Origin of the sequence: Klebsiella sp. HMSC16C06 (assembly GCF_001808325.1) — a bacterium.
In the GTDB taxonomy this organism is placed as follows: Bacteria; Pseudomonadota; Gammaproteobacteria; order Enterobacterales; family Enterobacteriaceae; genus Klebsiella; species Klebsiella variicola.
The window spans coordinates 56716-99886 of sequence record NZ_KV793006.1; the positions used below are offsets into that span (position 1 = coordinate 56716).

A 43171-nucleotide genomic window follows, 5' to 3' on the forward strand; every position below is an offset into this window, starting at 1 on the left:
TTTGGAGTGTGAGCCGTGGCCGGTCTGATTCTACGTAAAGAGGAGTTTTTCCCTTCCGCCACGCAGGCAGTGGCGGTGGCTGACCGCTACCCGCAAAATGTTTTTGCCGAGCATACCCACGAGTTCTGCGAGCTGGTGCTGGTGTGGCGCGGCAACGGGCTGCACGTCCTTAACGATCGCCCCTGGCGCATTACCCGCGGCGATCTGTTCTATATTCGCGCCGAAGATAAACACTCCTATGCTTCGGTTAATGATTTAGTCCTGCAGAACATCATCTATTGCCCGGAGCGGCTGCAGCTCAATTTTGACTGGGCGGGGACGATCCCTGGCCTCTTTGGCACGCCGTGGAAGCCCCACTGGCGCATGGGCAGCACAGGTATGGCGCAGGCGCGCCAGGTGATTAGCCAGCTTGAGCATGAGTGCGCCCGGCGCGACGCGCAGGGAAATGCGATGGCCGAACTGCTTTTTGCGCAGCTGGCGCTGACGTTGCAGCGCCATCGCTACGCGACGGATGATCCCGCGGCGACGCAGCGCGAAGCGCTGCTGGACAAACTGCTGGCCGCGCTGGCGGCCAGCCTCAGCCGCCCCTTTGTTCTGGAGCGTTTCTGCGAGCAGGAGGGCGGCAGCGAGCGGGCGCTTCGCCAGCAGTTTCGCCAGCAAACCGGGATGACCATCAATCACTATTTACGCCAGCTGCGGATCTGCCATGCGCAGTATCTGCTGCAGCATACCGAGCGCTTAATCGGCGATATCGCCATGCAGTGCGGCTTTGAGGACAGTAACTACTTTTCGGTGGTTTTTAGCCGGGAAATCGGCATGTCGCCGGGGCAGTGGCGGCAGCGCAGTCGCGCCGCCGCCTGAAGACCGTCGTTGTCTGGCTGATGACCCGGTGGTTAACTGGCCATTCCCAGACCGACGATATTGGCGGCGATGATGATCACCACGCAGCCGAGGCTCAGGACGCTCACCGGACGACGACCGGCGTTGTTCCACTCCTTCAGCACCAGACCCACCAGACCGCCACACAGCACGTAGAAACTCATGTGCAGCATCCAGCTCATATAGTCATACTGCGCCGGAATGCTGGCATGGCCCCAGGCATAGAAGAAGAACTGGAGATACCACATCAGGCCGCCGAGGGCGGAGAGCAACAGGTTGCTGATGATGAGCGGTTTAGCCAGCGAAAAATCGGCTTTGACTGACAGGTTCTTCACTTTCGCCAGACGAATAAAGCAGAAGCCGAGGTTGACCAGCGCCCCGCCGCCCATAATGACTACGTAGCTTGGCAGCGCCGCGTACAGCGGGTCGACGCCGAGCGCTGCGGCGGCGTCATGCATCGGTTTGGCGGCGTTCATCGCGAACGACATCCCTGCCGAGAAGATGCCGCACATCACCGCCAGCAGAAGTCCTTTCTTCAGATTGAACTCTTCGGCTTTGATGCCCATTTTGCGCTCTTTCAGCTGGCCCGCGCGGGTGACGATGCCGACGCCAAGTACCGCCACCAGCACGCCGAGCAGCGTCATTTGACCGCCCTGGGTGTGCATCAGCACCGAAAACTGACCGTTAATAATCGGCGTCATCAGCGTGCCGACAATCAGCGTGATGCCAATGGCGATGCCTATTCCCATCGACATGCCGAGATAGCGCATGGTCAGGCCATAGTTGATATTACCAATGCCCCACATGGCGCCGAACAGAAAGACCGGCAGCAGCGTAGAGGCGTTAAAGGAGCGGTAGTAGGCCCAGAAATCGGGTAACAGCGTGGCGCTGATGGCCCAGGGCAGGATCAGCCAGGAGACGATCCCTCCAACCGACCACATGGTTTCCCACGACCAGTGTTTTACTTTTTTGAACGGGGCATAGAAACAGGCGGCACTGGCGGCCCCTATCAAATGCCAAAAAATACCCATCGTAATCGCGTGGTTCATTGATTTTATCCTCATCTTTTTTTATCGGAGACGGCGGCTTCCGATGTGATGAGTGTAAAAATTAGCCGCTTTGGCCGCCTTCAAGCCGTTGCCACAGGATGGCGAACCCTGGCAACCATGGGCTTAATTAGTTGTTCTACATCACAAAATGACGGGTATTTCTTCTGGTTATATCCATATGAAAAATACGGCATTGATAAGCATTTTCAATACCATTTAATTAACTATAATGGACAAACTGCTTACGCGGCGTTAACACTTGAGCCGCTCGACAATAATGGAGATGATTATGAGCTATACCCTGCCATCCCTGCCGTACGCTTACGATGCTCTGGAACCGCACTTCGACAAGCAGACGATGGAGATCCATCACACTAAACACCATCAGACCTACGTGAACAATGCCAACGCCGCGCTGGAAAGCCTGCCGGAGTTCGCTAACCTGTCCGCTGAAGAGCTGATCACCAAGCTGGATCAGCTGCCGGCTGACAAAAAGACCGTACTGCGTAACAACGCGGGCGGCCACGCTAACCACAGCCTGTTCTGGAAAGGCCTGAAAACCGGCACCACCCTGCAGGGTGACCTGAAAGCGGCTATCGAGCGCGATTTCGGCTCTGTAGACAATTTCAAAGCGGAATTCGAAAAAGCCGCTGCGACCCGTTTCGGCTCTGGCTGGGCGTGGCTGGTCCTGAAAGGTGACAAACTGGCCGTTGTCTCCACCGCCAACCAGGATTCCCCGCTGATGGGCGAAGCCATTTCCGGCGCTTCCGGCTTCCCGATCCTGGGTCTGGACGTGTGGGAACACGCTTATTACCTGAAATTCCAGAACCGTCGTCCGGACTACATCAAAGCCTTCTGGGACGTAGTGAACTGGGACGAAGCTGCAGCGCGTTTTGCCGCTAAAAAATAAGGTTGCATTGCGCTAAGAGAGAAGCGAGTCTGATGACTCGCTTTTTTTATATCTGTAGCAAGGAGAGCAGCCATGCATTATCCGGTGAATGTCTTTGTCGGCAAAATCAGGGACTACGCGGGCAGTCGCCCCAGCGCGATCGGCAAAATCCAGGTCGATGGCGAATTGCAGCTCGGCGATCTCGGCCTCGATGGGGATGAGCAGGCGGAGAAGAAAATACACGGCGGGCCGGACCGCGCGCTGTGCCACTATCCGCGCGAACACTATGCCGACTGGATGCGTGAATTCCCCCAGCAGGCCGAGCGCTTCTGCGCGCCGGCGTTCGGCGAAAACCTCTCCACCACCGGGCTCACCGAGCAAAATGTTTATATCGGCGATATCTTTCGCTGGGGCGAGGCGCTGATCCAGGTCACCCAGCCGCGATCGCCGTGCTTCAAGCTCAACTTTCATTTTGCGATCGGTGATATGGCGCAGCTGGTGCAAAACAGCGGGAAGACCGGCTGGTTGTATCGGGTGATTGCCGGGGGGCAAGTCTCCAGCGATGCGCCCCTAGAACTGGTTTCCCGGCTGAGCGATGTCAGTGTCCATGAGGCCGGGGCGATTGCCTGGCAGATGCCGTTTGATGATGATCAGTATCATCGTTTATTGTCGGCTGCGGGCCTGTCGGTGAGCTGGAGTAGAACGCTGCAGAAACGACGTTTAAGCGGTAAGATCGAGGATAGTTCGCGGAGATTGTGGGGGAAATAATTCCCCCACATTGAGTATTTTCGGGGATGCTCCCGGCTTAGCGCAGCGCAAGCCGGGACAGAGTCAGGTGCGCTTATACAGCGGCAGCCAAAGGGTTAAGCGCAAACCACCCAGCGGGCTGTCGTCGGCCTTCACCCAACCGCGGTGTTGCTGAATAGCGGTTTCGACAATCGCCAGCCCCAGGCCGGTGCCGCCGGACTCGCGGTCGCGCGCCTCGTCGGTCCGGTAGAATGGCCGGAAAATCTGTTCGCGATCCTCCGGGCTGACGCCCGGGCCGTCGTCGTCGACGTTAACCGTAATCCCGTCTTTATCCACCGAGAAGCTGACGGAAATCTTCGTGTGTGAGTAGCGCAGGGCGTTGCGGACGATATTTTCCAGCGCGCTTTCCAGCGCATTAGGATTACCGTACAGCGGCCAGGGGCCCGGCGGATACTCAACGGTGAAAGATTTACCCATCTGCTCGGCTTCAAACGCCGCGTTGTCCAGCACTTCGCCCCACAGCTGATTGGCTTTCACCGTCTCGCTGACCAGGGCATTTTTGGCCTGATTGCGCGACATCACCAGCAGGTCGTTGATCATGCTGTCCAGCCGGTGCGCCTCGGTTTCGATGCGCTCCAGCTCCTTGCTCTCACCGCTGCGGCGACGCAGCAGGGCGGTGCCCAACTGCAGGCGCGTAAGTGGTGTGCGCAGCTCATGCGAGATATCCGACAGCAGCCGCTGCTGGCTGGTCATCATCCGCTCCAGCGCGGTCACCATCTGGTTAAAGCTGGCGCCAGCGGCTAAGAACTCCTGCGGCCCGGCTTCCAGCTCCGGATGCTGGCGCAGGTTGCCCTGGGCGACTTCGTCGGCGGCGTTTTTCAGCTTACGCGCCGGTTTCGCCAGGCTCCACGCCAGCCACAGCAGCAGCGGGGCGCTGACCAGCATCGTGACGATCAGCAGCAGCAGCGGCCGGTCAAACAACAGGTTGATAAAGTCGGATTGGGAGGTGCTGGCGGGACGAATCAGATAGAGCTGATAGTTATCCTCGCCGTCCCTGACGGAAAACGGGCCCACCATTTCCAGGCGGCCATAGCGTTTTTTCTGCGGATGATCGGCATTATCGGCCTGGCCGATAAAGTTACGAATGATCTGCATCTCGTTGCGTTCTGCGCCGATCACGCGGCCTTCGCTGGTCACCAGCAGCAGGCGTTGTCCCGGCGGCGCCCATTTATCGATGGCGCGAAACAGACGGCGCCACCACATCAGGTCGTTTGGCGGATCGTTGGCCAGCTCGGCCTCGACGTGCTGCTCGATCATGATGCCCTGACGCTGCTCGCTTTCCAGCAGCTCGGTCATCTGCCGGGAATCCAGTTTGGGCAACATCAGCACCAGCATCAACACCAGCGCCAGCGTGAGCCAGAAGATGGCGAAGATGCGTGCAGTCAAACTTCCAATCATGAAGCGGAAACCATCAGATACCCGCGGCCACGCAGCGTTTTAAACCACGGATGGCCATCTTTGCGCTCCGGCAGCTTACGCCGCAGGTTGGAAATATGCATATCGATGGCGCGGTCGAACGGCGTCAGGCGCTTGCCTAACACTTCCTGGCTTAAATGTTCACGCGACACTACCTGGCCGAGATGCTGCGCTAACAGATAGAGCAGGGTGAACTCGGTACCGGTGAGCTCCAGCGTCTGACCATCGAAATTGGCTTCCTGGCGGCCCGGGTTCAGGCTTAAGGCATCCACTTCCAGCGTTGGCGATCCGGCTTCGGTCGTCTGCTGCTGCTCGCTCCAGTGGGAACGGCGCAGAATCGCGCGTATACGGGCCACCAGTTCACGATCGTTGAACGGCTTAGGCAAATAGTCATCCGCGCCCAGCTCAAGGCCGAGAACGCGATCCAGCTCGCTCCCGCGCGCTGTTAGCATGATAACCGGGGTCTGGTGTGTCTGACGCAGCTCTTTCAGCGTATCGATACCGTTTTTCTTCGGCATCATCACGTCGAGCAGCAATAAATCAACGCTGTCGTCCAGAAGGGCCAGCGCCTGTTCCCCATCATGGGCCACCAGCACGTTAAAACCTTCCATATCGAGCAGCTCTTTTAACAGGGAGGTGAGCTCCCGGTCATCATCAACTAACAGGATTTTATTCATCTTTTAAATACCTCCGAGGCAGAAATTACGTCATCAAGGCCCGCTAATCCATGACTTTACGTTGTTTTACACCCCCTGACGCATGTTTGCAGCCTGAATCGTAGACTGTCTCTCGTTGAATCGCGACACAAACGTTTTGGGAGTATGTGATGCGCAATGTTATCGCTGCCGTCATGGCCTCAACGCTGGCGCTAAGTGCATATAGCCAGGCCGCTGAAGTCGTTACCAGCGTTAACTGGCTCCCCGGAGACGAAGGGGGACAGCGCGGTAGCCAGAGCCATATGTTTGACGGCATAAGTTTAACCGAGCAGCAACGTCAGCAGTTACGGGATCTTATGCAACGGGCACGCCACGACAGGCTCCCCGTTAATGTTAGCGAAATGGAGACAATGCATCGCCTTGTCACCGCAGAAAATTTTGATGAAAACGCTGTGCGCGCTCAGGCAGAAAAGATGGCGCAGGAACAGGTTGCTCGCCAGGTTGAAATGGCTAAGGTCCGCAACCAGATGTACCACCTGCTTACGCCAGAGCAGCAAGCGGTTTTAAATGCTAAGCACCAGCAACGTATGGATCAGTTGCGTGAGGTTGCAAGGATGCAGAAAGGCTCAGCAATGATGCTTTCGAGTAGTAGCAACACCCTGCAACCCCAGTAACAAACCCTGTTTTCCTTGCCATAGACACCATCCCTGTCTTCCCCCACATGATGTGGGGGTTTTTTTTGCCCTTTTTTCGGCAAATCAACTTCTTCGCGTATCCCGTGAGCGTCACAAGTTCAGGTTATACTAAGCGCATTGCAGGAGAAGGAGCCTATATGAATCAATCTTATGGCCGGTTGGTCAGCCGCGCCGCTATCGCCGCGACGGCCATGGCCTCCGCGTTACTTTTGATCAAAATTTTTGCGTGGTGGTATACCGGTTCAGTCAGTATTCTGGCTGCGCTGGTGGATTCGCTGGTGGATATTGCCGCCTCGCTGACCAACCTGCTGGTGGTTCGCTATTCGCTGCAACCTGCTGATGAAGAGCATACCTTTGGCCACGGCAAAGCGGAATCGCTGGCGGCGCTGGCGCAAAGCATGTTTATCTCCGGCTCGGCGTTGTTTCTGTTTCTCACCGGCATCCAGCACCTGGTGCGTCCGGAGCCGCTGCAGGCCGCTGGCGTCGGGGTCGTCGTCACGTTGATCGCCCTGTTCAGCACGCTGGCGCTGGTGACCTTCCAGCGCTGGGTGGTGCGAAAAACCCAGAGCCAGGCGGTGCGGGCGGATATGCTTCATTATCAGTCTGATGTTATGATGAACGGCGCTATTCTGGTGGCGCTGGGCCTTTCCTGGTACGGCTGGCATCGCGCCGATGCGTTGTTTGCCTTAGGAATTGGCATCTATATTTTATATAGCGCGCTGCGGATGGGCTATGAGGCGGTTCAGTCACTACTCGACCGCGCCTTGCCTGACGAGGAGCGTCAGGACATTATCACCATCGTGACCGCATGGCCCGGCATCCGCGGGGCGCACGATCTACGAACGCGGCAGTCAGGGCCGACCCGCTTTATTCAGATTCATTTGGAAATGGAAGATAACCTCCCGCTGGTGCAAGCCCACGTGATTGCAGACCAGGTGGAGCAGGCGATTCTGCGCCGTTTCCCGGGTTCCGATGTCATTATCCATCAGGATCCCAGTTCTGTGGTGCCAGCGGCGCAGCAGGGCTTTTTTGAGCGTTAGGTTATAGTCTGTAAACTCGATGTAAAAATGTGGGGCAGATCGGCATTTTTTGTATAAATTACCGCCGTTTGGTCTGACCTGAATCAATTCAGCTTGAGGCGTTTGATATACTATTGTCATTAGCGTCGTGCACTCCTGGTGAGGGAGCGCTTCAGGCAACAGAATTATTTTTTGCTTCCTAAGTTCAGAGGTAGTCATGATTAAGAAAATCGGTGTGTTGACAAGTGGCGGTGATGCGCCGGGCATGAACGCAGCAATTCGTGGCGTGGTGCGCGCGGCATTAACGGAAGGTCTGGAAGTTTTTGGAATCTATGACGGTTACCTCGGATTGTATGAAGACCGTATGGTTCAGCTCGACCGTTACAGCGTTTCCGACATGATCAACCGCGGCGGCACCTTCCTGGGCTCCGCTCGCTTCCCGGAATTCCGCGAAGAACACATTCGCGCTGTGGCTATCGAAAACATGAAGAAGCGCGGCCTGGATGCGCTGGTGGTTATCGGTGGTGACGGATCCTATATGGGGGCAATGCGCCTGACCGAGATGGGCTTCCCGTGCATCGGTCTGCCGGGCACCATCGACAACGATATCAAAGGCACTGACTACACCATCGGCTTTTTCACCGCTCTGAGCACCGTGGTGGAAGCGATTGACCGTCTGCGCGACACCTCCTCTTCGCACCAGCGTATCTCCGTGGTGGAAGTGATGGGCCGTTACTGCGGCGACCTGACTCTGGCGGCGGCGATTGCTGGCGGCTGTGAGTTCATCATGGTGCCGGAAGTGGAATATACCCGCGACGATCTGGTGGCTGAAATCAAAGCCGGCATCGCGAAAGGGAAAAAACACGCTATCGTGGCGATCACCGAGCACATGTGCGACGTTGACGAGCTGGCAAGCTACATCGAGAAAGAGACCGGCCGTGAAACCCGCGCCACCGTCCTCGGCCACATTCAGCGCGGTGGTTCCCCGGTTCCTTACGACCGTATCCTGGCTTCCCGCATGGGCGCCTATGCGATTGAGCTGCTGCTGCAGGGCCATGGCGGCCGTTGCGTCGGCATCCAGAACGAGAAGCTGGTGCACCACGACATCATCGATGCCATCGAGAACATGAAGCGTCCGTTCAAGAACGACTGGCTGGATTGCGCGAAGAAACTGTACTAAGTTACGCGCCGGATAAACAAAAGGCCTTCTCATGGAGAAGGCCTTTTTTATGGCGCAAGGTTTATTCGATATCCAGCGGGTCTTCCGACAGGATCATCCCGGTGTTATCGGCATACAGATGGTCGCCGCTGAAGAAGGTCACGCCGCCGAAATTGACGCGCACGTCGCTTTCGCCGATGCCTTCGCCAGCTGCGCCGACCGGAATGGCCGCCAGCGCCTGGATGCCGATATCCAGTTCCTCAAGGTCGTCAACCTGGCGCACCGCGCCATAGACCACCAACCCTTCCCATTCATTCTGTACGGCCAGACGCGCCAGGTCAGCGTCAATTAACGCGCGTCGTACTGAGCCGCCGCCGTCGATCAGGAGAATATGACCACGGCCATTCTGCTCGAGCAGATCGTAGAGCAACCCGTTATCCTCGAAACATTTTACCGTAATGATTTGTCCACCAAACGACGACCGTCCTCCAAAGTTAGAGAACAGCGGTTCCACGACGTTGACATCTTCCTGGTAGATGTCACAAAGCTCGGAAGTATCGTATTTCATAGGCTTAACGTTCAGTTGCTGCGAGAGTTTTTAGTATATCCCGCGAATCCCATTGTTGGCAAAATCATCAATTGTTAATTGATATTTGTCAGTTAAGCCATCAGCTTACTGGCAATAATTCCGATGGCAAACAGCAGGTTGGTCAGTAAGGCCCCTTTAACCGTCTTTTCGAGCATTGGCCGCATCGCCAGCGGATCGGATTCACGCAGGACGTAGCGCGCCTGTTTCACCAGCAGCGGGGTGGCGAGAATAAACAGCCAGCCCCAGGCTGAATGCAGCGCCAGCAGGTTAAATAGCGCCAGACACAGCAGGGCGCCGAGCAGCAGGCAGGCATGATAGCGGCGGGCATTGACCGGGCCCAGGCGCACGGCGAGGGTGTTCTTCCCGTTCTGCCGGTCGCTGTCGATATCGCGCAGATTATTGATGTTCAGCACGGCGGTCGCCAGCAGACCGCAGGCTGTCGCCGGCAGAAAAATGGCCGCTTCCACATTATGGGCTTGCAGATACCAGCTGCCGAGGACGCTCAGCCAGCCGAAGAAAACGAGTACTGAGATATCACCCAGACCAATATATCCATAGGGGCGGGTGCCCACCGTGTAGGTGATGGCGGCCACGATAGACAGGCCTCCCAGGGCGAGGAAGCCGATGAAGTCGCCGACGCTCTGCCAGGCGGCGCACAGTAGCGCCAGACCAAACAGACAGATCAGCGCGACGGTGACGATGAGAGCGCGCTTCATCTGCTGGGGGGTAATCACCCCTTTCTGCATGCCGCGCAGCGGCCCGATGCGATCGGGTTTATCGCTCCCTTTGACTGCGTCGCCATAGTCATTCGCCAGGTTAGAAAGAATTTGCAGCAAGCCAGCGGTGATCAGCGCCAGCAGAGCAACCCAGGGATCAAAATGGCCCTGCTGCCAGGCAAGGGTGGTGCCAACAATAATCGCGGCAAACGCCAGCGGTAACGTTTTAGGACGCAGGCTTTCCAGCCACGCCCGAGAACGGCTGATATCAGTCATAGTTATTTTAGCCAATAAAAATGGGGGCTATAGCCCCCATCAACAGTGATGAAATGCATTGCACCGGATTATAGGATAAAACGGCTCAGATCTTCATCTGCCACCAGAACATCCAGGTGTTTACTCACATATTCGGCATCGATAATGACGGTCTGGCCGTTCATCTCGCTGGCATCATAGGAAATATCTTCCACCAGACGCTCCAGCACGGTGTGCAGGCGACGCGCACCGATGTTCTCGGTGGTTTCGTTTACCTGCCACGCGGCCTGGGCGATACGCTTGATACCGTCTTCGGTGAATTCGATATTCACCCCTTCGGTCGCCATCAGCGCTTTGTACTGCACGGTGATGGAGGCATTCGGCTCGGTCAGGATGCGCTCGAAGTCATGGGTGGTCAGCGCTTTCAGCTCAACGCGGATCGGCAGACGCCCCTGCAGTTCCGGGATCAGATCGGACGGGCTGGCCACCTGGAACGCGCCCGAGGCGATGAACAGGATGTGGTCGGTCTTGACCATCCCGTGCTTAGTGGAGACGGTGCAGCCTTCCACCAGCGGCAGCAGGTCGCGCTGTACGCCTTCGCGAGACACGTCCGGGCCGGAGGAGTTGCCGCCGCGCTTACAGATTTTGTCGATTTCGTCGATAAAGACGATACCGTGCTGTTCTACAGCGTCGATGGCTTCCTGCTTCAGCTCTTCCGGGTTGACCAGCTTGGCCGCTTCTTCTTCAATCAGCAGCTTCATCGCGTCTTTGATTTTCAGCTTACGCGGTTTCTGCTTCTGACCGCCGAGGTTCTGGAACATGGACTGCAGCTGGCTGGTCATCTCTTCCATGCCCGGAGGGGACATGATTTCAACGCCCATCGGCGCCGCAGCGAGATCGATTTCAATCTCTTTATCGTCCAGCTGGCCTTCACGCAGTTTCTTGCGGAACGCCTGGCGCGCAGCAGAGGGTTCCTGCGGCTGTTCAGCCTGGCCCCAGTTGTTTTTCGCCGGTGGGATCAGCACGTCAAGCACGCGCTCTTCCGCCAGCTCTTCCGCGCGGTAACGGTTCTTATCGATGGACTGCATGCGAACCATTTTGATCGCCGCATCGGTCAGATCGCGGATGATCGAGTCTACTTCTTTACCAACATAGCCCACTTCGGTGAACTTGGTCGCTTCAACTTTAATAAACGGCGCGTTGGCCAGTTTCGCCAGACGACGGGCAATCTCGGTTTTACCGACGCCGGTTGGGCCGATCATCAGAATGTTTTTCGGCGTGACTTCATGACGCAGCTCTTCGTTAAGCTGCATCCGGCGCCAGCGGTTACGCAGGGCGATAGCAACAGAACGCTTGGCGGCGTCCTGGCCGATAATGTGTTTGTCCAGTTCGCTGACAATTTCGCGTGGGGTCATTTCAGACATGGGAGATCCTTACGCTTTAGAAGGTAATTCTTCGATGGTGTGGAAATGGTTGGTATAGATGCAGATATCACCTGCAATATCCAACGCTTTCTCGGCGATGTCGCGCGCGCCCATATCGGTGTTTTCCAACAGCGCGCGGGCCGCGGCCTGGGCGTAAGGACCGCCGGAGCCGATAGCAATCAAATCGTTTTCTGGCTGTACCACGTCGCCGTTACCGGTGATGATAAGCGACGCGTTTTCGTCCGCGACGGCCAGCAGCGCTTCCAGCTTGCGCAACATCCGATCGGTTCGCCAGTCTTTGGCCAGCTCAACGGCGGCCTTCACCAGATGGCCCTGGTGCATTTCCAGTTTACGTTCAAACAGTTCGAACAGCGTGAAGGCGTCAGCGGTGCCGCCAGCAAAACCGGCAATCACTTTGTCGTTATACAGACGACGCACTTTCTTCACGTTGCCCTTCATCACGGTGTTGCCCAGCGTGGCCTGGCCATCACCGGCAATAACAACATGGCCGTTACGGCGAACACTTACAATTGTAGTCACGAGCAGACCCCTTGGTTGCAAAAGCGGAACAGGGGCCCCGCGCTGTCCGCGGGGCCGAATGCAATTATAGATGGGGGGGATTTTGAGGGTTTCAACCCCTGGCGGCGAGACGAATGCAGTTCGCGTGTCCGGCCATCTTCAGACGGGTGATCATCTCGTTGGCGCTTTCTTTGCCTTTCAGCGGGCCAATGACTACGCGGTTCCAGCCGTTGTTGGTGGTGATATGTGAAGCAAACCCTTCAAAAGCCAGCTGAGCGCGGACGGTTTCGGCCTGCTCGGCGCCTTTAAAGGAGCCACACTGGATCATCCAGCTACGATCGTCTTTCTTCTCGGCGGCTTTCGGCGCTTCCTCCACGCGGGTTACCGGCGCGGCGGCCTGCGTACGTGGCTGCGTGGTATTGGTATGCGCCGGCGTCTGCAGCAGATCCTGGTACGGCTGCTGGTTCGACGCGGTCTGCTTCGGCTGTTGCTGTTGCACCGGCTTCGGCTGCTGGACGCGCGGCTGCTGCTGCACGGCCTGCGGCTGAGTTTGCGCCCACTGCTGCTGTTGCGCCTGCTGTTGCTGCTGTGCTAAACGCTGACGCTGCAACGTCTGCTGGCGCTGTGCCGGGGTTTGTTCGTTCCACGGCACTTCGGTCAGCTGGGTCGGCTGCTGGCGCATATCGGCCTGCATCTGGGCGAGCAGCTGGCGCTGCTCGTCGGTCAGCTGTTCCGGTTTCATCACCTCGCCACCGGCGGTCGGTTCGGTCGGCGCGCGGACGCCAGGCTGGCGGCTTTCCAGCTCTTTGATATAGCGCCAGCGCTCTTCCGGTTTTGGCGGCAAGCCGTTACCGGCGGCCTGGCGATTTTGCATCGCTTCCGCTTCTTCTTTCTTATGGTGCGTAATGAAATAAAGTCCACCGATAAAGGCCACCAGCACCGCCGCCGCGATCGCCACCATAGCCGGTGAAATCGCCGGAAGGCTGCTTTGCTTATTCCTTGAGCTTCGGGTAGTGCTCTTTTTGCGCCGCGAAGAAGCCGGTTGGCTGCGGCGTACATAATCTCGTTGTGCCACTATCGTTTCGCTGTCTTATATTTGTTCGTCAGCCCGCCATGTTACTTAAGCGGCGGGCCTTTGACCAGAAGAGCAGGCCCGAAAGCCTGATGGTTATCGTCTGATTTTTTGCGTACTGCCGCGAACGATCAGTTCGCAATCGAGCAGACGCGAGCCGCTGTTCACATTATGACCCTGCATTTGCTCAAGTAATAGCAGCATTCCTTCACGGCCGATATCAAAACGCGGCTGTGAAACGGTAGTCAACGGCGGATCGCAAAATTCAGACAACGCGATGTTATCGAAGCCGACAATCGACAGGTCGTCCGGCACCTTCAGGCCGCGGCGTTTCGCCAGCGACAAGGCGCCCAGCGCCATCACATCACTATGGCAGAAGACCGCGGTGGGCGGCACCGGCTGTGACAGCAGCTGCTCCAGCGCATTGGCGCCGGCTTCGAAAGTAAAGTTGCCGCGAGCGATATAGTGCGGATCGACGGTGATGCCACTGCGACGCAGCGCCTGCACGTAACCCTGCAGACGATAATGGCACAGCGGCATATCTTCCGGGCCAGCTATACAGCCAATACGCTGGTGTCCCAGTTCGTGGAGATAGTTCACCGCGTTAAAGGCCGCCGTCAGGTTATCGATGTGGACGGTGGGTAACTCCAGCTCCGGCGCGAATTCGTTCGACATGACCATCGGCGGCAAATTGCGCTGCTCTTCCACGCTGGCGTCGAACGGCAGGCGCGAGCTGAGCAGCACCATGCCGTCGATCTGCTTGGTGATAATAAGGTCAATAAAGGTTTTTTCTTTCTGGTTCTGGTGGGCGCAATCGCCGATTAACACCAGATAACCGTGCTCGGCGGCCGTGACTTCAATTCCGCGGATGACTTCACTAAAAAAGGGATCGCAGATATCCGGCACGATCACGAGGATCGTCCGCGATTCGTTGCGCTTCATATTTCGCCCGAGCGACTGGGGTAAATAGCCGACTTCCAGCGCCGCCTGCTCGACCCGGTTACGGGTGGCTTGCGACACCTTATCAGGGTTCATCAACGCTCGGGACACGGTTGCCGTGGAAACGTTTGCCTTGAGGGCGACGTCTTTCATGGTGGCGGCAACCACTTGTTTTTTGGGCTTCACCTGGTTTCTCCTCGCTGAATGGCGCTGACATTTCCCTTGCGCGCTAACTGCTGCATCATTTTTATCAGATAGTCGCGGCAGTGAGTTACAGAATTTTCATGAAAAACGTGATGCTTGTTGAATTTTTCGATCCGGCTCGCAAGAGAAGCCTTACCCTTCAATAGGATCGACATCCAGCACCCATTTCACTTTTCTCGCCTCCGGTAGCGTATTGATTAACGCCAGCGTACCGCTAACGATGTGCTGCAGGCGCACCCGCGAAGGGTGCTGCAGTAATATTTGCCAGCGCCAGCGGCCGCCGCGCTTCGGCGCCAGCGCCGGAACCGGACCGAGCACCCACAGTTTATCGTCGGCCAGCGGGCTGGCCTGCAAGAGATTACGTAACTGCTGTAAAAAAAGCGGCGCCTGCTGGTTGTTATGGTCTTCAGCACGTATCAACACGTGACTGGTCCACGGCGGTAGCTGCATCGTCTGGCGTTCGGCCTGCGCCTGCTCGGCAAAGGCGTCGTAGCCTTTATACAGCAGGGTCTGCAGCAGAGGATGCTCCGGATGGTGGGTTTGCAGGATCACTTCGCCCTGTTTTCCTGCCCGGCCCGCTCGTCCGGAGACCTGGGTATAGAGCTGAGCGAAACGCTCTGCGGAGCGGAAATCAGCGGAAAATAGCGCCCCGTCGACGTCCAGCAGGGAGACGAGGGTCACGTCCGGAAAGTGGTGGCCTTTGGCCAGCATTTGGGTGCCGATCAAAATGCGCGCGCCGCCGCGGTGGACTGCGGCGAGATGTTCCTCAAGCGCCCCTTTACGGCTGGTGGTATCGCGGTCGATACGCGAGATAGGCACGCCAGGGAACAGCGGCGTCAGGGACTGCTCCAGTTGCTCGGTGCCGATACCCACCGGCACCAGATGTGTGGAACCGCAGGAAGGGCACTGGCGCGGGATAGGGCGCTGACTGTCGCAATGGTGGCAGCGCAGATGGTGCTGCGCCTGGTGCAACGTATAGTAGCTGTCGCAGCGCGGGCACTCCGCGATCCAGCCGCAGTCGTGGCACAGCAGCGCCGGCGCAAAGCCGCGGCGGTTAAGAAACAGGATCACCTGGTTATCCGCCTGCAGATGCTGGCGCATGCGGTTGATCAGCGCGGGTGACAGACCCGCCTGCAGCACCTGTCCTTTCAGGTCGAGCACGTGCTGCTGGGCTGGACGCGCGTTGCCCGCGCGTTTGCTTAAGGTTAACTGCCGATATTTGCCCTGGCGGACGTTGTGCAGGGTCTCCAGCGCCGGCGTCGCCGAGCCGAGAATAATCGGGATCTGTTCGCTGTGAGCGCGCCATACCGCCAGGTCGCGGGCGTGGTAGCGCCAGCCCTCCTGCTGTTTGTAGGAGCTGTCATGCTCTTCGTCGATGACGATGACGCCGAGATCTTTAAACGGGGTAAACAGCGAGGAGCGAGTGCCGATCACAATGGCCGCTTCGCCGTTTTTCGCCTTCAGCCAGGCCGAGAGACGTTCGCTGTCATTGAGTCCGGAGTGCAGCACTTCCACCGGCGCATTAAAGCGCTGGCGAAAACGGGCGATAGTTTGCGGCGTCAGGCCGATCTCCGGCACCATCACCAGCGCCTGGCGCCCCTGCGCCAGTACATTCTCCAGCACGCTCAAGTAGACTTCCGTTTTCCCTGAGCCTGTGATGCCTGCCAGTAGCCAGGCGGAGAAGCGATCGGCAGCGCTGTGGATCGCCCCGACGGCGGTGGCCTGCTCGGTATTCAGACGCAGGCGCTCGCCGGCAACCGAATACGTGCTGCGCCAGTCGGTGAGGACGGGCGCTTCACAGGCCAGCTCCGCCAGCCCTTTGCCACGCAGCGCCTGCAGCGCCGCTTCATTAAATTCCAGTTCGCTAACCTGATGACGCCAGATCTTTCCCTGGCGCAGCGCCGCCAGCGCCTGCTGCTGCTTTGGGGAGCGTTTCAGACCGTTGAGGTCGACAGCCTGCCCCTGCTCGGTGGCGAACCAGTACCACAGCGGCGTCGCGCTGGCGGGTTTGCCCTGGCGCAGCAGAATGGGCAGCGCATGGAACAGCACATCGCCAATCGGATGATGGTAATACTCAGCCGCCCACATCAGCAGTCGCCAGACGGTGCCAGAGAAGACCGGCTCGTCGTCCAGCGCTTCGGCGACCGGTTTGAGTTCATCCAGCGGCAGCTCGCTGCGCTCGCTCACCGCCGCGACAATGCCGATCCGCTCCTGTTTGCCGAACGGCACCCGCACCCGACAGCCCGCTTTGACCGTCATGCCATCAGGCAGCAGATAGTCAAAGGTGCGCGGTAGCGGAACGGGTAGGGCAACGTGGGCGACGGGCATGTCATCTTCCTGACTTGAAATCTGGCGGGATAGTATACACATTACGATAAGGCGGCGCGGATCAGTTTGCATATGCTGGTCAAATTCTGTATGATTCGCCGCCTTCAATGCACTTTATACCGCATTGGAGATTGACCATTACCGTACGCTTCGCGCTGTCAGCAGTGTGGAAGACGACGGGAAATTATTAATATCGCGTGGTGTCTGGCGTTAGGGCTGGAAGAGCGACGCGGCCTTAACTGAGGTTCTCCCATGAAAAAAGGTATTCACCCAAAATACGAAGAAATTACTGCTACCTGTTCTTGCGGTAATGTCATGAAAATCCGTTCCACCGTTGGTCACGACCTGAACCTCGACGTGTGCGGTAAATGCCACCCGTTCTTCACCGGCAAACAGCGTGATGTTGCTACCGGTGGCCGTGTTGACCGCTTCAACAAGCGCTTCAGCATCCCGGGCAGCAAGTAAGTTGCCAGAAAAAGCCGCCTCAGGGCGGCTTTTTTGTGCCTCTCGCCAGCCTGCGCGGGACACAAAAAAGGGCGGAAGATTGCTTCCGCCCTTTTTATCAACTCAGTATTCCCACGTATCCGGGTCGATCCCCAGTTCACGCATAATCTCTTTCGCCGCTTCCGGGATCTCATCGCTGCGCTCTTTACGCAGGTCTTCATCGTTAGGCAACGGTTGTCCGGTAAAGGCATGCAGGAACGCTTCGCACAGCAGCTCGCTGTTGGTCGCGTGACGCAGGTTGTTCACCTGACGACGCGTGCGTTCATCGGTGAGGATTTTTAACACCTTCAGAGGAATGGAAACCGTAATTTTCTTTACTTGCTCACTCTTCTTACCGTGCTCAGCGTATGGGCTGATATATTCGCCGCTCCATTCAGCCATGAGATACCTTAATCCTCTGTTTATTAGTGAAGGGCCAGAATATTCCGCCCGGGCTATAATTGCGCGTAGTTTACCGTATGAGCGCGCTTTCTAACATGAGATAAGCCGCTACCGACGTGCGCTAATGCATATAATTTTAACGGCTATTTGCACTTTGCTCAATCTATACGCAAAGAAGTTTAGATGTCCAGATGTATTGACGTCTATTGTGACAATGTTTACTCTGGAGCCTGACTTTTCACCGATTCAGCCCAGGAACTTCCCAACATGACGCGTAAACAGGCCACCATCGCAGTGCGTAGCGGTTTAAATGACGACGAGCAGTACGGTTGCGTTGTCCCGCCGATCCACCTTTCCAGTACCTATAACTTCACCGGCTTTAATGAACCTCGCGCCCACGACTACTCCCGCCGCGGCAACCCGACGCGTGATGTGGTGCAGCGCGCCTTAGCGGAGCTGGAAGGTGGCGCCGGCGCGGTGCTGACCAATACCGGTATGTCGGCGATCCTGCTGGTGACGACGGTGTTCCTTAAGCCGGGCGATCTGCTGGTGGCGCCGCACGACTGCTACGGCGGCAGCTACCGTCTGTTCGACAGCCTGGCGAAGCGCGGCTGTTATCGCGTCCAGTTCGTCGATCAAAATGATGAGCAGGCGCTGCGGGCGGCGTTGGCGGAAAAACCGAAGCTGGTGCTGGTCGAAAGCCCAAGTAATCCATTGCTGCGGGTGGTGGATATTGCGAAAATCTGTGGTCTGGCACGTGAGGCAGGCGCGGTGAGCGTGGTGGACAACACCTTCCTGAGCCCGGCGCTGCAAAACCCGCTGGCGCTGGGTGCCGATCTGGTGTTGCATTCCTGTACTAAATACCTGAATGGCCACTCCGATGTGGTTGCCGGGGTGGTGATTGCCAACGATCCGGCGACTGTCACCGAACTGGCATGGTGGGCGAATAATATTGGCGTCACCGGCGGCGCCTTCGACAGCTATTTGTTGCTGCGCGGTCTGCGGACGCTGTCTCCGCGTATGGAAGTGGCGCAGCGTAATGCCCTGGCGATTGTTGAGTATCTGAAAACCCAGCCGCTGGTGAAAAAGCTGTATCATCCGTCGCTGCCGGAAAACCAGGGGCATGAAATTGCGGCGCGTCAGCAAAAAGGTTTTGGCGCAATGTTAAGCTTCGAGCTGGACGGTGACGAGCAGACGCTGCGCCGTTTCCTGAGCGGGCTGTCGCTGTTTACACTGGCGGAATCGCTGGGGGGCGTTGAAAGCCTGATTTCCCATGCGGCAACGATGACGCATGCCGGCATGGCGCCTGAAGCGCGTGCCGCCGCCGGAATTTCAGAAACGCTTCTGCGTATTTCAACCGGTATTGAAGATGGTGAAGATTTAATTGCCGACCTGGAAAATGGCTTCCGGGCAGCAAACGAGGAATAAAAATGAGTGTGATTGCGCAGGCAGGGGCGAAGGGTCGTCAGCTGCACAAATTTGGTGGGAGTAGTTTAGCGGATGCGAAATGTTACCTGCGCGTCGCGGGGATCATGAAGGAATATTCGCAGGCGGGCGACATGATGGTTGTCTCCGCCGCTGGCAGCACCACCAACCAGCTGATCAGCTGGCTTAAACTTAGCCAGAGCGATCGCCTTGCTGCGCATCAGGTTCAGCAGTCGCTTCGCCGTTATCAGACCGAGCTGATTGGCGGTCTGGTGGAGCCGGCGGCGGCTGACACGTTAATTGCCGCCTTCATCCATGACCTTGAGCGTCTGGCAGGGCTGCTTGATGGCGGGGTTACCGAAGCGGTTTATGCGGAAGTGGTCGGCCATGGTGAAGTCTGGTCCGCACGCCTGATGGCGGCGGTTCTTAACCAACTGGGTATGGAAGCGGCCTGGCTGGACGCGCGCGCTTTCCTGCGTGCGGAACGCGCCGCGCAGCCGCAGGTGGATGAAGGATTATCTTATCCACTGCTGCAACAGCTGATGGCGCAACATCCTAATAAGCGTCTGGTGGTGACCGGCTTTATCTCCCGCAACCAGGCCGGGGAAACCGTCCTGCTGGGCCGTAACGGGTCTGACTACTCCGCCACGCAGATCGGTGCGCTGGCGGGCGCCTCTCGCGTCACCATCTGGAGTGATGTCGCCGGGGTGTACAGCGCGGATCCGCGTAAGGTCAAAGATGCCTGTCTGCTGCCGCTGCTGCGTCTGGATGAAGCCAGCGAGCTGGCGCGTCTGGCCGCTCCAGTGCTCCACGCCCGCACGCTGCAGCCGGTGTCCGCCAGCGATATCGATCTGCAGTTACGTTGCAGCTATACGCCGGAACAGGGTTCTACGCGCATTGAGCGCGTGCTGGCTTCGGGTACTGGCGCGCGGATTGTCACCAGCCATGATGACGTCTGTCTGGTGGAGTTCCAGGTGCCGGCCAGCCATGATTTCAAACTGGCGCATAAAGAGCTGGACGCCCTGCTCAAACGCGCCCAGCTGCGCCCGTTAGCCGTTGGCGTCCATGCCGACCGTAAGCTGCTGCAGTTCTGCTATACCTCCGAGGTCGCCGACAGCGCGCTGAAGCTGCTCGATGAAGCGGGTCTGCCGGGCGAGCTGCGTCTGCGTCAGAAGCTGGCGCTGGTGGCGATGGTGGGCGCGGGTGTCACCCGTAACCCACTGCACTGCCATCGTTTCTGGCAGCAACTGAAAGGGCAACCGGTGGAGTTCACCTGGCAGTCCGAAGAGGGGATCAGTCTGGTAGCCGTGTTGCGCGCCGGACCAACGGAAAGCCTGATCCAGGGGCTGCATCAGACCTTGTTTCGTGCAGAGAAGCGTATTGGCCTGATGCTGTTCGGCAAGGGGAACATTGGCTCCCGCTGGCTGGAGCTGTTTGCCCGCGAACAAACCACCTTGTCGGCGCGTACTGGCTTCGAGTTTGTTCTCGCCGGCGTAGTCGACAGTAAACGCAGCCTGCTGAACTACGACGGGCTGGATGCCAGCCGGGCGCTGGCCTTCTTCAACGATGAAGCGGTGGAACAGGATGAAGAGTCGCTGTTCCTGTGGATGCGCGCGCATCCGTACGATGATTTAGTGGTGCTGGACGTCACCGCCAGCGAACAGCTGGCCGACCAGTACCTTGATTTCGCCAGCCATGGTTTCCATGTGATCAGCGCCAACAAGCTGGCGGGCGCCAGCAGCAGTGATAAATATCGCCAGATCCACGACGCGTTTGAGAAGACGGGTCGCCACTGGCTGTATAACGCTACGGTTGGCGCGGGTTTGCCGGTGAACCATACCGTGCGCGATCTGATCGACAGCGGCGACACCATCCTCGGTCTGAGCGGTATCTTCTCGGGAACGCTCTCCTGGCTGTTCCTGCAGTTTGATGGCACAGTGCCGTTCACCGACCTGGTGGATCAGGCCTGGCAGCAGGGGCTGACCGAGCCGGATCCGCGCGTCGATCTGTCCGGTAAGGATGTAATGCGTAAGCTGGTGATCCTCGCGCGGGAAGCGGGTTATGACATCGAACCGGATCAGGTCCGTGTGGAATCACTGGTCCCTGCACACTGCGAAGAGGGGTCGGTCGATCACTTCTTTGAAAATGGCGAAGAGCTGAACGAGCAAATGCTGCAGCGCCTGGAGGCGGCCCGCGAAATGGGGCTGGTGCTCCGCTACGTGGCGCGCTTTGATGCTAACGGCAAAGCACGCGTCGGCGTGGAAGCGGTACGCGAAGAGCACCCGCTGGCGGCGCTGCTGCCGTGCGATAACGTGTTCGCCATCGAAAGCCGCTGGTATCGCGATAACCCGCTGGTGATCCGCGGACCCGGCGCCGGGCGCGATGTGACCGCCGGAGCGATCCAGTCGGATATTAACCGTCTGGCGCAGCTGCTGTAGTTCCGAGAAAAGACCAGGCGCTGCCTGGTCTTTTTTGTTAGTGCGCCGCAAACACCGCCTTGGCGGCAAACAGGCCGTTGAGTGCTGCCGGGAATCCGGCGTAGACCGCCATCTGCATGATCACTTCCGTAATCTCCTCTTGTGTCAGGCCGACATTTAATCCTGCGGCAATGTGTACTTTCAGCTGTGGCGCGGCGTTACCCAGCGCGGTGAGCGCGGCAATAGTGGCGATTTCCCGGCTGCGTAAGTCGAGCCCTGGCCTGGCGTAAATATCGCCGAAGGGGAACTCAATCAGATAGCGGGCGAAATCGGGGGCGATATCCTGCAGGCTGTCGACGACGGCTTCCCCGCCGTGGCCATCCACCCGCTGCAGCATTTCCTGACCGGTGATATAACGTTCGCTGGACATCGTTTTTTCCTCTCTGTGATGGCGCGTTAAGAGGAAGGGTAGGGAAGTGTGCCGGACTTGAGTAATACCCTTTTCGTGATACCTTTTCAGTATGACAACTTCGCGATTACATTCCCTGGATATTCGCCTGCTGCGCGCCTTTGCCGTGGTGGCGGAGGAAAATAACATCAGCCGGGCGGCGCAGCGGTTATTTATCTCGCAGCCGCCGCTGACCCGCCATATCCGCCATCTGGAAGCGCAGCTGGGGGTGACGCTGTTTCAGCGCCACAGCAAAGGCTTGATCCTGACCGACGCGGGAAGAGAGGTGCTGGAGATGATTCGACCTCTGCTGGTGCTCCAGGAACGCACGCTGGCGGCATTGAGCCAGCTCTCCGCTCACTCGCCGCAGCCCTTGCGTCTGGGATTGACCACCGCCTTTGAACAGGGCATTTTCGCCGCCGTTGAATCTGCGCTGAGCGATCATACCCGCACGTTGCATATTACCCGCCACGCCTCGCCGGCGCTGGCTCAGCAGGTGCGCAAAGGCAAACTCGATGCGGCGCTGGTCGCGCTGCCGCTGAATACTGAAGGGCTGCACCTGCATCCATTGCCGTATCAGGAGCCGCTCATCGCGGCATTGCCAGCCTCCTGGCCGGAAGCCGCCACGCCAGCGTTAACGCTACGCGCGCTCAATCACCGGCCGCTGTTCTGGTTTAAACGCGAACGCAATCCCGATTTCTTTGACTACACGCGACGTATTTTCGACCGGGCTGGCTATACCCCCGCTTACGTGGAAGAGCCTGCCGAACATGATGTGCTGCTGGCGCGTATTGCGCGTGGCGAAGGCATGATCCTCCTGCCGGCGTCCTTTTCCGCGATCCAGCGTCAGGGGGTGGTGTTCTGTCCTGTCGCTGAAGGCGACAGCATGCCGTTAAGCCTTGGCGTGGTCTATGCGCCTCACCAGGCAGAATCCGTGCAGCAATGGCTCTCACTGCTGGATGATCACCTGACGACTGGCTAGTCTCAGGCTGAACATCGTGCTACCCCATATTGACTGCAGAGCGAGCTCTTTCGGCTGGCAAAGCGCCGGAAGATGAATTTTTTTCATTTTGGAGGCCTATTCCTCACTCTTTACGCAGATTTTTCTATTGACGCCCGCGCGCTTTTCCGTCATTTTTACATCTGGACGTCTAAACGTATAGAAGTTCGCAATATAACAGCCATTACATGCGATTGATGAGGTAAGGTATGAGCTTTTTTCACGCCAATCAGCGGGAAGCCCTGAATCAGAGCCTGGCGGAAGTCCAGGGCCAGATTAATGTGTCTTTTGAATTCTTTCCGCCGCGCACCAGTGAAATGGAGCAAACCCTGTGGAAATCCATCGATCGCCTGAGCAGTCTGAAACCGAAGTTTGTTTCGGTAACCTATGGCGCGAACTCTGGCGAGCGCGATCGCACCCACAGCATCATCAAAGGCATTAAAGAGCGAACTGGTCTGGAAGCCGCGCCGCACCTGACCTGTATCGATGCCACTCGTGATGAGCTGCGTACTATCGCTCAGGATTACTGGAACAACGGTATTCGCCATATCGTCGCCCTGCGCGGCGACCTGCCGCCGGGTAGCGGTAAACCGGATATGTATGCCGCCGATCTGGTGACGCTGCTGAAAGAGGTGGGCGATTTTGATATCTCTGTCGCCGCGTATCCTGAAGTGCATCCGGAAGCGAAAAGCGCACAGGCGGATTTGCTGAACCTGAAGCGTAAAGTCGAGGCGGGCGCCAACCGCGCGATCACCCAGTTCTTCTTCGATGTGGAAAGCTACCTGCGTTTTCGCGATCGCTGCGTTTCGGCGGGCATCGACGTGGAAATCATTCCGGGTATCCTGCCGGTCTCCAACTTTAAACAGGCGAAAAAGTTTGCGGATATGACCAACGTCCGTATCCCGGTGTGGATGTCGAAAATGTTCGAAGGGCTGGATAACGACGCCGAAACCCGTCAGTTGGTGGGGGCGAATATCGCCATGGACATGGTGAAGATTTTAAGCCGGGAAGGGGTAAAAGACTTCCACTTCTATACCCTGAACCGCGCCGAGATGAGCTACGCCATCTGCCATACGCTGGGCGTGCGTCCGGCCTGAGTGCTTGCCGTTTCCGCGGTCAGTAGGCGGCGCGTTCGACAGATAGACATAAAAAAACACCCGGCTGATGCCGGGTGTTTTGCTCTGGGTTATTCCCATTCCTGCAGGAAGCGCTGACCGTATTGGTCGGCCACCAACAGCGCGGCGTAGACCTGGTCTGAGTCGACGCCGCCCGGCATATTGTGAATGGTTTCGCCTTCAGCGCAGGCGGCTTCCGCCACCAGGCGCATTTTGGTCGGGATATCACCTTTGATGTCCAGCTGCGCCAGGGTGATCGGCAGCCCAACGCTGTGGCACAGCGCGGCGACGGTCTCTATTTCGTCCACCGGCGCATTTTCCAGCACCAGCTGCGTCAGGGTACCGAACGCCACTTTTTCCCCGTGATAATAGTGGTGGGCGTCAGGGATGGCCGTCATGCCGTTATGAATCGCGTGCGCCGCCGCCAGGCCGCCGCTTTCGAAACCCACGCCGCTCAGGTAGGTGTTGGCTTCCACCACTCGCTCCAGCGCCGGGGTGACCACGTGCTGTTCGGCGGCCAGCATCGCTTTTTCACCCTCTTCGAGTAAGGTGTTGTAGCACAGCTCGGCCAGCGCCAGCGCCGCCTGAGTGCATTTCCCGCCCGCCATGGTGGTGGCGCCGCTACGGGAGCAGGCGCGGGCTTCGAACCAGGTGGCCAGCGCATCGCCAATCCCGGCGGCCAGCAGGCGAGCTGGCGCACCGGCAACAATCTGCGTATCGACAATGACCATGTTGGGGTTGTGCGGCAGCATCAGGTAGCTGTCGAACTCCCCTTCGTCGGTGTAAATCACCGACAGCGCGCTACACGGCGCATCGGTGGAGGCGATGGTGGGGGCGATCGCCACCGGCACCTTCATAAAATGGGCCAGCGCTTTCGCGGTATCCAGCGTTTTACCACCGCCGATCCCCAGCACGGCGGTGCACTTCGCGCTGCCGGCGATATCGCGCAGGCGATTGATTTCATTATGCGAACACTCACCGCCAAACGGCGCGATTTCGGCCGCCAGGCCAGCGTCGGCCAGGCTTTTACGCAGCATCTCTTCCGCAAACCCCAGTACGAACTTATCGCCGACTACCAGCCAGCGTTCGGCCAGCGGCTTCAGATAGTCGCCGAGGCGCTTGATGGCGCCTGCGCCCTGAATGTATTTGCCTGGTGATTGAATAATGCGATCCATTTCGATTCCTCCTCGATGACCGTGCTGCCGCCCGCAGGCGACTCGCAGGTCCGGTTACAGGTTCAGCGTGCCAAAGGCGTTATTCCAGTCCTGTTCAAACTTCTCTATGGCTGACTCTACCGCAGGGGTGCCGAGCATTTGTTGCGCTACATCTAATGGAAGGGTGATGGCTTCGCAACCGGCCAGCAGGCAATCCAGCGCCTGACGGGGCGTTTTGAAGCTCGCCGCCAGCACTTTGCTCTCGGGCGCATGCATTTCCAGCAGAGATTGCAGCTCCTGCACCATGCGGATACCGTCCCCGCCCTGGGCGTCAACGCGGTTAACGTAAGGCGCGACGTACTTTGCGCCGGCCAGTGCGGCCAGCAGGCCTTGCGAAGCGCTGTAGACGGCGGTGCCAAGAGTCGGGATGCCTTCCTTCTTCAGCATTTTGATAGCGGCGAGGCCTTCGGCGGTCACCGGGATTTTGACCACGATGCCCGGCACGGCGTTGCTCAGGCGTTTAGCTTCTTCCACCATGCCCTGCGCATCGCGGCTCATGGTCTGCGCGAAGAGGGTGCCCTCCGGACCGATGGCTTTCTGCAGGCGTGGGAGCACGTCCCATACCGGAGTTTTACCGGCGGCGATAATGCTCGGGTTGGTGGTTACCCCGGCCAACGGGTAGATGCGGGCCAGGCGTTCCACTTCGGCGACGTTGGCGGTATCCAGATAGAGTTCCATCGTGTTTTCCTCAATGCTTAATTCGATATTGTCGTTGAGGTAAGCATACGGCTTTCGTTCGAAGGACCGCCAGATGACAAATTTGCCAAAAACTGGATAAATGTACGCATCACGATTAAGGATGATTTAGATCACATTTATCGGCGATGGTGGGGTTGGGCAGCAATAAAAGCGCGCACAAAAGTCAGGTTTAACACACAAAAATCTAGTTTTTGGCCGGAGAAGATATTTCCGTTAACTGGCTATGATACTGACGGCGGTATTCAGACGGCGAGCGCTCGGTGGTTTTGCGAAACAGGCGGCAGAAATAATTGCTGTCGGCGAAGCCGCAGGCGTGGGCGATATCTTTCACTTTCATATCGTGGCCCTTCAGCAGCATACGGGCCTGTTCAAGACGAATATGGTTCAGATATTCATTGAAGCCCATTGGCCCGCATTTCTGGAACAGGTGAGAAAGATAGTTGGGGGAGAGATAGAACGCCTGGGCCACCGATTCCCGGCTCAGCGGCTCTGCATAATGGGCGTCCATGTACTGGCGGATCGCCTCAAACAGCGCCTGGCTGCGCGAGGAGGTTTGCGCCTGGCTGCCGAGAAGGTCATGGCAGTGGCTGAGCAGGCTGACGACAATGCTGCGGGCGGTTCGCTGCTCCTGCGGCTGCATCCGGAGCTCATTGAGCGCCTGCAGCAGAAATGAACCGACGCGCGGCCCGCGGCGCAGCGCCTGCCGCTTTTCGACAACGGTTATCGCCTTGCCATTCCAGTGCTGCAGCGAGCACTCCAGTCGCTGCTTATCGAACAGGATACTTAACAGCAGGCAGGGCGCCTGCCACTGGGGGCAGTTCCAGCTATCGCCAGGGATATAGAGCACGTCGTTCGCCTCAAGAGGGCTGGCGTTTTTGCCGAGTGCCCGGTCGGGCAACTGCCCATTGAGGATGATGTTCAGACGGGGAAAATCAACCTGCACTACCGGCTCAGCAGGCGAGCGCATCTCGCCGGCAAAATAGACCCGGCCGATACCATTCTGTTTTTTTAGGAATGAATCAATAAGTTGATTGATATCGTTGTCCATCATTCTTCCGTTCAGCGCATCACCTCTTTCATCATACCGGACATTTTTCCAGCGGTAAAAGCGCTTGCCAGTCACGCTTGCTTCCCAGATAAGATATGTTATATCGTAACAATTTGTCACCATTGATAGCAAACTCAGGAGAGAGTAATGACCAGAAAGATCCCCCTGCTGGCCTTTGGATTCGGCATGGCGTTAGCCAGCGCCCAGGCGTTTGCCCACGGCAATCATAACCATGGCCCGGCGTTAACCGACATCGAGCGTCAGGCCAGCGAAGGCATTTTTGCCGATAAAAATGTGCAGGACCGCGCGCTGAGCGACTGGGAGGGCGTCTGGCAGTCGGTAAACCCGTATCTGCTCAATGGCGACCTCGATCCGGTGCTGGAGCAGAAGGCGAAAAAGCCCGGCGGCAAGAGCGTCGAGGAGTATCGCGCTTATTATAAGAAGGGCTACGCCACCGATGTGGAGCAGATTGGCATTGAAAATGATGTGATTGAGTTCCACGTTGGCGAGACCGTCAACAGCTGCAAATACCGCTATTCAGGCTACAAAATTCTGCATTACGCCTCCGGCAAGAAGGGCGTACGTTACCTGTTTGAGTGCCAGCAGGGCGATGCCAACGCGCCGAAATTTGTGCAGTTCAGCGACCATATTATTGGCCCGCGTAAATCGCAGCATTTCCATATTTTCATGGGCAATGAATCACAGGAGGCGTTGCTGAAAGAGATGGATAACTGGCCGACCTATTATCCATATGCGCTGCATAAAGAGCAGATCGTTGATGAGATGCTGCACCACTAGAACAGGTGAAAATCCCCCGACCGGGCGGCCGGGGGAGAGAGGCTTCGATTAGCCGGTGTTACGCATACCGGCGGCAACGCCGGCGATGGTGACCATCAGCGCTTGTTCAACGCGCGGATCCGGGTCCTTGCCTGCTTCTTCGGCCTGGCGTGAACGGTGCAGCAGTTCCGCCTGCAGGACGTTCAGCGGGTCGGTATAGATATTACGCAGCTGGATAGACTCGGCGATCCACGGCAGGTCGGCCATCAGATGGGAGTCATTGGCGATGGCCAACACGACGTTGATGTCGGCAGCCAGCAGCTTACGCAGCTCGGTACCCAGCGCCCACAGCTCCGGCTTCACCAGGCGCTGATCGTAGTACTCCGCCAGCCACAGGTCGGCCTTCGAGTAAACCATCTCCAGCATGCCAAGGCGGGTGGAGAAGAACGGCCAGTCGCGACACATCGCTTCCAGTTCACTCTGTTTTCCACCTTCGACCACCTTCTGCAGCGCGGCGCCAGCGCCCAGCCAGGCCGGTAGCATCAGGCGGTTCTGGGTCCAGGCGAAGATCCACGGAATGGCGCGCAGCGACTCGACGCCGCCGGTCGGGCGACGTTTTGCCGGACGCGAACCCAGCGGCAGTTTGCCCAGCTCCTGCTCCGGAGTCGCAGAGCGGAAGTAAGGCACGAAATCTTTGTTTTCACGTACGTAGCCGCGATACATCTTGCAGGAGACGTCGGACAGCTCAGCCATGATGTCGCGCCATTCGGCTTTCGGTTCCGGCGGCGGCAGTAGGTTGGCTTCCAGAATGGCGCTGGTATATAGCGACAGACTGCTGATGGTCACTTCCGGCAGGCCGTACTTAAAGCGGATCATCTCGCCCTGCTCGGTGACGCGCAGGCCGCCTTTAAGGCTTCCCGGCGGCTGCGAGAGCAGCGCCGCGTGGGCTGGCGCGCCGCCGCGGCCGATGGAACCGCCGCGTCCGTGGAACAGCGTCAGTTCGATACCGGCTTTCTCACAGGTTTTGATCAGCGCGTCCTGCGCCTGGTACTGCGCCCAGGAGGCGGCCATCACGCCAGCATCTTTGGCGGAGTCAGAATAGCCAATCATGACCATCTGCTTGCCCTGGATAAAGCCGCGGTACCAGTCGATATTCAGCAGCTGAGTCATGACATCGTTGGCGTTGTTTAGGTCGTCCAGCGTTTCGAACAGCGGGGCCACCGGCAGAGCAAAACCAATCCCGGCCTCTTTCAGCAGCAGATGAACCGCCAGCACGTCGGACGGCGTTTTGGCCATCGAGATCACGTAGGCGGCGATCGATCCGCGCGGCGCCTCGGCGATCACTTTGCAGGTATCGAGGACTTCGCGCGTCTCTTCGCTTGGCTCCCACTGACGCGGCAGCAACGGACGTTTGGAGTTCAGTTCGCGGATCAGGAAAGCCTGTTTGTCGGCTTCTGACCAGCTTTCGTAATCGCCGATCCCGAGGTAACGGGTCATTTCGCCCAGCGCTTCGGTATGGCGAGTGCTTTCCTGACGGATATCAATACGCACCAGTGGTACGCCGAAAGACTTCACGCGGCGCAGGGTGTCGAGCAGTTCGCCGTTGGCGATAATGCCCATACCGCAGGCCTGCAGCGATTTATAGCAGGCGTACAGCGGTTCCCACAGCTGCTCGTTCTGAGTGATCAGTCCCGCCGGTTTCGGCAGCTTCTGACCTTTCAGGCGCGCTTCCAGCCAGGCCTGGGTCTCCATCAGCTGAGTGCGCAGTTTCTTCATCAGATAACGGTACGGTTCCTGAGCACCCTCGGCGCCAGCCAGCGCGCGAAGTTCGTCGGTACACTCCACCATCGACAGCTCGGAGATCAGCACCTGCACGTCTTTGAGGAACAGATCGGTGGCTTTCCAGCGGCTGAGCAGCAGCACGTGGCGAGTGATGTCGGCGGTCACGTTCGGGTTGCCGTCGCGGTCACCGCCCATCCACGAGGTGAAACGCACCGGGACGAAGTCCACCGGAAGCTGATAGCCAAGGTTGGCTTCCAGCTGTTCGTTCAGCTCGCGCAGATAGTTAGGCACCCCTTCCCACAGGCTGTTTTCCACCACCGCGAAGCCCCATTTGGCTTCGTCGACCGGAGACGGGCGGTATTTACGGATCTCGTCAGTATGCCAGGACTGGGCGATCAGCTGGCGCAGACGGCGCATCAGCTGATGGTGTTCGTAGTCGGCGATGTCTTTATTGTCCAGTTGCTTGAGGCAGCTGTTCACTTCCACCATTTTATGGATCAGCGTCCGGCGGGTGATCTCGGTCGGGTGGGCGGTTAATACCAGCTCCAGAGACAGAGATTCCACCGCTTTTTTGATGGTGTCTTCGTTGAGATTGGGTTGGTCTTTGAGCTTTCTCAGGGTACGCGCAATGACTTCCGGATTGCTGGCCGCTTCGCCATTTGGCGAAATGCTGTGGTACTGCTCAGCGGTGTTCGCCAGATTCAGAAACTGGCTGAAGGCACGGGCAACCGGCAGCAGTTCGTCGTTAGACAAATTCTGCAGCGTGGTCAGCAGCTCCTGGCGGTTAGCTTCGTTGCCGGCGCGTGAAGATTTGGACAACTTACGGATAGTTTCGACACGATCAAGAATATTTTCTCCCAATGCATCCTTGATGGTATCGCCCAGCACCTTGCCGAGCATACTGACATTACTACGCAATGCGGAATATTGTTCGTTCATGTTACCCCAGACACCCCATCTCATTTTATTTTGTTATATCCGCTGCGCTGGAACGTGAGCAACGGATAAGCAACCCGTCTTTTATAAAGCCACGTAAATACCCCCACGTCAATTACTGCGAAATCGCTTCAGCAAACGAGTAAATCGCCGTAATTTGCGAAATTTAATTCAGGGGGCGCTGGATAAGCATCGCTTATGGAAATGTGACGATCGTCACCGTTCCGCCCCGGGAGAACGGGGCGGAAAAAGAGGGCGATTTTAGTGCCAGCAGAAGTGGTGGACCACCTGGCTAATCAGCTCCCGGGTCGGCTTGATAAAGCGCGTCTCCAGATACTCGTCAGGCTGATGGGCCTGATTGATGGAACCCGGGCCGAGAACCAGCGTCGGACATAGCGTCTGGATAAACGGCGCTTCGGTGCAGTAGTTCACCACGTCGGTCTGCGCGCCGAGCAGTTTCTCAACCACCTGGACCAGCTTATGGTCCGGCGGGCATTCGTAGCCGGGGATCGGCGGGTGCAGCTCTGAGACCGTCAGGCGGCCCGGCCAGCGCTCACTGACGGGCGCCAGCGCCTCGCCCAACAGACCATTAAGATCGTTGAGGGTCATCCCCGGCAGCGGGCGGATATCCATATGCAGTTCACAGCAGGCGCAGATGCGGTTTGAGGCATCGCCGCCATGGATAGCGCCCAGGTTGAGGGTTGGGTAAGGGACCGTGAACGCCTCGAAGTGGTAGCGCTCTTTTAGCAGATCGCGCAGCTGCATAATGCGGCCGATGGCGTCGTGCATCAGCTCAATCGCGTTAACTCCGCGTGCCGGATCGCTGGAGTGGCCGGACTGACCCTGAATACGGATCGCGTTGGACATATGTCCTTTGTGGGCGCGGATCGGCTGCAGGGAGGTGGGCTCGCCGATGATGGCGCAGTCCGGGCGCAGCTGGGTGGTTTCGGCAAAATAGCGCGCGCCGGCCATGCTGGTCTCTTCGTCGGCGGTGGCCAGAATATACAGCGGTTTTTTCAGCGTGGTGACGTCGACATCGCGCAGGGCGTCGAGAATAAAGGCGAAGAAGCCTTTCATGTCAGCCGTGCCGAGGCCGTAGAGCTTGTTATCGTGTTCGGTGAGGGTGAACGGATCCCGCGTCCAGCGGCCATCATCGAATGGCACGGTATCGGTATGCCCGGCGAGCAGCAGGCCGCCGGCGCCGTGTCCGGTGCTGGCCAGCAGGTTGAATTTATGGCGCGTATCCGGCACCGGCTGTATCTCAACATTGAAGCCGAGATCGCGGAACCAGCCTGCCAGCAAATTGATTAAAGACTCATTGCTTTGATCGAGAGCCTCTTCGGTCGCGCTGATGGACGGTGTGGCGATCAACGCGCGGTAAATCTCGATAAAGGGCGGTAAATTGTTTTTCATTGTTGACACACCTTGGGTCGTGATAGTATCAATATTCATGCATTTATTGTGAATAAAAATACAATATCGTTGAGCGTAAGAAAACCCATCGAATGTAAGGAGATGCGCTTCCAATGTTAAATACGCTGATTGTGGGTGCCAGTGGTTATGCCGGCGCAGAGCTGGTGACCTATATCAATCGTCATCCGCATATGAACATAACCGCTTTGACGGTCTCCGCGCAAAGCAATGATGCGGGAAAATTAATTTCCGACCTGCATCCGCAGCTCAAAGGCATTGTCGATATGCCGCTGCAGCCGATGTCCGATATCAGCGAATTCAGCGCTGGCGTGGACGTGGTGTTTCTCGCCACCGCGCACGAAGTGAGTCACGACCTGGCGCCGCAGTTCCTTGCCGCCGGCTGCGTGGTGTTCGATCTTTCCGGTGCCTTCCGCGTTAACGATGGGGCGTTCTACGAAAAATATTACGGTTTCACTCATCAACATCCCGACCTGCTCAAACAGGCGGTGTATGGTCTGGCGGAGTGGAGCGCGGATGCGCTTAAAGAAGCGCAGTTAATCGCGGTGCCTGGCTGCTATCCGACAGCGGCGCAGCTGTCGCTGAAGCCGCTGATTGAGGCCAATCTGCTGGATCTGAACCAGTGGCCGGTGATCAACGCCACCAGCGGGGTGAGCGGCGCGGGTCGTAAAGCCGCGATCGGCAATAGCTTCTGTGAAGTGAGCCTGCAGCCATACGGCATATTTAACCATCGCCATCAGCCGGAGATTGCCAGCCACCTCGGGGCAAAGGTGATTTTTACCCCGCACCTGGGTAATTTTAAGCGCGGCATCCTTGAAACCATTACCTGCCGCCTGAAGCCGGGCGTCGGCCACGCGCAGATCGCAGCGGTTTACCAGCAGGCTTACGCCGATAAACCGCTGGTACGTTTATATGATAAAGGCGTACCCGCATTGAAAAGCGTCGAGGGTCTGCCATTCTGTGATATCGGTTTTGCCGTGCAGGGCGACCATCTCATCGTCGTCGCGGCTGAAGATAACCTGCTGAAAGGCGCCGCAGCGCAGGCAGTGCAGTGCGCGAATATTCGTTTCGGCTTCGCTGAGACGCAGTCTCTTATTTAAGGTGTGATGATGAACCCATTAATTATCAAACTCGGCGGCGTATTACTCGATAGCGAAGAGGCGCTGGAGCGCCTGTTTACCGCGCTGGTTAACTACCGTGAAGCGCACCAGCGCCCGCTGATTATCGTCCATGGCGGCGGCTGCGTGGTGGATGAGCTGATGAAGCAGCTTAATCTGCCGGTGAAAAAGAAAAATGGCCTGCGGGTTACGCCTGCCGATCAGATTGACATCATTACCGGCGCGCTGGCGGGAACCGCCAACAAAACGCTGCTGGCATGGGCGAAAAAACATGGTATTTCCTCGGTAGGCCTGTTCCTCGGCGATGGCGATAGCGTGAAGGTCACGCAGCTGGATGCCGAGCTGGGCCATGTCGGGCTGGCGCAGCCGGGCTCCCCGGCGCTGATCAACACCCTGTTGGCAGGCGGTTACCTGCCAGTGGTGAGCTCTATCGGGGTGACCGATGAAGGCCAGCTGATGAACGTCAATGCTGACCAGGCGGCGACAGCGCTGGCGGCCACCCTGGGGGCGGATCTGATCCTGCTGTCTGATGTCAGCGGTATCCTCGACGGTAAAGGACAGCGCATTGCCGAGATGACCGCCGAGAAAGCGGAGCAACTGATCGAGCAGGGCATTATCACTGACGGCATGATTGTTAAAGTGAATGCGGCCCTTGACGCCGCACGTGCCCTGGGCCGTCCGGTGGATATCGCCTCCTGGCGTCACGCCGAGCAGCTGCCAGCGTTATTTAACGGCACGCCGATCGGCACACGTATTCTGGCTTAAGATTTCATGCCCGGCGGCGCGTCGTCTGCCGGGCTTACAGACTGTAGGCCGGGCGGCACAATGTCGCCGGCAGAACTAACGAATAAAGGAAGCATGTTATGGCACTTTGGGGCGGGCGTTTTACACAGGCAGCAGATCAACGGTTCAAACAGTTCAACGACTCGTTGCGCTTTGACTATCGTCTGGCGGAGCAGGATATCGTTGGCTCTGTCGCCTGGTCGAAAGCGCTGGTAACGGTCGGCGTTCTGAGTGCCGCTGAACAGCAGCAGCTGGAAGAAGCGCTGAACGTGCTGCTGGAAGAGGTGCGCGCCAATCCGCAGCAAATCCTCGCCAGCGATGCCGAAGATATTCACAGCTGGGTGGAAGGCAAGCTGATCGATAAAGTGGGCCAGTTGGGCAAGAAACTGCACACCGGGCGCAGCCGTAACGACCAGGTCGCCACCGACCTTAAACTATGGTGCAAAGATACCGTTGTCGAACTGCTGTCGGCGAACCGCCAGCTGCAGAGCGCGCTGGTGGAGACAGCCCAGCATAACCAGGACGCGGTGATGCCGGGGTACACTCACCTGCAGCGTGCCCAGCCAGTGACGTTCGCACACTGGTGTCTGGCCTATGTTGAAATGCTGGCGCGTGACGAAAGCCGCCTGCAGGACGCGCTGAAGCGCCTCGACGTTAGCCCGCTGGGCTGCGGCGCGCTGGCGGGGACGGCGTATGAAATCGACCGCGAGCAGCTGGCCGGCTGGCTGGGCTTTGCCTCTGCCACACGCAACAGCCTCGACAGCGTTTCCGATCGCGACCATGTTCTGGAGCTGCTTTCCGATGCGTCTATCGGCATGGTGCATCTGTCGCGCTTTGCTGAAGATCTGATTTTCTTTAACTCCGGCGAGGCGAACTTCGTCGAACTTTCTGATCGCGTGACCTCCGGCTCCTCGCTGATGCCGCAGAAGAAAAACCCGGACGCGCTGGAATTAATTCGTGGTAAATGCGGCCGCGTGCAGGGCGCGTTGACCGGCATGATGATGACGCTGAAAGGCCTGCCGCTGGCCTACAACAAAGACATGCAGGAAGATAAAGAGGGGCTTTTCGACGCCCTGGATACCTGGCTCGACTGCCTGCATATGGCGACCCTGGTGCTGGATGGCATCCAGGTGAAACGCCCGCGCTGTGCGGAAGCGGCGCAGCAGGGCTATGCCAACGCCACAGAACTGGCAGATTATCTGGTGGCAAAAGGCGTTCCGTTCCGTGAAGCGCACCATATTGTTGGTGAGGCGGTAGTCGAAGCCATTGCGCAAGGGAAACCGCTGGAAGCGCTGCCCCTGGTCGATTTGCAGAAATTCAGTCCGGTCATCGCAGACGATGTTTATCCGATTCTGTCTCTGCAGTCCTGCCTCGATAAACGCGCAGCGAAAGGCGGCGTTTCGCCGCAGCAGGTGGCGCAGGCTATCAGCGACGCAAAAGCGCGCCTGAGCTAATTCTCTGGCATCCGCCTCTCTGAACCCGGCCGAGCCTGATGACGCCGGGTTTTTTATGCAAAAAAAAAAGCGGACACAAGGTCCGCAAAAGTTCACGTTGGCTTTAGTTGTTCGGGTAGAGAAACAGTGTGACGGGCCAATGATTTTCACAGGTATACCGTCTCTATGGGCGTATTATTGAACAGAAAGCTTGATAGGGATAATCGTTCGTTGCTATGCTATCTATCGCCATGGACTATCGTGGCGATGGAGGATGAATAATGAATATTCGCGATCTTGAATACCTGGTAGCGCTCGCCGAACACCGCCACTTCCGGCGGGCGGCTGACTCATGCCACGTGAGCCAACCGACGCTCAGCGGACAGATCCGCAAGCTCGAGGATGAACTTGGCGTCATGCTGCTGGAGCGCACCAGCCGTAAGGTTCTGTTTACCCAGGCGGGGCTGTTGCTGGTGGATCAGGCGCGTACCGTGTTACGCGAAGTAAAAGTGCTCAAGGAGATGGCAAGCCAACAAGGGGAAACCATGTCCGGGCCGCTGCACATCGGCTTGATCCCGACAATTGGCCCGTATCTGCTGCCGCAGATCATTCCGATGCTGCACCAAACCTTTCCGAAGCTGGAAATGTACCTGCACGAAGCGCAGACCCATCAGCTGCTGGCCCAGCTCGACAGCGGTAAGCTCGACTGCGCCATTCTGGCGCTGGTCAAAGAGAGCGAGGCCTTTATCGAGGTGCCGCTGTTTGATGAGCCGATGATGCTGGCTATCTATGAGGATCACCCGTGGGCGAACCGCGACCGCGTGCCGATGTCGGATCTGGCTGGTGAAAAGCTGCTGATGCTGGAGGATGGCCACTGTCTGCGCGATCAGGCGATGGGCTTTTGCTTTGAAGCGGGAGCGGATGAGGATACCCACTTCCGGGCGACCAGTCTGGAAACGCTACGCAATATGGTGGCGGCGGGCAGCGGCATTACCTTGCTGCCTGCGCTGGCAGTACCGCAGGAAAGAAAACGCGATGGTGTGGTCTATCTGCCGTGCATTAAGCCAGAGCCAAGACGAACCATCGGCCTGGTTTACCGTCCCGGCTCCCCGCTGCGCAGCCGCTATGAACATCTGGCGGAGGCCATCCGCGGTACGATGGATGGCCATTTCGACAAGGCGTTAAAACAGGCGGTTTAAGCCGTTCAGCGCGGCAACCCGATACGCTTCCGCCATGGTCGGGTAGTTAAAGGTGGTGTTGACGAAGTACTCAATGGTGTTACCACCACCTTTCTGCTCCATGATCGCCTGGCCGATATGAATGATTTCGGCTGCGCGTTCGCCAAAGCAGTGAATGCCGAGGATCTCCTTGGTCTCCCGATGGAACAGGATCTTCAGGGTTCCCACGCTCATGCCAACGATTTGCGCCCGTGCCAGGTGTTTAAACTGGGCGCGACCCACCTCATACGGCACTTTCATTGCCGTCAGCTGCTGCTCGGTTTTCCCGACGGAGCTGATTTCCGGAATGGTGTAGATCCCGGTTGGGATATCTTCAATCAGATGCGCTGAGGCTTCGCCTTTCACCAGCGCCTGGGCGGCAATGCGCCCTTGATCGTAAGCGGCAGAAGCCAGGCTTGGATAGCCGATGACATCGCCAACCGCATAAATGTGCGGGAGGGCGGTCTGGTACATGCTGTTGACCTTCAGCTGGCCGCGGCTGTCAGTCTGCAGACCGATGTTTTCCAGCGCCAGGGTGTCGGTATTGCCGGTGCGGCCATTGGCGTACAGCAGGCAATCGGCCTTCAGTTTTTTACCGGACTTCAGGTGCATGATCACGCCGTCATCCACCCCCTCAATTTTCTCATACTCCTCATTGTGGCGAATGACCACGCCGCTGTTCCAGAAGTGATAAGAGAGCGAGTCTGACATCTCCTGATCGAGGAAGGCCAGCAGACGATCGCGGGTGTTGATCAGATCGACCTTCACCTCCATGCCGCGGAAGATCGAGGCGTATTCACAACCGATCACCCCGGCGCCGTAAATGATCACGTGGCGCGGCTCATGCTGCAGGCTGAGAATCGAATCGCTGTCATAGATGCGTGGGTGGTGGAAATCGACATCGGCCGGATGGTAGGGACGTGACCCGCAGGCGATAACGAATTTCTCCGCAGTCACCGTCTCGACCGTGCCGTCATGGCATTCCAGCGCCAGAGTATGTTCATCAACGAAGTGCGCGTTGCCCTGCAGAATTTCACAGTGGTTGCGCTCATAGAATCCCTGGCGCATATGAGTCTGCTGGTTGATGACGCTGTCGGCATGGTTGAGGATGTCGGCGAAAGAAGAGCGAAGAAGGCGGGAGTGGTCGCTGTAGAGGGGGTTTTGGTTAAACTCGATAATACGGCTGACGGCATGGCGGAGGGCTTTCGACGGGATGGTGCCCCAGTGGGTGCAACCGCCGCCGACATTATGGTAGCGCTCAATGACGGCAACGCGTACTCCCTGTTTCACCAGTCCCATGGCGGCGCCTTCGCCGCCAGGACCGGAACCAATCACTATTGCATCATAATCCCAAGAGTGTGACATGGCATTACTCACCTGTTTTATACATAAAATAAACACGATGATAACATTCGCTGCGCTTTAACCCAATTATCGTTGTGCTTTTTTGCGGCATAAAAGCAGAAACGGCTCGTAAACAATCATTCACAATCCAGTGCAAACCGATTAGTTTTAATCTCTGGTATAGTGCCAGCAGGGCTATTGGAAGGATTCATACATCGTGATGGGCGTAAGAGCACAACAAAAAGAAAAAACCCGCCGTTCGCTGGTGGAAGCAGCATTCAGCCAACTTAGCGCTGAGCGGAGTTTCGCCAGCCTGAGCTTGCGCGAAGTGGCGCGGGAAGCTGGGATCGCGCCGACGTCCTTTTATCGTCATTTTCGCGATGTCGATGAGTTAGGTCTGACGATGGTCGATGAGAGCGGACTGATGCTGCGCCAGCTGATGCGTCAGGCGCGCCAGAGAATTGCTAAAGGCGGCAGCGTGATCCGTACCTCGGTCTCCACCTTTATGGAGTTTATCGGTAACAACCCGAACGCCTTCCGCTTGCTGTTGCGAGAGCGCTCGGGAACCTCTGCGGCGTTTCGCGCCGCCGTCGCGCGCGAGATCCAGCACTTTATCGCGGAACTCGCCGACTATTTAGAACTCGAAAACCATATGCCGCGCGCCTTCACCGAAGCGCAGGCTGAAGCTATGGTCACCATCGTCTTTAGCGCTGGCGCGGAAGCGCTGGATGTCGGCCCTGAACAGCGCCGGCAGCTGGAAGAACGGTTGGTGCTGCAGCTCAGAATGATCTCGAAAGGCGCGTATTACTGGTATCGCCGTGAACAAGAAAAAATGTCACATCATTCCGAATAACGTGAAGGACGAGCAATGAAACACTCAGTTCAAGATAAAGGTACGCTGCTGCTGGCGCTGATTGCCGGGTTATCCATTAATGGCGCCTTTGCGGCGCTGTTCAGTTCGATAGTTCCGTTTTCCGTCTTCCCGATTTTATCCCTGCTGCTGACGGTCTACTGTCTGCATCAGCGCTATCAGAATCGCAGTATGCCCGTTGGGCTTCCGGGCCTGGCCGCCGCCTTTTTTATTCTCGGGGTGCTGTTGTACAGCACCGTCGTGCGTGCGGAGTACCCGGATATCGGCTCTAACTTCTTCCCGGCCGTTCTGTCCGTCGCGATGGTCTTCTGGATCGGCTACAAGATGCGTAACCGCAAAAATACGGCAGCCGAGTAAGCCGCCAGTGGTGTAAAAAAACCGGCAATATGACATTGCCGGTTTTTTTGGGCCTATTTCCGGGTCAGCAGAACGCCGCATTCCATATGATGGGTGTACGGGAACTGGTCGAACAGCGCCAGCCGGGTGACGTTGTGCGTCTGGCTTAACGTCTCCAGATTGCGGCACAGCGTTTCCGGGTTGCATGAAATGTACAGAATGCGCGGATAGGCCTGCACCATTTTTTCCGTTTCGCTGTCCAGTCCGCTGCGCGGCGGATCGACGAAAATGGTCTCGCACTGATAGCTCTGCAGATCGATACCCTGCAGCCGGTTGAACTCCCGCACGCCATTCATCGCCTGAGTAAACTCTTCCGCCGCCATGCGGATAATCTGCACGTTGTCGATATGGTTAGCGGCGATGTTGTACTGCGCCGCAGCCACTGAAGGTTTGGCGATTTCGGTGGCCAGCACGCGATCAAAATTACGCGCCAGCGCCAGCGAGAAGTTACCGTTGCCGCAGTACAATTCCAGCAGGTCGCCGGTCGCCCCTTTGGTGACATCCAGCGCCCACTCCAGCATCTGAATGTTCATGGCCGCGTTCGGCTGGGTAAAGCTGTTTTCCACCTGACGGTAGATCATCTCTCGCCCGCCAACCGGCAGACGTTCATCTATATAGTCCTGATCGAGCTCGATTTTGGTTTTGGTCGCCCGTCCAATCAGATGCACATTGAGTCCCTGGGCTCGCAGGGCGTCACGCAGCGCCTCCGCTTGCTCACGCCAGGCATCATCCAGCTTTTTATGATACAGCAGCGAAACGACCGCCTGGTTGCTGAGGGTGGTCAGATAGTCAATCTGGAACAGCTTATGGCGCAGCACGGGATTGTTGCGCACGCCCTCCAGCATGGCGGTCATCAACTGATTGATAAGCGCGCTGGCGGCCGGAAAGCTGTCAACGCGAATCCGCGACCGGGTCTGCTGATCGAAAATAATATGGTACAGATCGTCGCCATCGTGCCACAGACGGAACTCGGCGCGCATCCGGTAGTGGCTGACCGGCGAACGAAACACTTCCGGAACCGGCGCGGCAAAAGGCGCCATCATGGTTTGCAAACGGACGACTTTTTCTGCCAGCTGCGCTTCGTATTGTTCGGTAGGAAGGTGTTCGGGGGTCATGATGCATCCTGAATAAAATAAGTACGCGGGGATTGTAGGGAAAGCGCCGGGGATGTCCAGCCTCGAATGTGGCGGGAAATATAATTAGCAGTCTGGACATCTATATGATTCTAATTGTAGCATTCGCCTACCGGTCCTGTGAGTTAAAAGGGAACCCAGTGGAAATCTGGGGCTGACGCGCAGCGGTAAGGAAGGTGAGAAATGAGCGCACTCGGTGCAGACACTGCGGCTAGCCGTGGGAAGTCATTATTTCTTGAAACAGCCTCCAAGCCCGAAGACCTGCCGGAATACGTCGCACTGGGTTTTATCGTCGCGAGCAACTGATAAAACCAGCGGCATCCTTTTTCTGTTTCGGATGCTTTTACAATGATTAAAAAAGCTTCGCTGATGACGACTTTATCCGTCACGGCATTTTCCGGCTGGGCGCAGGATAGCAATTCAGATACGTTAGTGGTGACAGCAAACCGTTTTCAACAGCCGGTCAATACCGTGCTGGCGCCGACCGACATTGTGACGCGCGATGATATCGACCGCTGGCAGTCCAAAGATTTAAACGATGTCATGCGTCGTCTTCCTGGGGTCGATATTGCCCGCAACGGCGGCATGGGGCAGAGCGCTTCGCTGTATGTTCGGGGGACGGAGGCTCGTCACGTGCTGGTGCTGATCGACGGTGTGCCGATGGCGCGTCCGGGGATCTCCAATGGCGTAGATATCAGTCAGATCCCTATCTCGCTGGTCCAGCGGGTGGAATACATCCGTGGCCCGCGCTCCGCAGTCTACGGTTCCGGAGCGATCGGTGGGGTGGTGAACATTATCACCATGACCGACGCTGAGCGTTCGCAAATTAACGCCGGCGCGGGGACGAACGGCTACCAGTCCTATGACGGCGCCTTTAACAAGCGGTTTGGCGATACGCTGGTTACCGCTGCCGGCGCCTATCAGACCACCAAAGGATTTAACGTTCAGCCAAACTCCTCTTATAGTGGCGACAGCGATCGCGACGGCTACCGCAATAAAATGCTGTGGGGCGGGGTACAGCATCAGTTCGATGACAACTTCTCAGGTTTCTTCCGCGGCTATGGTTATTCCGCCAACGCTGACTATGACCAGGGCAACTGGGGCTACGCAGGCGGAAACGATGAAGATCAGTCTTATACTCAGTCCTGGGATACCGGTCTGCACTACCACTCCGGGATTTACTCCTCTCAGTTGATTGCTAACTATCAGCGCATCAAAGATTACAACTACAGCAGCGACGCTGGCCGCTATGCCGCGGGCACCACCCTGGATGATATGGAACAGCGCTATATCCAGTGGGGAAATAATGTTGTGGTAGGCCATGGGGCAGTGAGCGGCGGCGTTGACTGGAAACAAGAGAAGCTGAAATCCAGCGGAACGACCAGTACCGACGTGTATAAGCGTGACACCACCGGTCTTTATCTGACTGGGCAGCAGCAGATTGATAGCGTGACGCTGGAAGCTTCCGGCCGCGAGGATCATGACGAGCAGTTTGGCTGGCACGGAACCTGGCAGACGGCGGCAGGCTGGGAATTTATCGACGGTTATCGGACAACGCTCTCGTACGGTACAGGATTCCTCGCCCCCTCCCTTGGGCAGCAGTATGGCGCAGAGCGTTTTGGCATCGCCTCTAACCCGAACCTGAAACCCGAGGAGTCGAAGCAATGGGAAGCGGGCCTCGAAGGGTTAACGGGGCCGCTCGACTGGCGCCTCTCCGCGTATCGCTATGAGATTCAGAACCTCATCGATTACGACAACAACGCCTATTACAACGTCAAGTCTGCGACGATCAAGGGGCTGGAGTGGACGGGGAATGTCACCACCGGGCCGGTGGAGCATCATCTAACGCTGCAGTATGTTGACCCTCGCGATGACGAAACCAACAAGATCCTCTATCGCCGGGCGAAGCAGCAGGTGAAATACGAGCTGAACGGTCAGGTCTACGATCTGGGGTGGGATGTGACGTATCACTACATCGGCAAGCGTTACGATTATGACTACGACAACTCACGTACCGTCAATATGGGTGGGTTGAGCCTCTGGGATGTCGGTTTATCGTATCCCGTCACCTCACACCTGACAGTTCGTGGTAAAATAGCCAATCTGTTCGATAAAGATTACGAGACAGTTTATGGCTACCAATCTGCAGGACGGGAATACACCTTGTCTGGCAGCTACACCTTCTGATCCACGTCCCACCGTGCTGGTGTTTGATTCCGGCGTCGGTGGGTTGTCGGTTTATAATGAGATTCGGCAGCTGCTGCCGAATCTGCATTACATCTATGCTTTTGATAACGTCGCTTTCCCGTACGGTGAGAAGAGCGAGGAGTTTATCGTTGAGCGCGTTGTGGAAATCGTGACTGCCGTTCAGCAACGCTATCCACTGGCGCTGGCGGTCATCGCCTGTAATACCGCCAGTACCGTCTCACTGCCTGCCCTGCGTGAAAAGTTCGCTTTCCCCGTCGTTGGCGTGGTGCCGGCGATCAAGCCCGCCGCCCGCTTAACGGCGAACGGTATTGTTGGCCTGCTGGCGACGCGCGGTACCGTTAAGCGTCCTTATACCCGTGAGCTGATTGACCGCTTTGCCAATGAATGTCGGATTGAGATGCTGGGGTCGGCGGAGCTGGTGGAGCTGGCGGAAGCGAAGCTGCATGGCGAGCCTGTGCCGTTAGAAGAGCTGCGCCGTATCCTGCGCCCGTGGCTGCGGATGCAGGAGCCGCCGGATACGGTGGTGCTGGGCTGCACCCACTTTCCTCTTTTACAGGAGGAGCTGCAGCGCGTTCTGCCGGAGGGCACGCGGCTTATCGATTCTGGCGCGGCGATTGCCCGCCGCACCGCCTGGCTGTTAGAGCATGAAGCGCCGGACGCGAAGTCCAGTGACGAGAATAAAGCATTCTGCATGGCGCTGACGGCAGAAACAGAACAACTTTTACCCGTTCTGCATCGCTATGGTTTCCCAACGCTGGAAAAATTACCGCTTTAAGGACGTTTTGCACAAAAAAGAGACGGTTGAATAATTTTTTGAAAACAGGGCTTGTCAACGTCTCAGAACTCCCTATAATGCGCCTCCACTGACACGGAACA

39 protein-coding genes and 1 riboswitch are annotated in these 43171 nt (G+C 57.5%); of the genes, 20 read left to right on the forward strand and 19 right to left on the reverse strand.

Features of this window, described 5'->3' with window-relative positions; all coding sequences use genetic code 11:
• Positions 1-15 precede the first annotated feature (15 nt).
• The gene (rhaR, locus tag HMPREF3142_RS16105) at positions 16-861 is read left to right on the forward strand and encodes an HTH-type transcriptional activator RhaR (RefSeq protein WP_008807878.1); all 846 of its coding nucleotides are present in this window, start codon (positions 16-18) and stop codon (positions 859-861) included.
• 32 nt (positions 862-893) lie between these two features.
• Here rhaR and rhaT read toward each other — a convergent pair whose 3' ends face one another.
• Positions 894-1928, reverse strand: coding sequence for an L-rhamnose/proton symporter RhaT (gene rhaT / locus HMPREF3142_RS16110; protein ID WP_050887617.1), 1035 nt, complete (start codon positions 1926-1928; stop codon positions 894-896).
• A 289-nt stretch (positions 1929-2217) separates the two neighbouring features.
• On the opposite strand from rhaT, the gene sodA reads away from it, so the two are divergent.
• Positions 2218-2838, forward strand: coding sequence for a superoxide dismutase [Mn] (sodA, locus tag HMPREF3142_RS16115; RefSeq protein ID WP_004203668.1), 621 nt, complete (start codon positions 2218-2220; stop codon positions 2836-2838).
• A 72-nt stretch (positions 2839-2910) separates the two neighbouring features.
• Positions 2911-3585 carry a 6-hydroxyaminopurine reductase gene (gene yiiM / locus HMPREF3142_RS16120; RefSeq protein WP_008807875.1) on the forward strand — a complete coding sequence of 225 codons (675 nt, stop codon included), beginning with the start codon at positions 2911-2913 and terminating at the stop codon, positions 3583-3585.
• A 63-nt stretch (positions 3586-3648) separates the two neighbouring features.
• Here the strand turns inward: yiiM and cpxA are convergent, their stop codons facing one another.
• Together cpxA and cpxR are read right to left on the reverse strand one after the other, a co-directional pair.
• Positions 3649-5022, reverse strand: coding sequence for an envelope stress sensor histidine kinase CpxA (cpxA, locus tag HMPREF3142_RS16125; protein ID WP_008807874.1), 1374 nt, complete (start codon positions 5020-5022; stop codon positions 3649-3651).
• A complete protein-coding gene (gene cpxR, locus HMPREF3142_RS16130) occupies positions 5019-5717 on the reverse strand; it encodes an envelope stress response regulator transcription factor CpxR (RefSeq protein WP_002882901.1) in 699 nt (232 codons plus the stop codon). The genes cpxA and cpxR overlap by 4 nt, the downstream gene beginning before the upstream one ends.
• A gap of 149 nt (positions 5718-5866) precedes the next feature.
• Between cpxR and cpxP the strand changes: the two genes are divergently transcribed.
• The 3 genes from cpxP (at position 5867) to pfkA (ending at position 8590) form a co-directional block, all read left to right on the forward strand.
• Positions 5867-6370 carry a cell-envelope stress modulator CpxP gene (gene cpxP / locus HMPREF3142_RS16135; RefSeq protein ID WP_004178004.1) on the forward strand — a complete coding sequence of 168 codons (504 nt, stop codon included), beginning with the start codon at positions 5867-5869 and terminating at the stop codon, positions 6368-6370.
• 158 nt (positions 6371-6528) lie between these two features.
• The gene (gene fieF, locus HMPREF3142_RS16140; RefSeq protein ID WP_008807873.1) at positions 6529-7431 is read left to right on the forward strand and encodes a CDF family cation-efflux transporter FieF; all 903 of its coding nucleotides are present in this window, start codon (positions 6529-6531) and stop codon (positions 7429-7431) included.
• Between the two features lie 196 nt (positions 7432-7627).
• The gene (gene pfkA, locus HMPREF3142_RS16145; RefSeq protein ID WP_002882911.1) at positions 7628-8590 is read left to right on the forward strand and encodes a 6-phosphofructokinase; all 963 of its coding nucleotides are present in this window, start codon (positions 7628-7630) and stop codon (positions 8588-8590) included.
• Between the two features lie 61 nt (positions 8591-8651).
• On the opposite strand, the gene rraA is transcribed toward pfkA, so the two are convergent.
• The 7 genes from rraA to priA all read right to left on the reverse strand — a co-directional run bounded on the left by rraA (position 8652) and on the right by priA (position 16615).
• Positions 8652-9137 carry a ribonuclease E activity regulator RraA gene (gene rraA / locus HMPREF3142_RS16150; RefSeq protein ID WP_002882913.1) on the reverse strand — a complete coding sequence of 162 codons (486 nt, stop codon included), beginning with the start codon at positions 9135-9137 and terminating at the stop codon, positions 8652-8654.
• A gap of 92 nt (positions 9138-9229) precedes the next feature.
• A complete protein-coding gene (gene menA, locus HMPREF3142_RS16155) occupies positions 9230-10150 on the reverse strand; it encodes a 1,4-dihydroxy-2-naphthoate polyprenyltransferase (protein WP_070612226.1) in 921 nt (306 codons plus the stop codon).
• Positions 10151-10218: 68 nt separating this feature from the next.
• Positions 10219-11553, reverse strand: a complete 1335-nt coding sequence (gene hslU, locus HMPREF3142_RS16160; protein WP_008807871.1) for an HslU--HslV peptidase ATPase subunit — start codon at positions 11551-11553, stop codon at positions 10219-10221.
• 9 nt (positions 11554-11562) lie between these two features.
• Entirely contained in the window at positions 11563-12093 is a 531-nt protein-coding gene (hslV, locus tag HMPREF3142_RS16165) for an ATP-dependent protease subunit HslV (RefSeq protein ID WP_002882918.1), read from the reverse strand.
• Between the two features lie 91 nt (positions 12094-12184).
• Entirely contained in the window at positions 12185-13147 is a 963-nt protein-coding gene (gene ftsN / locus HMPREF3142_RS16170) for a cell division protein FtsN (protein ID WP_071599441.1), read from the reverse strand.
• Between the two features lie 93 nt (positions 13148-13240).
• The gene (gene cytR, locus HMPREF3142_RS16175) at positions 13241-14269 is read right to left on the reverse strand and encodes a DNA-binding transcriptional regulator CytR (RefSeq protein WP_004203676.1); all 1029 of its coding nucleotides are present in this window, start codon (positions 14267-14269) and stop codon (positions 13241-13243) included.
• Positions 14270-14419: 150 nt separating this feature from the next.
• Entirely contained in the window at positions 14420-16615 is a 2196-nt protein-coding gene (gene priA, locus HMPREF3142_RS16180; protein ID WP_070612227.1) for a primosomal protein N', read from the reverse strand.
• A gap of 252 nt (positions 16616-16867) precedes the next feature.
• Here priA and rpmE point away from each other — a divergent pair, with 252 nt between their 5' ends.
• Positions 16868-17080 carry a 50S ribosomal protein L31 gene (rpmE, locus tag HMPREF3142_RS16185; RefSeq protein ID WP_008807868.1) on the forward strand — a complete coding sequence of 71 codons (213 nt, stop codon included), beginning with the start codon at positions 16868-16870 and terminating at the stop codon, positions 17078-17080.
• A gap of 102 nt (positions 17081-17182) precedes the next feature.
• Here the strand turns inward: rpmE and metJ are convergent, their stop codons facing one another.
• Positions 17183-17500: a met regulon transcriptional regulator MetJ gene (metJ, locus tag HMPREF3142_RS16190; RefSeq protein WP_004107547.1), complete on the reverse strand. Its 318-nt coding sequence runs from the start codon at positions 17498-17500 to the stop codon at positions 17183-17185.
• A gap of 267 nt (positions 17501-17767) precedes the next feature.
• On the opposite strand from metJ, the gene metB reads away from it, so the two are divergent.
• Together metB and HMPREF3142_RS16200 are read left to right on the forward strand one after the other, a co-directional pair.
• Positions 17768-18928 (forward strand): cystathionine gamma-synthase, encoded by a 1161-nt coding sequence (gene metB / locus HMPREF3142_RS16195; RefSeq protein ID WP_008807867.1) that lies wholly within the window; start codon positions 17768-17770, stop codon positions 18926-18928.
• Between the two features lie 2 nt (positions 18929-18930).
• Entirely contained in the window at positions 18931-21363 is a 2433-nt protein-coding gene (locus tag HMPREF3142_RS16200) for a bifunctional aspartate kinase/homoserine dehydrogenase II (protein WP_008807866.1), read from the forward strand.
• Between the two features lie 37 nt (positions 21364-21400).
• Here the strand turns inward: HMPREF3142_RS16200 and HMPREF3142_RS16205 are convergent, their stop codons facing one another.
• Positions 21401-21772 (reverse strand): carboxymuconolactone decarboxylase family protein, encoded by a 372-nt coding sequence (locus HMPREF3142_RS16205; RefSeq protein ID WP_008807865.1) that lies wholly within the window; start codon positions 21770-21772, stop codon positions 21401-21403.
• 91 nt (positions 21773-21863) lie between these two features.
• Between HMPREF3142_RS16205 and HMPREF3142_RS16210 the strand changes: the two genes are divergently transcribed.
• Positions 21864-22772, forward strand: coding sequence for a LysR family transcriptional regulator (locus HMPREF3142_RS16210; RefSeq protein WP_008807864.1), 909 nt, complete (start codon positions 21864-21866; stop codon positions 22770-22772).
• Between the two features lie 227 nt (positions 22773-22999).
• Positions 23000-23887: a methylenetetrahydrofolate reductase gene (gene metF, locus HMPREF3142_RS16215; protein WP_008807863.1), complete on the forward strand. Its 888-nt coding sequence runs from the start codon at positions 23000-23002 to the stop codon at positions 23885-23887.
• An 89-nt stretch (positions 23888-23976) separates the two neighbouring features.
• Here metF and gldA read toward each other — a convergent pair whose 3' ends face one another.
• From gldA to HMPREF3142_RS16230, 3 genes are all read right to left on the reverse strand, one after another.
• On the reverse strand, positions 23977-25080 hold the full coding sequence (gene gldA / locus HMPREF3142_RS16220; protein WP_012969213.1) for a bifunctional L-1,2-propanediol dehydrogenase/glycerol dehydrogenase: 1104 nt from the start codon (positions 25078-25080) through the stop codon (positions 23977-23979).
• A gap of 54 nt (positions 25081-25134) precedes the next feature.
• Positions 25135-25797, reverse strand: coding sequence for a fructose-6-phosphate aldolase (gene fsa / locus HMPREF3142_RS16225; protein ID WP_008807861.1), 663 nt, complete (start codon positions 25795-25797; stop codon positions 25135-25137).
• Positions 25798-26002: 205 nt separating this feature from the next.
• Positions 26003-26989, reverse strand: coding sequence for an AraC family transcriptional regulator (locus tag HMPREF3142_RS16230; protein WP_176747618.1), 987 nt, complete (start codon positions 26987-26989; stop codon positions 26003-26005).
• Between the two features lie 24 nt (positions 26990-27013).
• On the opposite strand from HMPREF3142_RS16230, the gene zinT reads away from it, so the two are divergent.
• On the forward strand, positions 27014-27664 hold the full coding sequence (gene zinT / locus HMPREF3142_RS16235; protein ID WP_008807859.1) for a metal-binding protein ZinT: 651 nt from the start codon (positions 27014-27016) through the stop codon (positions 27662-27664).
• 48 nt (positions 27665-27712) lie between these two features.
• Here the strand turns inward: zinT and ppc are convergent, their stop codons facing one another.
• Both ppc and argE read right to left on the reverse strand, forming a co-directional pair.
• The gene (gene ppc / locus HMPREF3142_RS16240) at positions 27713-30364 is read right to left on the reverse strand and encodes a phosphoenolpyruvate carboxylase (RefSeq protein ID WP_008807858.1); all 2652 of its coding nucleotides are present in this window, start codon (positions 30362-30364) and stop codon (positions 27713-27715) included.
• 258 nt (positions 30365-30622) lie between these two features.
• Positions 30623-31774 (reverse strand): acetylornithine deacetylase, encoded by a 1152-nt coding sequence (gene argE / locus HMPREF3142_RS16245; RefSeq protein WP_012969211.1) that lies wholly within the window; start codon positions 31772-31774, stop codon positions 30623-30625.
• A gap of 113 nt (positions 31775-31887) precedes the next feature.
• Between argE and argC the strand changes: the two genes are divergently transcribed.
• The 4 genes from argC to oxyR all read left to right on the forward strand — a co-directional run bounded on the left by argC (position 31888) and on the right by oxyR (position 36325).
• Entirely contained in the window at positions 31888-32892 is a 1005-nt protein-coding gene (argC, locus tag HMPREF3142_RS16250) for an N-acetyl-gamma-glutamyl-phosphate reductase (protein WP_048268369.1), read from the forward strand.
• Between the two features lie 6 nt (positions 32893-32898).
• Positions 32899-33675: an acetylglutamate kinase gene (gene argB, locus HMPREF3142_RS16255; protein WP_086070891.1), complete on the forward strand. Its 777-nt coding sequence runs from the start codon at positions 32899-32901 to the stop codon at positions 33673-33675.
• A gap of 98 nt (positions 33676-33773) precedes the next feature.
• Positions 33774-35147, forward strand: coding sequence for an argininosuccinate lyase (argH, locus tag HMPREF3142_RS16260; protein ID WP_012543258.1), 1374 nt, complete (start codon positions 33774-33776; stop codon positions 35145-35147).
• A gap of 260 nt (positions 35148-35407) precedes the next feature.
• Entirely contained in the window at positions 35408-36325 is a 918-nt protein-coding gene (gene oxyR / locus HMPREF3142_RS16265) for a DNA-binding transcriptional regulator OxyR (RefSeq protein ID WP_008807853.1), read from the forward strand.
• On the opposite strand, the gene sthA is transcribed toward oxyR, so the two are convergent.
• Positions 36308-37708 carry a Si-specific NAD(P)(+) transhydrogenase gene (gene sthA, locus HMPREF3142_RS16270; RefSeq protein WP_008807852.1) on the reverse strand — a complete coding sequence of 467 codons (1401 nt, stop codon included), beginning with the start codon at positions 37706-37708 and terminating at the stop codon, positions 36308-36310. The genes oxyR and sthA overlap by 18 nt on opposite strands.
• A 196-nt stretch (positions 37709-37904) precedes the next feature.
• Here sthA and fabR point away from each other — a divergent pair, with 196 nt between their 5' ends.
• Positions 37905-38540, forward strand: coding sequence for an HTH-type transcriptional repressor FabR (fabR, locus tag HMPREF3142_RS16275; RefSeq protein ID WP_004151856.1), 636 nt, complete (start codon positions 37905-37907; stop codon positions 38538-38540).
• 15 nt (positions 38541-38555) lie between these two features.
• Positions 38556-38915: a YijD family membrane protein gene (locus tag HMPREF3142_RS16280; RefSeq protein ID WP_004203691.1), complete on the forward strand. Its 360-nt coding sequence runs from the start codon at positions 38556-38558 to the stop codon at positions 38913-38915.
• Between the two features lie 53 nt (positions 38916-38968).
• On the opposite strand, the gene trmA is transcribed toward HMPREF3142_RS16280, so the two are convergent.
• Positions 38969-40069, reverse strand: a complete 1101-nt coding sequence (gene trmA / locus HMPREF3142_RS16285) for a tRNA (uridine(54)-C5)-methyltransferase TrmA (protein ID WP_004203692.1) — start codon at positions 40067-40069, stop codon at positions 38969-38971.
• A 114-nt stretch (positions 40070-40183) separates the two neighbouring features.
• Positions 40184-40371: riboswitch (cobalamin riboswitch) on the forward strand.
• 64 nt (positions 40372-40435) lie between these two features.
• On the opposite strand from trmA, the gene btuB reads away from it, so the two are divergent.
• Together btuB and murI are read left to right on the forward strand one after the other, a co-directional pair.
• Positions 40436-42274: a TonB-dependent vitamin B12 receptor BtuB gene (gene btuB / locus HMPREF3142_RS16290; protein ID WP_070612228.1), complete on the forward strand. Its 1839-nt coding sequence runs from the start codon at positions 40436-40438 to the stop codon at positions 42272-42274.
• Positions 42219-43070 (forward strand): glutamate racemase, encoded by an 852-nt coding sequence (murI, locus tag HMPREF3142_RS16295; protein WP_008807849.1) that lies wholly within the window; start codon positions 42219-42221, stop codon positions 43068-43070. Before btuB ends, murI begins: the two co-directional genes overlap by 56 nt.
• Positions 43071-43171: the final 101 nt, after the last annotated feature.

Bases quoted from the DNA above. Each gene is read 5' to 3' on its own strand.
- metF (WP_008807863.1), top strand. From the start codon at position 23,000: ATGAGCTTTTTTCACGCCAATCAGCGGGAAGCCCTGAATCAGAGCCTG.
- cpxR (WP_002882901.1), bottom strand. From the start codon at position 5,717: ATGAATAAAATCCTGTTAGTTGATGATGACCGGGAGCTCACCTCCCTG.
- argC (WP_048268369.1), top strand. From the start codon at position 31,888: ATGTTAAATACGCTGATTGTGGGTGCCAGTGGTTATGCCGGCGCAGAG.
- menA (WP_070612226.1), bottom strand. From the start codon at position 10,150: ATGACTGATATCAGCCGTTCTCGGGCGTGGCTGGAAAGCCTGCGTCCT.
- cpxA (WP_008807874.1), bottom strand. From the start codon at position 5,022: ATGATTGGAAGTTTGACTGCACGCATCTTCGCCATCTTCTGGCTCACG.
- zinT (WP_008807859.1), top strand. From the start codon at position 27,014: ATGACCAGAAAGATCCCCCTGCTGGCCTTTGGATTCGGCATGGCGTTA.
- HMPREF3142_RS16200 (WP_008807866.1), top strand. From the start codon at position 18,931: ATGAGTGTGATTGCGCAGGCAGGGGCGAAGGGTCGTCAGCTGCACAAA.
- priA (WP_070612227.1), bottom strand. From the start codon at position 16,615: ATGCCCGTCGCCCACGTTGCCCTACCCGTTCCGCTACCGCGCACCTTT.
- rhaT (WP_050887617.1), bottom strand. From the start codon at position 1,928: ATGAACCACGCGATTACGATGGGTATTTTTTGGCATTTGATAGGGGCC.
- HMPREF3142_RS16280 (WP_004203691.1), top strand. From the start codon at position 38,556: ATGAAACACTCAGTTCAAGATAAAGGTACGCTGCTGCTGGCGCTGATT.
- rpmE (WP_008807868.1), top strand. From the start codon at position 16,868: ATGAAAAAAGGTATTCACCCAAAATACGAAGAAATTACTGCTACCTGT.
- HMPREF3142_RS16210 (WP_008807864.1), top strand. From the start codon at position 21,864: ATGACAACTTCGCGATTACATTCCCTGGATATTCGCCTGCTGCGCGCC.
- sodA (WP_004203668.1), top strand. From the start codon at position 2,218: ATGAGCTATACCCTGCCATCCCTGCCGTACGCTTACGATGCTCTGGAA.
- rraA (WP_002882913.1), bottom strand. From the start codon at position 9,137: ATGAAATACGATACTTCCGAGCTTTGTGACATCTACCAGGAAGATGTC.
- gldA (WP_012969213.1), bottom strand. From the start codon at position 25,080: ATGGATCGCATTATTCAATCACCAGGCAAATACATTCAGGGCGCAGGC.
- HMPREF3142_RS16230 (WP_176747618.1), bottom strand. From the start codon at position 26,989: ATGGTGACAAATTGTTACGATATAACATATCTTATCTGGGAAGCAAGC.
- argB (WP_086070891.1), top strand. From the start codon at position 32,899: ATGATGAACCCATTAATTATCAAACTCGGCGGCGTATTACTCGATAGC.
- fieF (WP_008807873.1), top strand. From the start codon at position 6,529: ATGAATCAATCTTATGGCCGGTTGGTCAGCCGCGCCGCTATCGCCGCG.
- trmA (WP_004203692.1), bottom strand. From the start codon at position 40,069: ATGACCCCCGAACACCTTCCTACCGAACAATACGAAGCGCAGCTGGCA.
- pfkA (WP_002882911.1), top strand. From the start codon at position 7,628: ATGATTAAGAAAATCGGTGTGTTGACAAGTGGCGGTGATGCGCCGGGC.
- HMPREF3142_RS16205 (WP_008807865.1), bottom strand. From the start codon at position 21,772: ATGTCCAGCGAACGTTATATCACCGGTCAGGAAATGCTGCAGCGGGTG.
- metJ (WP_004107547.1), bottom strand. From the start codon at position 17,500: ATGGCTGAATGGAGCGGCGAATATATCAGCCCATACGCTGAGCACGGT.
- argH (WP_012543258.1), top strand. From the start codon at position 33,774: ATGGCACTTTGGGGCGGGCGTTTTACACAGGCAGCAGATCAACGGTTC.
- btuB (WP_070612228.1), top strand. From the start codon at position 40,436: ATGATTAAAAAAGCTTCGCTGATGACGACTTTATCCGTCACGGCATTT.
- metB (WP_008807867.1), top strand. From the start codon at position 17,768: ATGACGCGTAAACAGGCCACCATCGCAGTGCGTAGCGGTTTAAATGAC.
- fsa (WP_008807861.1), bottom strand. From the start codon at position 25,797: ATGGAACTCTATCTGGATACCGCCAACGTCGCCGAAGTGGAACGCCTG.
- yiiM (WP_008807875.1), top strand. From the start codon at position 2,911: ATGCATTATCCGGTGAATGTCTTTGTCGGCAAAATCAGGGACTACGCG.
- hslU (WP_008807871.1), bottom strand. From the start codon at position 11,553: ATGTCTGAAATGACCCCACGCGAAATTGTCAGCGAACTGGACAAACAC.
- argE (WP_012969211.1), bottom strand. From the start codon at position 31,774: ATGAAAAACAATTTACCGCCCTTTATCGAGATTTACCGCGCGTTGATC.
- sthA (WP_008807852.1), bottom strand. From the start codon at position 37,708: ATGTCACACTCTTGGGATTATGATGCAATAGTGATTGGTTCCGGTCCT.
- oxyR (WP_008807853.1), top strand. From the start codon at position 35,408: ATGAATATTCGCGATCTTGAATACCTGGTAGCGCTCGCCGAACACCGC.
- ppc (WP_008807858.1), bottom strand. From the start codon at position 30,364: ATGAACGAACAATATTCCGCATTGCGTAGTAATGTCAGTATGCTCGGC.
- murI (WP_008807849.1), top strand. From the start codon at position 42,219: ATGGCTACCAATCTGCAGGACGGGAATACACCTTGTCTGGCAGCTACA.
- cpxP (WP_004178004.1), top strand. From the start codon at position 5,867: ATGCGCAATGTTATCGCTGCCGTCATGGCCTCAACGCTGGCGCTAAGT.